Annotated in this window: 60 protein-coding genes, 1 tRNA gene, 1 rRNA gene and 2 other annotated features (1 of these 64 running past the window's edge); of the genes, 50 read left to right on the top strand and 12 right to left on the bottom strand. The window is 27.9% G+C overall.

Annotated features, from left to right (window positions below; genetic code table 11):
• Positions 1–99: 99 nt before the first annotated feature.
• The 3 genes from rrf to J2Z24_RS18385 all read left to right on the top strand — a co-directional run bounded on the left by rrf (position 100) and on the right by J2Z24_RS18385 (position 1,269).
• Positions 100–216, top strand: a 5S ribosomal RNA gene (rrf, locus tag J2Z24_RS18375).
• Positions 217–364: 148 nt separating this feature from the next.
• Positions 365–1,105, top strand: a complete 741-nt coding sequence (locus tag J2Z24_RS18380) for an NAD-dependent protein deacylase (protein ID WP_035151896.1) — start codon at positions 365–367, stop codon at positions 1,103–1,105.
• 89 nt (positions 1,106–1,194) lie between these two features.
• Positions 1,195–1,269, top strand: a tRNA-Cys gene (locus J2Z24_RS18385).
• Between the two features lie 140 nt (positions 1,270–1,409).
• On the opposite strand, the gene J2Z24_RS18390 is transcribed toward J2Z24_RS18385, so the two are convergent.
• The gene (locus J2Z24_RS18390; protein ID WP_035151899.1) at positions 1,410–2,360 is read right to left on the bottom strand and encodes a magnesium transporter CorA family protein; all 951 of its coding nucleotides are present in this window, start codon (positions 2,358–2,360) and stop codon (positions 1,410–1,412) included.
• Positions 2,361–2,677: 317 nt separating this feature from the next.
• On the opposite strand from J2Z24_RS18390, the gene J2Z24_RS18395 reads away from it, so the two are divergent.
• Positions 2,678–3,178, top strand: a complete 501-nt coding sequence (locus tag J2Z24_RS18395) for a DUF6106 family protein (RefSeq protein WP_035151901.1) — start codon at positions 2,678–2,680, stop codon at positions 3,176–3,178.
• 10 nt (positions 3,179–3,188) lie between these two features.
• Here the strand turns inward: J2Z24_RS18395 and J2Z24_RS18400 are convergent, their stop codons facing one another.
• Entirely contained in the window at positions 3,189–4,349 is a 1,161-nt protein-coding gene (locus J2Z24_RS18400) for a zinc-binding metallopeptidase family protein (RefSeq protein WP_035151904.1), read from the bottom strand.
• 151 nt (positions 4,350–4,500) lie between these two features.
• Here J2Z24_RS18400 and J2Z24_RS18405 point away from each other — a divergent pair, with 151 nt between their 5' ends.
• The 12 genes from J2Z24_RS18405 to J2Z24_RS18460 all read left to right on the top strand — a co-directional run bounded on the left by J2Z24_RS18405 (position 4,501) and on the right by J2Z24_RS18460 (position 13,176).
• Positions 4,501–4,713, top strand: coding sequence for a sigma factor G inhibitor Gin (locus J2Z24_RS18405; protein ID WP_035151906.1), 213 nt, complete (start codon positions 4,501–4,503; stop codon positions 4,711–4,713).
• Positions 4,692–6,113 (top strand): aminotransferase class I/II-fold pyridoxal phosphate-dependent enzyme, encoded by a 1,422-nt coding sequence (locus J2Z24_RS18410; RefSeq protein WP_035151909.1) that lies wholly within the window; start codon positions 4,692–4,694, stop codon positions 6,111–6,113. The genes J2Z24_RS18405 and J2Z24_RS18410 overlap by 22 nt, the downstream gene beginning before the upstream one ends.
• Before the next feature lie 30 nt (positions 6,114–6,143).
• On the top strand, positions 6,144–6,821 hold the full coding sequence (locus J2Z24_RS18415; RefSeq protein ID WP_173680682.1) for a dTMP kinase: 678 nt from the start codon (positions 6,144–6,146) through the stop codon (positions 6,819–6,821).
• A 78-nt stretch (positions 6,822–6,899) separates the two neighbouring features.
• A complete protein-coding gene (darA, locus tag J2Z24_RS18420) occupies positions 6,900–7,229 on the top strand; it encodes a cyclic di-AMP receptor DarA (protein ID WP_035151913.1) in 330 nt (109 codons plus the stop codon).
• A 14-nt stretch (positions 7,230–7,243) separates the two neighbouring features.
• Complete coding sequence (locus tag J2Z24_RS18425) at positions 7,244–8,179, top strand: DNA polymerase III subunit delta' (RefSeq protein ID WP_035151916.1); 936 nt, start codon at positions 7,244–7,246, stop codon at positions 8,177–8,179.
• An 8-nt stretch (positions 8,180–8,187) separates the two neighbouring features.
• A complete protein-coding gene (locus J2Z24_RS18430; RefSeq protein WP_035151920.1) occupies positions 8,188–9,093 on the top strand; it encodes a PSP1 domain-containing protein in 906 nt (301 codons plus the stop codon).
• A gap of 9 nt (positions 9,094–9,102) precedes the next feature.
• Positions 9,103–9,306, top strand: a complete 204-nt coding sequence (locus J2Z24_RS18435) for a heavy-metal-associated domain-containing protein (protein WP_035151923.1) — start codon at positions 9,103–9,105, stop codon at positions 9,304–9,306.
• Between the two features lie 81 nt (positions 9,307–9,387).
• Positions 9,388–9,558: a 4Fe-4S ferredoxin gene (gene fdxA / locus J2Z24_RS18440; protein ID WP_035151926.1), complete on the top strand. Its 171-nt coding sequence runs from the start codon at positions 9,388–9,390 to the stop codon at positions 9,556–9,558.
• A gap of 82 nt (positions 9,559–9,640) precedes the next feature.
• Positions 9,641–10,117: a PTS sugar transporter subunit IIA gene (locus J2Z24_RS18445; RefSeq protein WP_035151929.1), complete on the top strand. Its 477-nt coding sequence runs from the start codon at positions 9,641–9,643 to the stop codon at positions 10,115–10,117.
• A gap of 206 nt (positions 10,118–10,323) precedes the next feature.
• The gene (locus tag J2Z24_RS18450) at positions 10,324–11,085 is read left to right on the top strand and encodes a tRNA1(Val) (adenine(37)-N6)-methyltransferase (RefSeq protein ID WP_035151932.1); all 762 of its coding nucleotides are present in this window, start codon (positions 10,324–10,326) and stop codon (positions 11,083–11,085) included.
• A complete protein-coding gene (rsmI, locus tag J2Z24_RS18455; RefSeq protein WP_035151934.1) occupies positions 11,078–11,923 on the top strand; it encodes a 16S rRNA (cytidine(1402)-2'-O)-methyltransferase in 846 nt (281 codons plus the stop codon). The genes J2Z24_RS18450 and rsmI overlap by 8 nt, the downstream gene beginning before the upstream one ends.
• 158 nt (positions 11,924–12,081) lie before the next feature.
• The gene (locus tag J2Z24_RS18460; protein ID WP_035151937.1) at positions 12,082–13,176 is read left to right on the top strand and encodes a C40 family peptidase; all 1,095 of its coding nucleotides are present in this window, start codon (positions 12,082–12,084) and stop codon (positions 13,174–13,176) included.
• Positions 13,177–13,496: 320 nt separating this feature from the next.
• Here J2Z24_RS18460 and J2Z24_RS18465 read toward each other — a convergent pair whose 3' ends face one another.
• Entirely contained in the window at positions 13,497–13,739 is a 243-nt protein-coding gene (locus J2Z24_RS18465) for an AbrB/MazE/SpoVT family DNA-binding domain-containing protein (protein ID WP_035151940.1), read from the bottom strand.
• A 651-nt stretch (positions 13,740–14,390) separates the two neighbouring features.
• On the opposite strand from J2Z24_RS18465, the gene fsa reads away from it, so the two are divergent.
• A complete protein-coding gene (gene fsa, locus J2Z24_RS18470; protein ID WP_035151942.1) occupies positions 14,391–15,035 on the top strand; it encodes a fructose-6-phosphate aldolase in 645 nt (214 codons plus the stop codon).
• Positions 15,036–15,395: 360 nt separating this feature from the next.
• Here fsa and J2Z24_RS18475 read toward each other — a convergent pair whose 3' ends face one another.
• Positions 15,396–16,328, bottom strand: a complete 933-nt coding sequence (locus J2Z24_RS18475; RefSeq protein WP_085059173.1) for a polysaccharide deacetylase family protein — start codon at positions 16,326–16,328, stop codon at positions 15,396–15,398.
• A 592-nt stretch (positions 16,329–16,920) separates the two neighbouring features.
• Between J2Z24_RS18475 and J2Z24_RS18480 the strand changes: the two genes are divergently transcribed.
• The 9 genes from J2Z24_RS18480 to J2Z24_RS18520 all read left to right on the top strand — a co-directional run bounded on the left by J2Z24_RS18480 (position 16,921) and on the right by J2Z24_RS18520 (position 24,794).
• Positions 16,921–17,082, top strand: a complete 162-nt coding sequence (locus J2Z24_RS18480; RefSeq protein ID WP_173680607.1) for a hypothetical protein — start codon at positions 16,921–16,923, stop codon at positions 17,080–17,082.
• A gap of 141 nt (positions 17,083–17,223) precedes the next feature.
• A complete protein-coding gene (gene ispF, locus J2Z24_RS18485; RefSeq protein WP_035151945.1) occupies positions 17,224–17,691 on the top strand; it encodes a 2-C-methyl-D-erythritol 2,4-cyclodiphosphate synthase in 468 nt (155 codons plus the stop codon).
• Positions 17,692–18,018: 327 nt separating this feature from the next.
• A complete protein-coding gene (locus J2Z24_RS18490) occupies positions 18,019–18,681 on the top strand; it encodes a helix-turn-helix transcriptional regulator (RefSeq protein WP_035151948.1) in 663 nt (220 codons plus the stop codon).
• Between the two features lie 112 nt (positions 18,682–18,793).
• Entirely contained in the window at positions 18,794–19,177 is a 384-nt protein-coding gene (locus J2Z24_RS18495; RefSeq protein ID WP_035151950.1) for a RidA family protein, read from the top strand.
• A gap of 295 nt (positions 19,178–19,472) precedes the next feature.
• Positions 19,473–20,822, top strand: a complete 1,350-nt coding sequence (locus J2Z24_RS18500; RefSeq protein WP_051593431.1) for a sodium-dependent transporter — start codon at positions 19,473–19,475, stop codon at positions 20,820–20,822.
• A gap of 233 nt (positions 20,823–21,055) precedes the next feature.
• Positions 21,056–22,438 (top strand): tyrosine phenol-lyase, encoded by a 1,383-nt coding sequence (locus J2Z24_RS18505; RefSeq protein WP_035151953.1) that lies wholly within the window; start codon positions 21,056–21,058, stop codon positions 22,436–22,438.
• Positions 22,439–22,630: 192 nt separating this feature from the next.
• Complete coding sequence (locus tag J2Z24_RS18510) at positions 22,631–23,014, top strand: RidA family protein (RefSeq protein WP_035151956.1); 384 nt, start codon at positions 22,631–22,633, stop codon at positions 23,012–23,014.
• A gap of 122 nt (positions 23,015–23,136) precedes the next feature.
• Complete coding sequence (locus J2Z24_RS18515) at positions 23,137–24,645, top strand: sodium-dependent transporter (RefSeq protein WP_035151959.1); 1,509 nt, start codon at positions 23,137–23,139, stop codon at positions 24,643–24,645.
• A gap of 41 nt (positions 24,646–24,686) precedes the next feature.
• Entirely contained in the window at positions 24,687–24,794 is a 108-nt protein-coding gene (locus J2Z24_RS18520) for a MetS family NSS transporter small subunit (protein WP_111947607.1), read from the top strand.
• 45 nt (positions 24,795–24,839) lie between these two features.
• On the opposite strand, the gene rluF is transcribed toward J2Z24_RS18520, so the two are convergent.
• Genes rluF through J2Z24_RS18535 form a run of 3 tightly spaced genes read right to left on the bottom strand, consistent with a single transcriptional unit; the run spans position 24,840 to position 27,662 of the window.
• A complete protein-coding gene (gene rluF / locus J2Z24_RS18525) occupies positions 24,840–25,601 on the bottom strand; it encodes a 23S rRNA pseudouridine(2604) synthase RluF (RefSeq protein ID WP_035151961.1) in 762 nt (253 codons plus the stop codon).
• A 57-nt stretch (positions 25,602–25,658) separates the two neighbouring features.
• Positions 25,659–26,978: a sensor histidine kinase gene (locus tag J2Z24_RS18530; RefSeq protein ID WP_035151964.1), complete on the bottom strand. Its 1,320-nt coding sequence runs from the start codon at positions 26,976–26,978 to the stop codon at positions 25,659–25,661.
• Positions 26,979–26,999: 21 nt separating this feature from the next.
• Positions 27,000–27,662, bottom strand: coding sequence for a response regulator transcription factor (locus tag J2Z24_RS18535; RefSeq protein WP_035151967.1), 663 nt, complete (start codon positions 27,660–27,662; stop codon positions 27,000–27,002).
• A gap of 164 nt (positions 27,663–27,826) precedes the next feature.
• Here J2Z24_RS18535 and J2Z24_RS18540 point away from each other — a divergent pair, with 164 nt between their 5' ends.
• Positions 27,827–29,323, top strand: a complete 1,497-nt coding sequence (locus J2Z24_RS18540; RefSeq protein WP_035151969.1) for an N-acetylglucosaminidase — start codon at positions 27,827–27,829, stop codon at positions 29,321–29,323.
• Positions 29,324–29,359: 36 nt separating this feature from the next.
• Here the strand turns inward: J2Z24_RS18540 and J2Z24_RS18545 are convergent, their stop codons facing one another.
• Complete coding sequence (locus J2Z24_RS18545; protein ID WP_035151972.1) at positions 29,360–29,602, bottom strand: hypothetical protein; 243 nt, start codon at positions 29,600–29,602, stop codon at positions 29,360–29,362.
• A 145-nt stretch (positions 29,603–29,747) separates the two neighbouring features.
• Here J2Z24_RS18545 and J2Z24_RS18550 point away from each other — a divergent pair, with 145 nt between their 5' ends.
• Both J2Z24_RS18550 and J2Z24_RS18555 read left to right on the top strand, forming a co-directional pair.
• Positions 29,748–30,323 carry a nucleoside recognition domain-containing protein gene (locus J2Z24_RS18550; RefSeq protein WP_035151974.1) on the top strand — a complete coding sequence of 192 codons (576 nt, stop codon included), beginning with the start codon at positions 29,748–29,750 and terminating at the stop codon, positions 30,321–30,323.
• Between the two features lie 14 nt (positions 30,324–30,337).
• Complete coding sequence (locus tag J2Z24_RS18555; RefSeq protein WP_035151977.1) at positions 30,338–30,856, top strand: spore maturation protein; 519 nt, start codon at positions 30,338–30,340, stop codon at positions 30,854–30,856.
• Between the two features lie 137 nt (positions 30,857–30,993).
• On the opposite strand, the gene J2Z24_RS18560 is transcribed toward J2Z24_RS18555, so the two are convergent.
• Positions 30,994–32,349 (bottom strand): MATE family efflux transporter, encoded by a 1,356-nt coding sequence (locus J2Z24_RS18560; RefSeq protein WP_035152011.1) that lies wholly within the window; start codon positions 32,347–32,349, stop codon positions 30,994–30,996.
• A gap of 128 nt (positions 32,350–32,477) precedes the next feature.
• On the opposite strand from J2Z24_RS18560, the gene J2Z24_RS18565 reads away from it, so the two are divergent.
• The 15 genes from J2Z24_RS18565 (at position 32,478) to J2Z24_RS18635 (ending at position 47,247) form a co-directional block, all read left to right on the top strand.
• Entirely contained in the window at positions 32,478–33,044 is a 567-nt protein-coding gene (locus J2Z24_RS18565; protein ID WP_035151981.1) for a uracil-DNA glycosylase, read from the top strand.
• An 87-nt stretch (positions 33,045–33,131) separates the two neighbouring features.
• Positions 33,132–34,523, top strand: coding sequence for an MATE family efflux transporter (locus J2Z24_RS18570; protein WP_051593432.1), 1,392 nt, complete (start codon positions 33,132–33,134; stop codon positions 34,521–34,523).
• A 12-nt stretch (positions 34,524–34,535) separates the two neighbouring features.
• The gene (locus J2Z24_RS18575) at positions 34,536–34,970 is read left to right on the top strand and encodes a MarR family winged helix-turn-helix transcriptional regulator (protein ID WP_035151983.1); all 435 of its coding nucleotides are present in this window, start codon (positions 34,536–34,538) and stop codon (positions 34,968–34,970) included.
• Between the two features lie 35 nt (positions 34,971–35,005).
• Positions 35,006–35,243: a binding site (T-box leader), on the top strand.
• A 77-nt stretch (positions 35,244–35,320) separates the two neighbouring features.
• Positions 35,321–37,261: a methionine--tRNA ligase gene (metG, locus tag J2Z24_RS18580; RefSeq protein WP_035151985.1), complete on the top strand. Its 1,941-nt coding sequence runs from the start codon at positions 35,321–35,323 to the stop codon at positions 37,259–37,261.
• A 141-nt stretch (positions 37,262–37,402) separates the two neighbouring features.
• The gene (locus tag J2Z24_RS18585) at positions 37,403–38,359 is read left to right on the top strand and encodes a glycoside hydrolase family 73 protein (protein WP_051593433.1); all 957 of its coding nucleotides are present in this window, start codon (positions 37,403–37,405) and stop codon (positions 38,357–38,359) included.
• A gap of 124 nt (positions 38,360–38,483) precedes the next feature.
• Positions 38,484–39,251, top strand: coding sequence for a TatD family hydrolase (locus tag J2Z24_RS18590; RefSeq protein WP_035151988.1), 768 nt, complete (start codon positions 38,484–38,486; stop codon positions 39,249–39,251).
• 300 nt (positions 39,252–39,551) lie between these two features.
• Positions 39,552–40,592: a resuscitation-promoting factor gene (locus J2Z24_RS18595; RefSeq protein ID WP_035151991.1), complete on the top strand. Its 1,041-nt coding sequence runs from the start codon at positions 39,552–39,554 to the stop codon at positions 40,590–40,592.
• A gap of 68 nt (positions 40,593–40,660) precedes the next feature.
• Positions 40,661–41,218: a ribonuclease M5 gene (rnmV, locus tag J2Z24_RS18600; protein ID WP_035151994.1), complete on the top strand. Its 558-nt coding sequence runs from the start codon at positions 40,661–40,663 to the stop codon at positions 41,216–41,218.
• Positions 41,205–42,041 (top strand): 16S rRNA (adenine(1518)-N(6)/adenine(1519)-N(6))-dimethyltransferase RsmA, encoded by an 837-nt coding sequence (gene rsmA, locus J2Z24_RS18605; RefSeq protein ID WP_035151997.1) that lies wholly within the window; start codon positions 41,205–41,207, stop codon positions 42,039–42,041. The genes rnmV and rsmA overlap by 14 nt, the downstream gene beginning before the upstream one ends.
• Before the next feature lie 96 nt (positions 42,042–42,137).
• Positions 42,138–43,433, top strand: coding sequence for a DUF7922 domain-containing protein (locus J2Z24_RS18610; RefSeq protein WP_035152001.1), 1,296 nt, complete (start codon positions 42,138–42,140; stop codon positions 43,431–43,433).
• Between the two features lie 111 nt (positions 43,434–43,544).
• The gene (locus J2Z24_RS18615) at positions 43,545–44,135 is read left to right on the top strand and encodes a hypothetical protein (RefSeq protein ID WP_173680604.1); all 591 of its coding nucleotides are present in this window, start codon (positions 43,545–43,547) and stop codon (positions 44,133–44,135) included.
• A gap of 140 nt (positions 44,136–44,275) precedes the next feature.
• A complete protein-coding gene (locus tag J2Z24_RS18620) occupies positions 44,276–45,049 on the top strand; it encodes a prolipoprotein diacylglyceryl transferase (protein ID WP_035152230.1) in 774 nt (257 codons plus the stop codon).
• Between the two features lie 18 nt (positions 45,050–45,067).
• Positions 45,068–45,910 carry a YhfM domain-containing protein gene (locus J2Z24_RS18625; RefSeq protein WP_085059178.1) on the top strand — a complete coding sequence of 281 codons (843 nt, stop codon included), beginning with the start codon at positions 45,068–45,070 and terminating at the stop codon, positions 45,908–45,910.
• 156 nt (positions 45,911–46,066) lie between these two features.
• Positions 46,067–46,912: an Mrp/NBP35 family ATP-binding protein gene (locus tag J2Z24_RS18630; protein ID WP_035152233.1), complete on the top strand. Its 846-nt coding sequence runs from the start codon at positions 46,067–46,069 to the stop codon at positions 46,910–46,912.
• A gap of 143 nt (positions 46,913–47,055) precedes the next feature.
• A complete protein-coding gene (locus J2Z24_RS18635; RefSeq protein ID WP_035152236.1) occupies positions 47,056–47,247 on the top strand; it encodes a ferredoxin in 192 nt (63 codons plus the stop codon).
• A gap of 79 nt (positions 47,248–47,326) precedes the next feature.
• Here the strand turns inward: J2Z24_RS18635 and J2Z24_RS18640 are convergent, their stop codons facing one another.
• Together J2Z24_RS18640 and J2Z24_RS18645 are read right to left on the bottom strand one after the other, a co-directional pair.
• Positions 47,327–47,503 (bottom strand): hypothetical protein, encoded by a 177-nt coding sequence (locus J2Z24_RS18640; RefSeq protein WP_173680603.1) that lies wholly within the window; start codon positions 47,501–47,503, stop codon positions 47,327–47,329.
• Positions 47,504–47,635: 132 nt separating this feature from the next.
• Entirely contained in the window at positions 47,636–48,637 is a 1,002-nt protein-coding gene (locus J2Z24_RS18645; protein WP_035152239.1) for a DUF3048 domain-containing protein, read from the bottom strand.
• Positions 48,638–48,953: 316 nt separating this feature from the next.
• Between J2Z24_RS18645 and J2Z24_RS18650 the strand changes: the two genes are divergently transcribed.
• Positions 48,954–51,065, top strand: coding sequence for an anaerobic ribonucleoside triphosphate reductase (locus J2Z24_RS18650; RefSeq protein WP_035152242.1), 2,112 nt, complete (start codon positions 48,954–48,956; stop codon positions 51,063–51,065).
• Positions 51,055–51,582 carry an anaerobic ribonucleoside-triphosphate reductase activating protein gene (gene nrdG, locus J2Z24_RS18655; RefSeq protein ID WP_085059180.1) on the top strand — a complete coding sequence of 176 codons (528 nt, stop codon included), beginning with the start codon at positions 51,055–51,057 and terminating at the stop codon, positions 51,580–51,582. The genes J2Z24_RS18650 and nrdG overlap by 11 nt, the downstream gene beginning before the upstream one ends.
• A gap of 87 nt (positions 51,583–51,669) precedes the next feature.
• Here nrdG and J2Z24_RS18660 read toward each other — a convergent pair whose 3' ends face one another.
• The gene (locus tag J2Z24_RS18660; protein ID WP_035152245.1) at positions 51,670–52,308 is read right to left on the bottom strand and encodes an MBL fold metallo-hydrolase; all 639 of its coding nucleotides are present in this window, start codon (positions 52,306–52,308) and stop codon (positions 51,670–51,672) included.
• Between the two features lie 316 nt (positions 52,309–52,624).
• Between J2Z24_RS18660 and murI the strand changes: the two genes are divergently transcribed.
• From murI to ileS, 4 genes are all read left to right on the top strand, one after another.
• The gene (gene murI / locus J2Z24_RS18665; RefSeq protein WP_035152248.1) at positions 52,625–53,410 is read left to right on the top strand and encodes a glutamate racemase; all 786 of its coding nucleotides are present in this window, start codon (positions 52,625–52,627) and stop codon (positions 53,408–53,410) included.
• Between the two features lie 197 nt (positions 53,411–53,607).
• Entirely contained in the window at positions 53,608–53,952 is a 345-nt protein-coding gene (locus tag J2Z24_RS18670; protein WP_035152252.1) for a DUF3870 domain-containing protein, read from the top strand.
• A gap of 414 nt (positions 53,953–54,366) precedes the next feature.
• Positions 54,367–56,178, top strand: a complete 1,812-nt coding sequence (locus tag J2Z24_RS18675; protein ID WP_051593439.1) for an N-acetylmuramoyl-L-alanine amidase — start codon at positions 54,367–54,369, stop codon at positions 56,176–56,178.
• Between the two features lie 73 nt (positions 56,179–56,251).
• Positions 56,252–56,473: a binding site (T-box leader), on the top strand.
• Positions 56,474–56,561: 88 nt separating this feature from the next.
• Positions 56,562–57,671, top strand: the beginning of a protein-coding gene (ileS, locus tag J2Z24_RS18680; RefSeq protein WP_111947602.1) for an isoleucine--tRNA ligase. It continues 1,998 nt past the right edge of the window; only the first 1,110 of its 3,108 coding nucleotides appear in the window; its start codon is at positions 56,562–56,564; the stop codon falls past the right edge of the window.

Here is a 57,671-nt window from a genome sequence, read left to right on the forward strand (position 1 = left end):
CTCTGTGCAATTTTGAGAGAACTTCTCTCAAGGAAACTTCGCAGTTAAAGCTGAGAAGTACTGATTTAAAACGAAATCGAAGATTTCTATAAATCGGCATCTGGTGATTATGGCTTGAAGGTAACACCCGTTCCCATACCGAACACGATAGTTAAGCTTCAAAGCGCTGATGGTACTGCAGGGGAGGCCCTGTGGGAGAGTAAGTCGTTGCCAGGTTAGTGAGTTTACACACCAAGCATTTAATGTTTGGTGTGTTTTACTTTTTTAAAATTAAAGTTTGATAAATATATGAATTACAGTATATAATAATTATAACAGAAATTTATATTATTGATCAGCGTAATGAATAATGGGGGTAAACAGTATGGAAAATGTAGAAAAACTTAGACACATAATAAATGAAAGTTCAAATATAGTATTTTTTGGGGGGGCAGGAGTTTCTACAGAGAGTGATATCCCAGACTTTAGATCACAAGATGGATTATATAAGACAAAAACTAATTTCCCATATCCACCGGAGGTCATGTTAAGCCATAGTTTTTTCTGTGAACATACTGAAGATTTTTTTCATTTTTATAAATCTAAAATGATATATAAAAATGCAAAACCGAATAAGGCTCATTATGCTCTTGGAAAATTAGAGAATATGGGAAAAGTAAAAGCTGTTATAACACAAAATATAGATGGACTTCATCAAGAGGCTGGATCTAAAGAGGTAATAGAGCTTCATGGCAGTATTCATAGGAATTATTGTATAGATTGTGGTAAGTTTTTTGATTTGAACTATGTGTTACATAGTGAAGAGATTGTACCAAAATGCGATAAATGCGGAGGAATAGTAAAACCAGATGTAGTTTTGTATGAAGAAGCTTTAAATATGAATGCTATAAATAAGGCTATTAATTATGTGGAAAATGCAGATGTTTTAATAATAGGAGGAACTTCTTTAGTAGTATACCCGGCAGCCAATCTTGTACATTACTATAATGGAAATAAATTAATTCTTATAAACAAGGACTCTACATCCTATGATAGTAAAGCATCATTAGTGATTAATGATAAAATTGGAGAAGTACTTAACCAAGTAATAAAGAAATTGAGTTAAAATAATAAATTATGATACCATTTAAAAGCTATTGACAAAATATATTTTAGATGGTATCATATTAAAGTGTTGAGAGAAAAATTGAATATGGCGCTATAGCCAAGTGGTAAGGCAGAGGTCTGCAAAACCTTTATTCCCCAGTTCAAATCTGGGTGGCGCCTCCAATGAAAAAAACTGTTTCAAAATACTTTTGGAACAGTTTTTTTATTTTTATAGCTAATGAAATCAGCTCAAATGTCAATGAATGTAAATATGAATTGAGCTGATTTATTATTTTTATTAAAGATATTATAGTATATTTTTATTAAAACATATCCATTTTATTTAATATTATAGTTACAACTAAGGCTATACAAGCAACAATACTGAATATTATCCAAAAACCGTAAGGGGAATTTGCAAATGGAATTGCAGCCACATTCATACCAAACATTCCTGAAATCATATTAGGAATAGACATTACTATAGTTACAGAGGCTAAAAGCTTCATGACTATATTAAGATTATTAGATATTACTGAAGCAAAGGCATCCATTGTACCACTTAGTATATTACTATATATATTAGCCATTTCTATGGCCTGCTTATTTTCTATTATAACATCTTCTAGTATATCTTGATCTTCGGGATATTTTTGCATAATATCCAGTTTTAACATTTTTTCCAAAGTTATTTCATTAGATTTTAGTGATGTTGAAAAATAAACTAATGATTTTTCTAAGGATAAAAGCTGAATTAATTCTTTATTTTTCATAGATTTATGAAGTCTCTTTTCAATCATTAAACTTTTTTTATCTATTTGTCGTAAATATATTAAATAGTAACTAGCTATTCTATAAAGTATTTGTAAAATAAATCTTGAACGTTTGAAAGTAAAGAAAGATTTCACTTTTCCATTAATAAAATCTAATATTATTTTACTGTTTTTTAAACATACTGTTATTAATGTTGTTTCAGTATGAATAATGGCAACAGGATAGGTATCATAAGTTAAAGAATTATCTTCCATTTCAGTAAAAGGAATATCAACTAAAACTAATATATTATTATTATCATCAATATCTATACGGGAAGTTTCTTCATCATCTAGAGCTGCACGCAAAAACTCCGTAGGAATATTGGCCTTTTTTGAAATTAATAGTAATTCTTGGTCTGATGGAGCGACTATGTTTATCCAACAACCAGGTTCTATATTATCTATTTTTTGTAATGTTGTTTGATTATTTTCTTCTAATGTTTTATATATTGAAATCATACAATAAACCTCCTGTATTGACATTAATAATTATATTATATCTTATAAATTAATAATGTCTACAATTCATAATTAAAATGAAAGTTATTATTCAAGGATTTAAAGAAAATAATTTTAAGTTTCATTTTTTAAATGAATATAGATGAAATATGAAGATAAAAAGAGTTAATATAACTATATCAATCTATTATAGTTTAAATTAGCATGTAATAGCCCTTAAAAGTCAATAAAGGCCTATAATGAATGTGGATTAATATTTAAAAGGCTAGTATAATCTCTATGTTACGATAAATAGGGCGGTTTTGGAGGGGTATCATATGGGAAATATGTATAAAGAAACTATTAAAAGAAGGAAACTACCTTCATTATTAAAGTTATTTATTATATTAGTAAGTGTCTTATTTTTTATTGAAATTATTGAAGGACTAACTGTTAGTGGACAAAATGTTAGAATAATAGCAATGATATTTTGTACTACTTTAGTTATATTAACATTAATATTTGAAATTTTTCGTTGTAGAGTAAGATATACTTATTCAATAATTGCTGATCAATTTATTATACACAAGATAAAGGGGTCAGAGGATAAAGTTGTAGAAAATATTAAGTTAAGAAATATTCAGTATATAGGACAAAAGAGCATACCTAAATTTAAGGAAGATATAATAAGTTCTAAAAAATATGTGTGTTCTATATTAAATTTTAGTCCATACTGTTGTATATATAGAGATGGAAGTAATTTAAAAAGATTTTATTTTGAGCCAAGTAATAATTTAATTGAAAAAATAAAGTTTCATAGAAATAAAAAGATTAGTTAGTTAAAGCTAACTAATCTTTTGTTTTCTCATAAAATTCCATTTTAATTTGTTGTAGAATAGATTCCTTCTCTATTATATCTAAGGCAGTTATAGCTAAAGCTTGAGCTGTCTTCATTACCTTATCATGAGCGAAACGAGAGATTGTTGCCATTGCAAACTCACTAGAAGAATATTTTATTGAGTTATCTTCAACTATAGATATATAAGGATGTATACATGGAACCACATGACTTACATTGCCTATACTAAGCCCTGACAAAGTGTTTTTAGGAGAATCTACTTTTATAATACCACTTTCTTTAAGATTATGAGAAAATATTCTAGATAAAGTTGAATTAGTTATAAGTTCTTCGTAAGGAAGCTCATATATACTAACTTCAGAATATATATCCATTAAACTACCAATGGTTTTTACAAGCTCTCTTACTTTTCTCTCTATTGCATTTAGATTATTCATTTTTGGCCCTCTTAGATAAAATTTAGATTCACATTCTGAAGGTAGTAGAAAAGGAGAATACCCACCTCTTACTATAACACCGTCAATGCTATTTTTATCATTTAACCCTTTAGATAATATGTTTAGTGCATTAAAAGTAAAAAGACAAGCATCTAGCGAAGAATAAGAGCCTAAAGATCTATATGTTAAGCCAGGTTCACTCTTATAAAGTACTTTAAGTGGCAATAGAGCCATGGATGTACCACTTTCAGCAGTTATTACATCAGGATGAGCCATTAATACTAAATCTATGTCATTAAATACTCCTTGTTTTACCATAGTTACTTTTGAGCTACCTATAAATTCCCCTGGACAACCTATAACAATAACTGAACCATGAAGTTTATCTATAACTTTACATAAGGATAGGGATGCTGCGGTAGAGATAGAAGAAATTAAGTTATGACCAGTTATATGGCCACTATTTTCAACAGCATCATATTCACATATAAAACAAATTTTGGGATGCCCTTCTCCATATTGAGCATAGAATGAAGTAGGTATATTTATAAAATTTTCTTTTACATTAAAGTTATATTTTTTAAATATATCCACTAAATAATTATAACACTTATATTCATGAAAACTAATTTCAGCATTATCATATATATATTTAGACACATTAAATATTTCTTCATCTATACTATTTAGAAAAGTTACTATTTCTTGTTTCATACAAATCAACTCCATTTTAAAAGTTGTTATTATTATAACCAAAATTTATTTAATATATTTATGTGGACAAATTAAAATTGGACACCTTACTGAATAAAATATATTATAAGAGGCAAAAATTTAGATAACAGAAATTTTAAGGAGGATATCTATGAGAAAACAATGTTGTATTATATGTGGAAAGCCTCTAAATGGTGGTATAATTATAAATGGAAAAGAGATATGCCAAAGCTGTGAAGAGAAAGTAATAAAAGTTAATATGGATACAGATTTTTATACTTATTATAAAAATTGTATAAAAAAATATATAATATACCCTATGATAAGAGGAGAGGATAGTAAGTGCCAAAATTACCACTTGTAAAAGGGGTTCTAAATTATGTAAAAGAAAATAATATTTCTTTTACTATGCCGGGACATAAAAATGGAAAAGGATTTTTTGCTACTACAGAAGGAAAGACATTATTAGGTAACTTAATAAAGTGCGATATCACCGAAGTTGATGGTGTAGATAATCTTCACAAAGCTGAAGGGATAATTAAAGAATCCAGTGATCTTTTATCTACTTTTTATGGTAGTAAGAAATCCTATTTTTTAGTAAATGGAAGTACTAGCGGAAATTTAATTATGATTTTTTCTTCATTTAATGAAGGAGATAAAATAATAGTAGATAGGAATTGTCATAAGTCTATATTTAATGGAATTATAATGCGTAAATTAAAACCTATTTACATTAAGAATATAATTGATAATAAATATAATGCTCCTTTCTCTATAGATATGGAGCATTTTTTAAAGGTTATAGAAAAAAATAAAGATGCAAAGGGGATTGTATTAACGTATCCGAATTATTACGGTATTTGTTTTGATTTAGAAAAGGTAATAAAAAAGGTAAAGAAATATAATATGAAGGTTTTGGTTGATTCTGCTCATGGAGCACATTTTGGAGTAAACAATAGATTGCCTTGTAGTGCAGTTAAGTTAGGGGCAGATATGGTAGTAGTAAGTGCTCATAAAACATTGCCAAGTCTAACTCAAACAGCTTTTTTACATATAAATAATAATGAATACATAGAAAAAGTAGAATTTTATTTTAGTGTTTTCTCTAGTACTAGTCCATCCTATTTACTTATGTGCTCAATGGATTATTCTAGATATTATTTAGAGTGTTATGGAGAAAGTGCATATGAAAATTTAATTAATTTATCAGAAGAATATAGAAAAAAAATAGATAAATTAAATAATATTAATATACTAAGTAGAAATTATGTAAGGGATAAATATAATTATGATATAGATATTACTAGGTATGTTTTGAACTTAAAAAATGGGTATAATGCAAGTTTATTATTAGATTACTTAAGAAAGAAGGGTATACAGTGTGAGATGAGTGATACCTTTAACTTAGTTCTTATTTTTTCACCATTTAATAATGAAGAAGATTTTGAATATCTTTATAAGATTTTAAATGAATGTGATTTAAAAAAATTTAAAAGTAAGCCAATAGAAATAAAAAATTACTGTATGCCAGAAAGTCGTTTGTTTCCTTATGAAGTGATAGAAAGAAAAAAAAATAAAGTTAAATTAAATCAAGCTGTAGGACGAATATGTGGAGAAAACATTATACCTTATCCACCAGGTATACCAATAATTATGATGGGAGAAATAATAGATAAAGATATAATATATATGTTAAAATATTATATAGATAATAAAATAGATGTATTAGGTGTAAATGATAATAAAATAAACGTATTAGAATAAATAGAATGAAGGTTGATTATAATGCAAGAAATAAAAAAAGGAAAATTGATAGTATTAGAAGCTTGTGATGGAAGTGGAAAGGCAACTCAAACTAAAAAACTTTATGAAAGACTTATTTGTGATGGACATAAGGTGCTAAAGATTGAATATCCTGATTATAAAAGCGATTCTTCAGCGCTTATAAAGATGTATCTCAATGGAGAATTTGGAGACAAGCCAGAAGATGTAAATGCATATGCAGCATCCACTTTTTATGCTGTTGATAGATATGCATCTTTTAAGAAAGCATGGAAGAAATTTTATGATAATGGAGGAATCATTTTAGCAGATAGATATACAACCTCTAATATGGTTCATCAAGCAGCGAAAATAAACAATGATGAAGAGAAAAATAAGTTTTTAAATTGGTTATGGGACTTAGAATTTAATTTAATGGGACTACCTATTCCAGATGCAGTAGTATTTTTAAATATGCCACCTGAATATAGTAGAAAGTTAATAAATAATAGAAAGAATAAATTTACTGGAGAAGAGGAAAAAGATATACATGAAAAAAATGAGGAATATTTAATTCATTCTTATAAAAATGCATGTAGCATAGCAGATAAGTATAATTGGATAAAAATAGATTGTGTTTTTAATGAGAAAATAAAAAGCATTGAAGAAATACATGAAGATATATATGAAGCTATAGGTAAAAACATATAATAGTTATGTTAGGAATTTTATAAAATATGGTAGAATATAACTAAAGAGTAATTAAAGATAATAAGGAGATGATATGTTATGAAGCTTATTATTGCAGTTGTCCAAGATGATGATTCTAGTGACTTAATAGATTTATTAACAGATACAGGTTTTAGGGTTACTAAACTTGCAACTACAGGGGGATTTTTAAAGTCTGGAAATACAACATTAATGATAGGTGTTGAAGAAGAAAATGTAGATAAAGTTATAAAAACAATTGAAGAAATATGTAAAACTAGACAACAGATTGTAACGGCACCGTCACCAGTAGCAGGATCAACAGGTATATATGTTCCGTATCCTATTGAGGTTGAAGTAGGAGGGGCTACTGTATTTGTATTGGATGTAGATAAATTTGTGAAAATATAATGGAGGAATAGGCCTTGAGTTTTGAGGAGATAATAGGGCATAATGATGTAAAAAATCAAATAGTTAATTCAATTCAGTGGGGAAAGTTTTCACATGCACATATAATTACTGGAGAAGATGGAATAGGGAAAAGTTTAATAGCAAAAGAAGCAGCTTTTAAATTATTAAATAGAGAATCTGGAAGAGAATATGTAGACATAATAGAATTCAGAATTTTAAAAAATAAAAAATCTATAAAAGTAGAAGAAATAAAAGATATAATTAGCGAAATAAATACTAAACCATATGAGGCAGATAAAAAAGTAATAATTATACATGATGCAGATTTAATGACCGTAGAGGCTCAGAATGCATTCTTAAAGACAATAGAGGAACCTCCTAAAGGAATTTTTATATTTTTATTATGTGAAAAATTAGAAGGGTTATTGGATACTATAAAATCTAGATGTGGAATATATAAATTATATCATCTTGGAAAGAAAGAGATGGAAGAGTTTTTATTAAAAAAATATCCTTACTTAGATAAAGACCAATGTAAGTCTATATCCATAGTTAGTGATTTTATTCCGGGAAGAGCTGAGAAATTTATAGAAGATAATACTTTAAAAGAAATAAGAGATTTAACTATAGATATATTAAAAAATATTAAACATATAAATGTATCGGAATATGAGGAAGCACTTTTAAAATATAAATCATCTTGGAAGGAAATACTAACATGGCTTCTTTCTTATATAAGAGATGTTATGATATGTAAGGAAACAGGAAACAATGATTTTATAATAAATATAGATAAAGTAGATGATATAAAGTATATTTCAGAAATGTTTTCATTCACTAAATTAAATGATATTATAGAAATAATAAAAGAAATAAGACTTAAATTAGAAAGCAATGTAAACACAGCACTAGTTTTTGACTCAATGTTGCTCAAAATGCAGGAGGTATAAATATAATTATGATAAAAGTTGTAGGCGTACGATTTAAGAAAGCAGGTAAAATATATTATTTTGCGCCAGGAGATTTAAAAATAAACAAAGGGGAAAGTGTTATAGTAGAAACTGCTAGAGGTGTGGAATTTGGAGAATGTGTTATAGGAGAAAAGGAAATAAGAGAAGATGAAATAGTAGCACCTCTAAAGAATGTTATAAGAAGAGCTACTGAGGAAGACATACAAAAGCACTTAGAAAATAAAAGTAAAGAAGAAGCGGCAGTTAATATTTGTTTAAGTAAAATTCAACAGCATAACTTGAATATGAAGCTTATAGATGTAGAATATACTTTTGATAATAATAAAGTAATATTTTATTTTACTGCAGATGGTAGAGTAGATTTTAGAGAATTAGTTAAGGATTTAGCAGCTATATTTAGAACTAGAATAGAATTAAGGCAGATAGGAGTAAGAGATGAAGCTAAAATGATAGGAGGACTAGGACCTTGTGGAAGGGCTATGTGTTGCTCAACCTATTTAGGAGATTTTGCGCCAGTATCAATAAAAATGGCTAAAGAACAAAACCTATCTCTTAACCCTACCAAGATATCAGGAATTTGTGGAAGACTTATGTGTTGTTTAAATTTTGAACAGGAAACCTATGAAGAAATAAGAAAGAAACTTCCTAAGACTGGATCTATGATAAGAACTGAATATGGAGATGGAGAAGTTATATCTAATAGTGTAGTAAAAGAAAGTGTTAAAGCTAAGATAAAAGCTAAGAATGGTGAAGAATTTATACAAGAGATATCCATAGATGAATTGGAATTAATCTCAGGTTCTTACGAAGATACTGTAAATGAAGAGGATATAAAGATAGAAGTTGAAGATGAAGATGTAGATATAATTAAAGAATTATTTAAAGAAAATTAGGAGGAAGCTATGAAATCGGTTATAAAAATTTGCAATATGAGAAGCGGGGCTGATATAACTAATATTAGAAAAGCTATTGCAAATAATGAAGGAGTAATAGCTTGTCAAATAAGTCCTGAAAAGGGAGAAGTTAGTGTAGTATATGATGAGTACTTTGTAACCTTAGATCACATAATTGAATCTATAGAAGATTTAGGATACACTATTTTGTAAAAATTACTTTTAAAATTTTTATAAACGTGGTAGAATATAAATCGGATATACTTGTCCAAAATTTTAAGGAGGTGTACATACATGGCATATAAAATTTTAGATACTTGTATAAGCTGTGGAGCATGTGCTTCAGAATGTCCAGTTAATGCTATAAGCCAAGGAGATACTCAGTTCGTTATTGATGAGGCTGCTTGCATAGATTGCGGAAACTGTGCTAATGTTTGTCCAGTAGGATCACCAGTTCAAGAATAATAAAGAAGACCACTTAAAAAAAGTGGTCTTTTTTATAAGTAGATTTCACCTGAACCTAAGAAGCACTTAATGGAGGGTTAATATGCTAAAATTCGTTAGGAAGAATTTTTCTATTATGGCTCCTGTAGATGGTAAAGCTGTAGATTTGGAAGAGGTAGCAGATGGGGTTTTTTCTAATAAAGTAGCTGGGGAAGGTATAGCAATACAGCCTACAGGTGATGTAATTGTAGCTCCTGCAGATGGTAAATTAAGTTTAATATTTAAGACAAATCACGCTTTTGGAATGGTTTTAGACAATGGAGTAGAAGTTTTAGTTCACATAGGTATAGATACCATAAGTTTAGATAGTAATGGTTTTAAACCTATAGCCAAAGAAGGAGATATTGTAAAAGCAGGAGAGCAAATAATAGAAATAGATAGAGAATTTATATTAAGTAAAGGATATTCTTTAATAACTTCAGTAATAATAACCAATTCCGATGAACTTAAAGAAATACAGTGTAATATTAATATAGATGTTAAAGCAGGACAAGATGTAGTAATAAGATATAAATTGTAGACAATAGAATATGATTGTGAATTTATGAAGCAAATAAGAATTAAGATGAGGAGTATTTCATCTATATATTATTTGTTTCTTTTTTTATTATATGAAATAAATAATATTAGAATAAGTTATACTAGATAAGCTAAGTATAAAATTGACATACTAAAGGAATTAGCTAATAATATTAATGAAAGTTATTTTAGAAAGGAAATATAGATATGCAAAAACATGAATTAGTGAAGGAAAATGAAACGCTAGATGATTTGCAATTAAAGGGATTACATGTTATACAGAAAAAAAGTGGATTTAGATTTGGTATAGATGCTGTAATTTTAGCTAATTTTGTTAAAGTTACAAGAAAAGATGAAATTGTAGATTTATGTAGTGGAACAGGAATAATTCCATTTATAATAGCGGGTAAAAATGAAATACAACATATAACTGGCTTAGAAATACAAAGTGATATGGTAGAGATGGCTAATAGAAGTGTTTTATATAATAATGTTGAAGAAAAAATAAACTTTATAGCTGGAGATTTAAAGGATGAAAAATTATTAAAGAGTATTGGTAAAGTAGAGATAGTAACAGTTAATCCCCCTTATAAGTTACAAAATTCAGGAGTAATAAATGAGAATAGTAAAAATGCTATTGCAAGACATGAAATATGTTGTACATTAGATGATGTAATAAAAGCTGCAAATATTATTTTAAAAGATAAAGGAAAGCTTTTTATGATTCATAGACCTGAAAGAATAGCAGATATATTATGTACAATGAGAAAGTATAACATAGAACCTAAAGTAATAAAAATGATTCAGCCTAATAAAAATAAAGCACCTAATTTAGTATTGATTCAGGGACAGAAAAATGGTGGTAAATTTTTAAAATGGGAAAATACACTATATGTGTATGAGGAAAGTGGAGAATATACAAAAGAGATAAAGAGAATATATGGAAATATGGAGGAGAACTATGAGTAGTGGAAAACTTTTTATAGTACCAACCCCTATAGGAAATTTAAAAGATATAACTTTAAGAGCCTTAGAGGTATTAGATTCAGTAGATATTATTGCAGCAGAGGATACAAGGCAAACTATAAAGCTTACTAATCATTATAATATAAAAAAGACATTGATAAGTTATCATCAACATAACGAGCAAGGGAAAAGTAATAGTTTAATAAAACTTCTTAAAGAAGGTAGAAATATAGCATTGGTAAGTGATGCAGGTACACCAGGCATATCTGATCCAGGGAGTGTTATAATACAGAGATGCATAGAAGAGGGAATGAATTTTGAAGTGCTTCCAGGAGCAACTGCATCTATAACAGCTCTTGTGTATTCAGGAATGGATACTACTAAATTTTTATTTAGGGGATTTTTACCAAGGGAAAATAAAGATAGAAAAATTGTTATAGAGGAAATAAAAGATAGAAAGGAAACGTTAATTTTTTATGAATCACCTCATAGATTAGTAAATACTTTAGAATTTTTAGAGGAAAATGTAGGTAATCGCAGAATATCTATATGTAGAGAATTAACAAAAATCCATGAGGAGATATTAAGGTTTACTCTTAAAGAAGCTATAGAATATTATAAAATAAATAATACAAAGGGAGAATATGTGCTTATTCTAGAAGGAAAAAGTGAGGAAGACATAGAAAAAGAAGAAATTTCCAAGTGGCAGGAATTATCTATAGAGCAACATATATTAAAATACATTAATGAAGGGTCAAGTAAAAAAGAAGCAATTAAAAGAGTAGCTAAAGATAGAAAGTTATCAAAGTCTGAAGTATATAAGTATTCTTTGGATATATAGTATAAATATTTTAAAATATTTAGTAAATAAATGTGATTTTATAATAAATACACATTTTAACATTGTGATTTATAATAAAAGGATGTTATAATAAAATGGTAACAAATTGATTACAAATTTTAAAATACATATGTTTAAATTTTTCAGGGGGTGTTGATGTGAACAAAAAAGTAGTCTCTGCTATTGCAGCATTAGCCTTAGTAGCAACATTTAATGTTTCTGTATTAGCAGAACCGCTATCTGAAAGAATAAAAGTTCAACAACAAAAAGTACAAGAAAATACAAAATTGTTAAAAGATGTACAAAAGAAGAGAGAAGACATAGAAGTAAGTATAGAAAAAATGGACAACCAGATAGAAGGTCTTATGAAGCAAATAAATGATACAAAAAAGAAGATATCAAAGACACAAGATGACATAAAGAATGTAGAAAAAGAAATTGATGAAGCTGAGAATAATATAAAAGAAGAACAAGATTTATTTAACAAGAGAGTTAGAGCTATGTATGTTAGCGGCGCTGGAAGTTATTTAGATGTAATACTTGAAGCAAAAGGATTAAGTGATTTAATATCTAAGGTGGAAGCGGTTAAAAAAATTATAGAATTAGATAATAAAATAATAGCTGATCTTAATGCTAAAAAATTAGCTATAGAGAAGAAAAAAGAAGTTTTAAATAATGAGAGCAATAAGCTGTTAGCAATGAAAGCAGATAATGAAAAGAAGTTATCAGAGATTAATAGTAAGAGACAAGAACAGAAAACATTAATTGCAGAATTAGAAAAACAGGAGAGAAGCTATGCTTCAAAAATTAGTGAATCTCAATCATACATAAATGCTGCTATGGCACAAATTAACAATGTAAGAAAGGCTGCACCTAAGTATAATCCTTCTAGAGGAGCGGCATCTATATCTTCTAATTCAATAGTTGCTTTTGCGTCAAACTTTTTAGGAACTCCATATCAGTGGGGAGGAAATGGTCCTGAAACATTCGATTGTTCAGGCTTTGTAAAATATGTATATGCTCACTTTGGAGTGGACTTGCCAAGAGTATCTCAAGATCAACAAAATGTAGGAACTTCAGTATCAAGAGATCAACTTGAACCAGGAGATTTAGTTTTCTTTGGATATCCTGCTCATCATGTAGGGATATATGTAGGAAACGATTGTTATATACATGCTCCGAGAACAAATGATGTAATTAAAATATCTCCTTTAAATAGAAGTGATTATAGTGGAGCAAAAAGAGTAAGATAAAGCTAGAAATGATATTAAATCATTAGAGAGAAGAGTAATATTCTTTCTAATGATTTAATTAAAACTTAAAATTATCATTAATTATCTTAATAAATATTATGATATATTTGGAATTTAATCTTTTCTTTTGATAATGGCTGATCTAAGTAAAATTTTCATATCTTATAATTATATAAATTATATATATAGATTCTATAATGTATATATCACATGATTTCAAATTTTGTTTCTTATAAAATGTGGACTTTTTTGTATATAACTATTATTCATATACAAAAAAGTCCCACATTTTTATATGTGGGATATATGTCAAATGAATTTTATTCACTTTTTAGTTCATTAAGACAGTTTTTACAGATGTTTTTACCTTTATAATTGATAACATCTCGCGCATCTCCGCAAAATAAACAAGCAGGTTCATATTTTTTTAGTATAATTTGTTCTCCATCAACATAAATTTCTAAAGCATCTTTCTCAGCAATATCTAAAGTTCTTCTTAATTCTATTGGAATAACAATTCTACCAAGTTCATCTACTCTTCTTACAACTCCAGTTGATTTCATTTTTATATTTCCTCCTTAATTTAAATAAAATATTTAGAATACAATTTTCGACAATCTTATTTATAAAATAATAACATATATGATATTAAAAGTTAGCAAATAAATTATGAATTATTTTATAATATTACAAAATTCTTATTTAATTCTATCTAATGTTACTATACTACCAATTTATACAAATGTCAATATATTTTTGAATTTAAAATACATTTTTTTACTTATACCTCAAGGTCTTATAAATCAATGTATTATATGTAGTAAACAATATATGGAAGGATATAAATGTCTATATAAAAACAATTATAGAATAAATTAGAATTATTAAAAAATAGTTATATAATGGCAATTACATAACTATTGTCGAATTTCACAATAGTTTATTTACTTAAATATATTTTTTTATGTATTTAAATTACAGAAATGATAATATATAAAGATAAATTATATATATATATATAACTTATAAGAATTATTATATATAACATGAGTAAGACATAGTTAATTAATTATTAGTATGTAAAAAAAAGTAATTTTTATAAATGGATTATTATTCCATGAAGTTTTATTATAAAGTTGAAAATTTAATTTATAAAATATGGAAAAATTAATATGATATAATAAGTATATAAAAAATTGAAGGGAGAAATTGAGATGAAAATTTTTATTGATACTGCAAATGTAGAAGAGATTAAAAAAGTAGCACAATGGGGAATATTAGATGGAGTAACAACTAATCCTTCATTAATTGCCAAGGAAGGTAGAGATTTAAAAGAAGTTATAGAAGAAATATGTTCAATTGTTGATGGACCTATAAGTGCAGAAGTTATAAGCCTTAAAGCTGATGAAATGGTAAAAGAGGGGAAAGAACTTTCAAAAATACACGATAACATAGTAATAAAAATACCTATGTGTGAAGAAGGACTTAAAGCTGTCAACAAATTAAGTAAAGAGGGTATAAAAACAAATGTTACTTTAATATTTTCTGCACAACAGGCCTTGCTTGCAGCAAAAGCTGGAGCAACTTTTGTTAGTCCTTTTGTAGGTAGATTAGATGATATAGGTAATGGAGGATTTGGAGTAATTAGTGATATAACAGACATATTTAGTATATATGGAATAAATACTGAAGTTATAGCTGCAAGTATAAGAACCCCAATGCATGTATTAGAATGTGCAAGATTAGGTGCGGATATAGCTACAATACCTTATAAAATATTAAATCAAATGTTAAAGCATCCACTAACAGATGTAGGTATAGAAAAGTTTTTGGAAGATTACAGAAGCATGAATAAATAATTTAATTAAAATTTTAACAATAAAAATAACATTTATTGTTAAAAAAATATGAGGTATAAATATCAAATATATAAAAAATTGAAAGAAATAAGATATAACTTGTCTAAGTATTCCACAACTTCATAGACAAGTTATCAACAGGGTAAATGTGGACAATGTGTATAAGTTTATTTTACTTAGATAAATCAAAGATTGGTTTTTAATATATTATCCACAATTTTTGTGGATAATATATTAAAAAATGTGGACAAGTGTGAATAAACCTTTGAAAATTGAAATAAAGTTAAATTTACGTTTAATATTTAGTTAATTTTATAGTGTAGAAGATGGGTGCGAAATAATACTATTTTCGACAAAATGTTATTTGTAATTTCTATTGGTCAATCTTCTTTTAAATTCTTTCATATTGAAGTTAGCGCTAATATATACTCTATCTAAGGAATATATACCATCAGTTTTATCTGACCATGTACCGCTTGTGGAAAAACCCATTTTAAAACCTAGTTCTTTAAGAGCTTTTATAGTAGAGTCATTGTATAAACCATAGGGATATGCAATATAATCTACTTTTTTATTTAAAATAGATTCTAAAAAGTTTTTTGAATTTTTTAAGGTTTCTAATTGCTGTTTATAGCTTATGCTAGGAAGTTTTTCATGTTTTTGAGTATGGCTTTGTATTTCAATACCATTAGAATTCATTTCTATGATTTCTTCTGAAGTTAAGCAATTTTTATCCTTATCAATAGTATCTGTAACTACAAAAATAACTGCATTAAAATTTAATTCTTTTAATATAGGATAAGCATTGGTGTAATTATCGTTATAACCATCATCGAATGTTATCACTACAGATTTTTCTGGAATAGGTTTATTATTTATAAAGAATTCATAGACTTCATCTAAAGTTAGAGTTGTATAGTTATTTTCTTTTAAGAAAAGCATTTGTTCTTTAAAAATTTCTTTAGGGATTCTTAATTCATTGCCTTTTTCATATGCTATAGAATGATACATTAATACAGGAATTCCTTTATCATTGTATTTGAAATTATGATTACTACTAGTATTATTGAAATTTCTATTAGTAGGTTTATTAATTTCATTTTCAATATTAGGATTATTATTATTAATAGAAGAATCTTCAGTATTGTTAATTTTGTTGTTGATAACTTGTGTATTATTATGTTTAGAATTTTTTACCCTCTCATCAAGATTTTTAGAGCATGATGTAGGTATAATAGGAAAAATAAATATAATTGAAGATAATAAGAATTTTTTTAGTATTTTATTAGCCATCTTTTTACCTCACATAACAAAATATTATAGAATAGTTGATTTTAAATGGGTTTAATAATTTGCTATAATTAATAATAAAAGAATAGTAGTTATATAAGGAAGATAATTATACACATTGTCCACAATTTGCCTGTGAATAACTTGTTAAGTTTATGTTGATTTCTATAGAATTAAATAATATATATTCAACTATATGTGATTTTTAGTACAAACTATATAAAATAATGTTAACGTATAAAATTATATTAACATTATCCACAGAAATGTGGATAAAATGTGGACAACTATAGAAGAGTTGAAAATTATCATAAATTTCAGTAATATGATTTTTAAATTTTTATATAATTTAAGTGTCAAAGTTTATAAAAAATATATATAATAAAGTATGTCATTTCATGGCCTGTTAATGCAACTAGATAATAGCAAATTAATTTAAATTATATCATTTTTAATACTTGAATGCACTTAATTCAAAAGAATTAAGTGCATATTTTTATAAACTCAAAGTATATTTTAAGAATTTTCTTAACAATTCATAAATTTTGTGATATTATTATAATATAAAATAAATTTATTAAAGGGTGTGATTGACATGAAAAATAATGTTATTTACGTTGATTTTTACCAGAAGAATAATGGTAAGAAAGGAAATCTATTTAGAAGAATTATAAATAGAATTAAGCTGCTATTTCATTTTAGTAAAAATTATTCCACACCTAAGAATGTAATCATTTACAGAAAGAATATTTCTTAAAAATAACATATGTAGTAATAAATAAAATTATATTATAAATAAAAGGTGCATAAAATTTATGTACCTTTTTGGGCTGTAGTGATATTCTTTAGTATATAATGATTTAAGATAATATTATATAAAATTTGGAAGGAGAAGATTATGAGAATAGGAATGGGATATGATGTACATAAATTAATAGAGAACAGAAAGCTTATTATTGGTGGAGTAACTATACCATATGAAAAAGGATTATTAGGACATTCAGATGCAGATGTGCTAGCTCATGCAATAATGGATAGTTTGTTAGGGGCAGCAGCATTAGGAGATATAGGAAGACATTTTCCAGACAATGATTGCAAATATAAAGATATAAGCAGTATTGAGCTTTTAGTAGAGGTCAATAAATTAATCAAAGGCAAATTTTATAAGATTATTAACATAGATGCAACAATAATAGCACAGCAGCCTAAAATGGCGCCGTATATTGAAGAGATGAGAAATAATATAGCTAAAGCGTTACAAATATCTTTGGATATGATAAATATAAAAGCTACTACAGAGGAGAAGTTAGGATTTACTGGGAGAGGAGAAGGCATAGCGGCTCAGAGTATTTGTCTTATAGAATAATTAATAATATTATAAAATAAGATTTGATATTAGATAAATAAGATTTTATCTTTATTAAATCTTTTTTTATTTTATAAATATATTTATATTAATAGATTATTTTATTTAATATATAGAGAATTTTAAAAATATTATAAATATTTTCAAAAAACATCTTTACAATTAAACTACATATGATAAAATAATAACATGGTAATAAAATTTTACAACCAATGAAAAAAAATATTATGTTAAAAAAAAATTATCAATTCTAAAAGGATTTCAAAATAATATGTAGAATATCATTAAACAATGAACAAATAAATAAACTTAAAGGGTGATGTTATTATGAATGATGAACAAATTTTAGCAATGTATATTCCAATTGTGAATTTTATAGGTGATGCATTAGGGGCAAGTTGTGAAGTAGTATTGCATGACACTAGAAATGCAAGTAATTCAGTTATAGCTATAAAAAATAATAATGTTAGTGGAAGAAAAATAGGAAGTCCATTAACAGATTTAGCGTTAAAAAAACTAAAAGATGAGAAAAAAAATCCAGAGCAATATATAACTAAATATTCTGGTAAGACAAAAGACGGAAAAATATTAAATTCTTCAACTTATTTTATTAGGAATAATGATAATAAAATTATTGGTATGCTTTGTATTAACATAGATGTAACAAAGTTAATAAATTTCAAAAACTTATTTAATGAACTAACAAATGAATTAATTGGTGAGGGCAAAGAAGATTTTATAGAGGAACAGAATAAAGAATCAGAGAATTTTACTGAGTCCATAGAAGAACTAGTAATGTCTATAATAGAAAATACATTATTAGAAGTAGATATTCCACCTGAAAGAATGTCTCCTGATGAAAAAATGAATGTAGTACATTCATTAAATGAAAAAGGTGTATTCTTAATAAAGGGTGCTATAGGAGATGTTGCCAAGCAGTTAAAGACATCTGAGAATACTATTTATAGATATTTAAATAAGAAAGACTAGTAAGTATAAATTGTCCCTTATAGGGACAATTCTATATACAAAACTATTAAGATTACTTGACTACATTGGGGAATTTTAAAGTGTAGATAAGCATTGAAAGGGGGTGGGGAGAATGAAAAAGGTTATAAATACAGAATTGGCACCAAAGGCTATAGGACCATATTCACAAGCCATAATGATAGGAAATTTCTTGTTTACATCTGGTCAAATTCCAATAGATCCTAAAACGGGAGATTTAGTTTATGGGGATGATGTAATAGTAACACAAACACATCAATGTATGAGGAATATTGAGAATATACTGGAATGTGAGAAAATGACATTTGGCAATGTAATAAAAACCACAATTTTTATTACAGACATGAATAATTTTAATAAAGTTAATAGTGCTTATGCTGAATATTGTGGGAAAACGTTTCCAGCTAGATCTTGTGTAGAAATAAGTAAACTTCCTAGGGGAGCTTTAGTTGAAGTTGAAGTAATTGCTTGCAAATAATGATATATGGTCATTTGATATTTATAATTTAGGGGGAAAATTAGTAGTTAATTAAGAATTATGATTCGTAGTCAATTAATAATTATCATAGGACTATAATACTAGCGTACTTAATAAATTTAAATTAAGGGACAAGTATTAGTTCTCATTCAACCAAATAGTTGAATTTTTAATAGTTTATTTAATTATTAAAGGGATGATTATAGAGAGGTATTGACTGTAAGAGAGAGAAATAATGCTTACCCGCAAGTATTTGTAAAATAGAGTACATTTTAAAAATAGCGGGAGGTAACAAATGAGTGGTAATGATTTGCAAAGAAATACAAATATCGAAATAGAACAACGTGAAACCTTTAACAGTAAATATGGATTCATTCTTGCATGTATAGGTTCAGCAATGGGGCTAGCTAATATATGGATGTTTCCGTGGAGACTTGGAGCTTACGGAGGAGCAGCGTTTTTAATTCCTTATCTTATATTCTTATATGGTTTTTCTACGTTTGGTCTTATGGGAGAGTTTGCTTTTGGAAGAAAAATGAGAAAAGGCCCTGTAGGTGCATTTGAAAAGGCTTTCAAAAGCAAGGGTAAAAAGCATGGGGCAAAAGTTGGAGCTATTCCAGTTATAGGTCTTACAGGTGTATTAACTTTTTACTGTGTTGTTATTGGATGGATATTGAAATATTTTACATTAGCAGTTATGGGACAGTTTAGAACTATGGACGTTGATAACTATTTTACAGTATTTTCAGCCAGCTCTAGTGCTATACCATGGAATATGGCCGGTATTATTATAACAGGATTAATAGTAAGCCTTGGTATACAAAATGGGATTGAAAAAGCCAATAAATACATGATGACTACTTTTTATATAGTAGTATTTATAATAATGTTTAGAGCATTGACTTTACCAGGAGCTATGGAAGGGGTAAAATTTTTACTTGTACCCAAATGGGAAGAGTTATTTCATATAAAAACTTGGATTATGGCATTAGGAATGACATTTTTTACCTTAAGCCTTGGTGGAGCAGGTATGGTTATATATGGAAGTTACTTAAAGGATGGAGAAGATGTTCCTGACATTACTAGAAAAACTGCAATATTTGATTTACTAGCATCACTTATGTCAGCATTATTTACAATTCCAGCAGCTTTTGCCTTTGGATTAGATCCAGGTGCAGGGCCTAAACTTTTATTTATGACATTACCTAAGGTGTTTAATAGTATGCCAGGTGGATATATATTTGGAATATTATTCTTTATGTGTGTTGTATTTGCGGCTATAAGTTCTTCCATAAATATGATAGAAGTACCAGTAGAAGCGTTAATAGATAGACTTAAGTTCAGCAGAAGCAAAAGTATATTAGTTATATGTATTATTTGTGCAGCTATAGGAGCGCCATTAAACCTAGATGCAGCTTTATTTGGAAAATTTGCAGATCTATTTTCGGTGCAGATATTCCCATGTGGCGCTATATTGTGCGCCATAACAATGTATTGGATATATGGTGCGGATAAAGCAAGGGAAGATATAAATGCTGGAGCGGTAAAACCTTTAGGAAAATGGTTTGAACCTTTTATGAAGTATGTGTTTACACCAGTTTCAGCAATAATAGTTTTTGCAGGATTTGTTTTAGGTGGCTTTTAGATTAAATATTTTAATTTCAAATTTTGAAGGAGCAGTTTAGCACAGTATAGTGAAAAATTATCACTATATAAAAAATTTTTTATTAAAAAGAAGGAATATTTAAAAAATAGTAGAATATATAAAATATAGAGAAAATAAAAATAATTCAAATGATATTAAAGCTTTAATTAAGCTCTAATAATATAAAAACATATATAATATAAAAATAATAATTAATTGAGGAGGAATATATTATGACAAAGTACATGCCAGAACCATTTAAAATTAAGGTAGTTGAACCAATGGCGGTTCTATCAAAGGAAGAGAGATATGAGGCAATAAAGAGAGCAGGCTATAACACATTTTTAGTAAAATCAGAAGAATGTTTTATTGACTTATTAACAGATAGTGGTACAAATGCAATGAGTGATAATCAATGGGCAGGAATGATGCTTGGTGATGAAGCTTACGCTGGAAGCAGAAACTTCTATCATTTAGAAGAAACCGTTAGAGAATTATTTGGATTTAAATATATAGTTCCAACTCATCAAGGTAGAGGAGCAGAAAATCTTCTATCATCATTAACAATAAAACCAGGAGATTATGTACCAGGAAATATGTACTTTACAACTACTAGATTTCATCAAGAAAGAAATGGTGCTCAATTTGTTGATGTGATTATAGATGAAGCTCATGATTCAACACGTGCTGATGTTGCTTTTAAAGGAAACGTTGATTTAAATAAATTTCAAAAATTAATAGACGAAGTTGGTGCTGATAAAATACCTTATATATGTTTAGCAATAACAGTTAATCTTGCAGGCGGACAACCAGTAAGTATGGCGAATATTAAAGCTGTAAGTGAATTAGCTCATAAACATGGAATAAAAGTTATGTATGATGCTACAAGATGTGTTGAAAATGCTTACTTCATAAAAGAAAGAGAACCAGGTTATGAAAATAAAACTATACAAGAAATAGTAAGAGAAGAATTCTCCTATGGAGATGGTTGTACAATGAGTGGTAAGAAAGATTGTCTTACTAATATAGGTGGATTCTTATGTATGAATGATGAGGATTTATTCATAAGAGCAAAAGGAATGGTTGTTCAATTCGAAGGTATGCCAAGCTATGGTGGATTAGCAGGTAGAGATATGGAAGCTATGGCTAGAGGACTTAGAGAAGCTATGGACTTTAACTATATTAGTCACAGAGTAAATCAAGTAAGATATTTAGGTGAGAAATTAGATGCAGCAGGAGTGCCAATTGTTAAACCTGTAGGCGGACATGCAGTATTCTTAGATGCTAGAAGATTTTTACCACATTTAACTCAGGATGAATTCCCAGCCCAGGCATTAGCAGCTGCTTTATATGCTGAATCAGGTGTAAGATCTATGGAAAGAGGAATTATATCTGCTGGTAGAGATATTAAGACTGGTTTAGACCATCATCCAAAACTAGAATTAGTTCGTTTAACAATTCCAAGAAGAGTATATACTTATGCTCATATGGATTTTGTTGCAGATGCTGTTATTGATTTATATAAGAAAAGAGATAATATTAAAGGTTTGAAATGGGTATATGAACCAGAAGTATTAAGATTCTTTACTGGAAGATTTGAAATATTAGAAAAGTAATATCTTTTATATTTAATTAGGAAGCTTCATGAAATAAGATGGAGCTTCCATTTTAAATTAATTTATGGTAAAAATTTATATATTTTCATATATATGTTGAAGAAAAAGGTTAATATATAAATTTGGTTTTATAAAAAAGGTATTAATAATTTTTTATAGAAATAACATAAGTATATAAGGAGGTAATTTAAAATGAAAAAAATTATAAGTACAGAATTAGCACCAAAGGCAATAGGCCCATATTCACAAGGTATAGCGATAGGAGATTTAATATTTGTGTCCGGACAAATTCCTGTAGATCCTAAAACTGGTGAGTTAGTTACTGGTGAAGATGTAATTGTAGCTCAGACTCATCAATCATTAAATAACATTAAAAACATATTAGAATCTCAAGGGATGGGATTTGAAAATGTAATAAAAACTACTGTTTTTATTACAGATATTAATGATTTTAATAAAGTAAATAGTGTATATGCAGAATACTTTAAAGAACCTTATCCAGCAAGATCTTGTGTTCAAGTAGCAAAACTTCCTAAAGGAGCTTTAGTAGAAATTGAAATAATTGCTCATAAATAATTTTATAATAACGTTATATAATGGCGATTGCAAAGTTATAAATTTTTTAATTTATTTTTGCAATCGCCATTAATTATAGTATATATTAAATATAGTATTATAATATAGAAGGGAGAAAATAGATGGCAAATGACAACAGGGATCAATGGGGATCTAGATTTGGTTTTATTATGGCAACCATAGGTGCGGCAATAGGATTAGGAAACCTTTGGCGATTCCCTTTTATGGCATATCAAAATGGAGGAGGAGCATTTTTATTACCTTATTTTGTAGCAGTATTAACAGCGGGGATTCCCTTAATGATTCTTGAATTTGGATTCGGAAGTAAGATGAAAGGAGCAAGTACTTTAGCTTTTGCAAAGTTAGGTAAAAGGTGGGAATGGTTAGGGTGGTGGCCAGTTATGATTCCTCTTATAGTAGTAACATTTTACTCTGTTATAATAGCTTGGAGTATAAATTATTTTATATTATCTTTTGGTGGAGGATGGGGAAGCAATCCCAATAAATTTTTTAGTGAAGAATTTTTAAGAGTTAGTAATGGTCCTTGGAATTTTGTTGGTATAAGGTGGAATATAGCTATTGCAGTAATGTTAGTATGGTTTTTAAATTATTACATAACTAAAAAAGGAATATCATCTGGAATAGAAAGAGCTTGCAAAATAATAACACCAACTTTAGCAGTTTTAATGATTTTAATGACAATTAGAGGATTAACTTTACCAGGAGCAGCTAATGGACTGAATTGGTTTTTAAAACCTGATTTTACTAAGATAGCTAATGGAAAGGTGTGGATAGCCGCTTATGCGCAAGTATTTTTTTCTACTACATTAGCAGTAGGAGTTATGACAGCATATGCAAGTTATCTGCCACCTAAGTCAGATATAGTTAATAATGCATTTATTACAGTTTTTTCAAATGCTAGTTTTGATTTTATGGCTGGATTATGTGTATTCAGTATTTTAGGATATGCTGCATATGCTTCAAATCTTCCTATAGATAAGATTGTTGCAGCAGGACCTGGAATAGCTTTCATAGCTTTTCCTAATGCTATAAATCTGATGCCAGGAGGAATTATAATAAGATCCTTAATAGGAGCAATATTTTTCTTTTGTTTAATAATAGCTGGAATATCTTCAAGTATATCTATGGTTGAAGCTTTTGCATCAGCAGCTTTAGATAAGTATAATTTATCAAGAGAAAAGATGATAAGAAGAATCTGCTTACCTGGATTTATTGCTAGTATGTTATTTTCAACTTGCTCAGGAATACATATACTTGATATAGTTGATCATTTTGTATCTAATTATGGCATAGCTTTAATAGGATTAGTTGAAGTCATAGTATTAGGTTATGTATATAAAACAGAGAGAATGAGAAGAGAAGTAAATGAATATTCTGATATTAAAATAGGAGTTTGGTGGGACTTTTTAATAAGATATATAACTCCTATTTTATTAGGGTATATGAGCATTGATAATATTATTACAGAATTTAAGGCTCCCTATGGGGGATATACAATGAGTTCTTTGATTGTATTTGGTTGGTCTATTGCTATAGGGATACTTATAATGGGAATATATTTGAGTAGAAAACCTTGGCCGGATGAAAATATTCTTAAAATTAATAGCTAACTCTAAGATTTTCTAGCAAAAAGTTAGAAAGGAGAGTAATTATGGAGACAAGTTCCATTACAATGCTGATTTTTGGTATTATATTACTTTATGGTGGATTAGCATATTTTATTTATAGGGCTATTAAAGCTGAAAAAGAGAAAAATTAAAGGCAGGATGATGAATTACCTGCTTTTAATTATGTTTTAAAGAAACTATATTTTAGAGGCTTCTTCAGTTTTAATTGAATTTTCTACTAATTTATTTATTGTAGTTAGTTCATCTTGGTTTAGATATCTCCATTTACCTACAGGCAAATTATCTAACGTAACATTCATAATTCTAATTCTTTTTAACTTAGTAACTTTATATCCAAGAGTTTCGCACATTCTTCTGATTTGTCTGTTTAATCCTTGGGTAAGTATTATTCTAAATACATATTTACCTTCTTTATATACTTTACATGGTTTAGTTACAGTATTGAGTATTTTAATGCCGGAGGACATTTTTTTTATAAATTCATTTGTTATAGGATTATCTACAGTTACGATGTATTCTTTTTCATGATTATTTCCAGCTCTTAAGATTTTGTTAACTATATCACCATCATTTGTCAAGAATATAAGCCCTTCAGAATCTTTATCAAGTCTTCCTATATGAAATATTCTTTTGGGATAATTTATAAAATCGATAATATTATTTTTTACTTTTCTTTCAGTCGTACAAATTATACCTACAGGTTTATTTAATGCCATGTATACTAGTTTAGGCTTTTTACTTATAATTTTCCCATTTAATTTAACTTCATCTCCAGGATGCACTTTTGAACCGGCAATTGCCACGGTACCATTTATTGTTACTGTACCATTTGATATTAGTTTGTCAGCTTCACGCCTAGAACAAAGGCCTTTTTCGCTAATAAATTTATTAATTCTTATAGAATTTTTATTATTATCATCATTAAGGTTATTATTCATATAGTATTGAGACCTCATTTCTACATAAGTTTAATTTTTAACATTTTTATATTTTAGTTATTTGATAGATTTTTTATCTATTACAAAATAGAAAGTTGAGCCATTTAAAGCAATACTTTTTACTCCATATTCAAAGTTATGAAGCTTTAATATTTCACTACATATAGGCAATCCTAAACCCATTCCACCACTTTTAGAATGTTTATAATATCTATTCCATATTTCATCTAACATTTTTTCTTCTATACCAAAACCATTGTCTTTAACGGACACTATTATGTCATCATTATTGTATTTTGAGGATATTTCTATAATTGAATTCACAGTACTGAATTTTATTGCATTGTCTATAAAATTATATAATACTCTTTCTAAGGCAACTTTATCTGCGTATACATAAATTTCCTTATTATCAATTTGAAAGTTTAGATTCATTATAATATTTTTATTTTGAGCTTTATAAATAAATTTATTTATACAAGAAGATAGGAATGTATAAAGACTAAAATAACTTTTATCTAATTTATAAGCTCCCTCTTGAAGTTTAGACAATTCAAGTATATCTAATACCAACACATTAAGTTTATCAACTTCTTCTATAATTTCTTTAGAATATTTTTTTGACTCATCAGCATCTATTAATCCATCTATTATAGCTTCACTATAATTTCTTATGATACTTAATGGAGTTTTAAAGTCATGAGAAACATTAGCAATAAAGTCTCTTTGCATAGAATGTTTTTTTTCTAACTTAGAAGCCATATTTTTAAGACTGAAAGATAGATCTTCCATTTCATCTTTTGTAGAGATATCTATATAGATATTAAAATTTCCATTTGCTATTTCATTTGAAGCTTGTTGTAGCTTTAAAATTGGGTAAGTAAATTTTTTTCCCATGTATGATATAAATGGAATACATAAAATCATAGCTAATAAAAATATAGATATTAATATTATATATACTACTTTTAAATATTCGGAGATAGCTTTACTGTTTTCAAAGATAACTATTTTACCTATATCTGTATCTAATTTGTAATATAGAAATTCTTCATTCATTGGATTTTTAAATTTGCCTTTCTCATTTAACGTATCAATACCTTTAGTATGGAGAAATGACATTACCCCCATTTTACCTCTACCTATAATAGATACATTGCCATTATTTATAATAAATCCATTGGCATCGAGATCTTTATAAGGTACATTATCTTTTATTGATTCATATACACTTGTGCATTTATTTTTTAATCCATTATATTGCTGTGATACATAAAATTTTGATAAGAAAATGCTACTTCCTAAAAAGCATAGAAAGACTAAGATAGATATTATTAAAAAGAAACTTTTGATAAGTTTTTTTGTTATTTTTCCCATATCAAATTTCCTCCAAGAGTTTTATATTTCTAATTTGTATCCTACACCCCATACAGTTTTTATATGTTTTTCACAAAAGTTTATTTTCTCTCTTAGATTTTTAATATGAGTATCTACTGTTCTAGTATCTCCAGAAAAATCATAACCCCATACTTTATCTAGAAGTTGAGTACGATTAAATACCTGAGAAGGATTTTTACATAAAAACAATAATAAATCGAATTCTTTTGGAGTTAAGTTTACAATTTTTTTATTCTCTAACACTTCTCTTTGATCTTCGTTTATAGTCATATTATCGAAATTTAAAGAATTATTCTTAGGACAATAAGAATTCATACGTAAGTTGACTCTTAAAACTAATTCCCTCATACTTAAAGGTTTAACCATATAGTCATCTGCTCCAAGTTCAAGACCAAAGATTCTATCTTCCTCATCACCTCTTGCAGTAGTTAAGATTACAGGGGTATTAGAAGTAGATTTTATTTTTTTTAATAAAGACCAGCCATCTTTCTTAGGCATCATTACATCTAGTATTATTAAATCAAAAGTATTTTCCTCTATATAACATTCTCCTTCTTTTCCATCATATGCAGTAAAAATTTCATAACCCTCTTTTTTAAAATATAAAGTCATTATGTCTGATAATTTCTTTTCATCCTCAATTATAAGAATTTTCCTTTTCATTTTTTATCCTTTCAAAATGTTTAATAACTATATTATATAAATTTCTACTATGATTTTAAATAAAATTATAGAAAAACATTATGGATTAATTTTCCATGGTAAAAAAATATAATATTCTATATAATTATTATATAAGATATTTTTGGATATGGGGGTAAGTTTTAATGAAACAGTTAAAGTCTATTATATTAGCATTAACTTTATCAACTTTATTTATAACAAATGGGGTTATAGCTGCTAGTAATTCTTATAAAGAATTAGAGCCAAAATCCAGTATTTCAGTTAACAAGAAATGGACAATAAAGTTTAATTTTGGAGTTAATAAGGAAACTATTAATGAGGAGAATGTAAACGTAACAGATTTAAAGGGAAATAAATTAGATGCATATATAAAACCGGGGGATTCAGAAAGTAGTGTTGTAGTAATTCCTAAAACAGAAGGATATATTCCAGCTCAATCTTATTATTTAAACATAGGCACAGGAGTAGAATCATTAGGCGGTAAAAAATTAGTACAACCAGTAAAAATGAAATTCACTGTAGTTGATAGATATTCAGATGCATCTAATTATGAAGATGGAGTGAATATAACAAGTGTAAAAATGAAATATGAGCCTATAGTTTCTAGCCAAAAACAAACATTTTATTTAAGTTCTTCAAATAATGAACAAGCTCAATACAGAATATATATTAGTAAATATAAGTATTCAAATGACTGTTATGAACCCTTTGAAGAAATAACAAAGGGATATACATATGCAAATGATGGAAAGATAACTCCAGATAAGATTTTTGAGTCTAATGAAGATTCACAAAAATATAAGGTATTAATATATGTGAAAAAAGCAAATGCAAATGGGAAGTATGTTGATGGTAATACTGATTTTGATAATTATTATATAGATTATATTAGATGTGTTAAAGGCATAAGTAATTCTGAAATAACTAATGTAAGTTATTATAAAACATTAGCAGAGGTTTTGGACAAGCAAAGTAAGCCAGGAGTTTCAGTAACAGATGAAGGACCTACTTCTTGGGTAGGAGCTAGTACTAATCAAATAAAATATTATTTAAATCCAAAGAATTTTACAGATGAATATGGAAAATATATATTTTTAAAATTAAATTATATAGATGATAGTATAAATGAAGAGGATTTAAATAATATACTGAAAGGAAAGGGAACGTTAGAAGGGAAGGGGAAAGCCTTTTTACAGGCTGGTAAGGAAAATAATGTAAATCCTGTATATTTGGTTTCTCATGCGTTACATGAAACGGCTAATGGTAAATCAAAGCTTGCATCTGGTATTGAAGTAGATGGAAAGGATGGCAAGAAGATAGTATATAATATGTTTGGTATAAAGGCCATTGATTCAAATCCAGAAAAATTTGGTTCAGAGTATGCTTACGAGCAAAAATGGTTTACACCAGAAGCTGCAATAATAGGAGGAGCTAAATTTATAGCTGAAAAATATGTAAATAATCCAAATGAAAAAAGAGATACTTTATATAAAATGAAATGGAATATGTCTTCACCAGGAACTTATCAATATGCTACTGATATAGGGTGGGCATATAAACAGGTTAAAAATATTAAAACATTAATTGAGCAATGTAAGAATCCTACTTTAATATTTGAAGTACCGGTATATAAGGAATAACAAAAGGGCTTATCATAATTATGATAGGCCCTTTTATTAATTTAATTTTTTTTTAATTTTTTTTTCGTTTTTCTCATCTATAAAGGGAGCATAGAATTCAAATAGTTTTTCATGCCCACAATGAGAACATATACAGCTGCATACATCATAAGGTATACCATCTACCACATCTATTTGTAAATTATCTGCAAAGTATTCTCCACCGCATATTTCACAAGGAGTGCTATTTATAATATTATATTCACTTTCAATATATTTCATTATGTCTTTTATAGTCATAGGAATCCTCCAATGCAACAAATTTATACACACAGTATACATGGTAACACTATTAAAAATTATTTGCAATACAAAGCCATTATTTAACATATATATTAAATAAATAAGAACTATGGGTTATATCAATTTTAATTAGGAGGAATAAATGATAAATTATATTTGGTTTTTTATACTGAGTTTTGGCATAATTATAGGATTGATTACTGGAAGAGGAGAGATTATTTCAAAGGCAATAATAGTTTCAGCAAATTCAACTGTAGATCTAATAATTAAACTTTTAGGGGCAATGTGTCTTTGGTGTGGGGTAATGAAAATAGCTCAAAAAAGTGGACTAACTGATAAAATAGCTCAAATATTAAAACCTATATTAAAGCTAATATTCAAAAAAGAAGGTAGGGATGAAAAAGCTTTAGGTGCTATAGTAATGAACATGACTGCCAATATGATGGGACTTTCTAATGCGGCTACTCCTTTTGGTATTAAGGCAATGGAAAATATGCAAAAGTTAAACAAAGACAAAAACGTTGCTACAGACGATATGGCGTTATTTTTAGTGTTAAATGCTGCATGTATTCAGTTCATACCTACTACAATAATATCGTTGAGGGCAGCCGCTGGATCCAACAATCCAGCAGAAATAATATTACCAGCTATATTGACTACAGGGATTTCTGCTATTATAGGAACAATATGTTGTAAGATACTTCAAAAATACTTTTAAATTAGGAGGAAATTATGAACATAGGTAATATAATAATGCCTTTAATAATTATAATGATAGTAGCTTATGGAGCATTAAAAGGTGTTAGAGTATATGAGTGTTTTATAGATGGAGCAAGGGAAGGAATGTCCATATGTGTTAAAATATTTCCATACCTATTAGCCATGATATTAGCTGTAACTATATTAAGAGAATCAAAAGCATTAGATTATATAATAAAATTAATAAATCCAATAGTAAAATACATAGGACTACCAGGAGAGGTAGTACCTCTTATATTAATTAAACCATTATCAGGAAGTGGAGCATTAGGTGTATTTACAGATATAATAAATAATTATGGAGCAGATAGCTATACTGGAAGGGTAGCATCTACCATAATGGGGTCAACAGAAACCATTTTTTATACTCTTACTGTATATTTTGGAGCGGTAGGTATTAAGAAAATAAGGCACACTTTGTGGGCTGCTATATTAGCAGATATTATAGCAGTAGTTATGGCAGTTATTACTGTAAATTTACTTTTTTATTAAATTAAGTATATTATCATATTATTAAAAAAATGGGGTTGTCGCATTAAGGAATTTACATACAATATACTGTTTTGCAAGTTTAAGATTAATACAATATATTGTAGGATTTATTCTTAGTGTGACAGCCCTATTTTTTACTATATATTGATAGAAAGAAAATTTTTAAATCTTTTTTTAAATAAGATGAACATAACTGAACCATCAAATACCCATTGTATAGTGGTTATCCACCAAACATAAGTAACAGGAAGTTTTAAAATATATATAAAATATATCATAAGAGGGAACCTAATAACCCAGCTAGAGGTAAATGATACTAAAAATGGCGTTTTGGTATCGCCTGCACCTTTTAAAGAACCTGCTAAAATCATAGAAATTCCCATAAAAGGTTGTTCAATTGATGCTATCATAAGACAGGTAGAACCTAAATTTATTACACTTGTCTCACTATTATTTATAAACAACGATATAAGGAATTTAGGAAATATTAAGAATATAAAACCACACAATAGCATAAGTAATGTACCGATTAATGTACAAGCATATGCGTATTGTTTAGCTTCATTAATATTCTTTTCACCAATTTTGTGGCCAACTAGTGTAGTTGCAGCAATAGCAAATCCTGTTCCAGGCATAAATGATATTGATTCTATAGTAGTAGTTATTTGATTTGCAGCAAATGCTAATTGTCCTAAATGCATTATCATAATAGTACCAACTAATCGTATAATGCTAAAAGCAGCTTCTTGTAATGAAGAAGGCAATGATAATTTAATTAATTCTTTAAATTTTGATAAAGAAAAAGATTTTATATAATTTAATCGTGGCTTTATTTTGGAATATTTGAGTATATAAACAGATATAAATAAAAAACCAGATATATGGGCAATGGCTGTAGCTATAGCAGCACCTCTAATGCCTAATTCCGGAATGCCAAATTTACCAAAGATTAATATCCAATCTAAAAATAAGTTAACTACGTTTATAACAGCAGAAGCTACTAATGGAATTTTAGTATTTTTAGAACCTCTTAAGGTGGCATTTAAAACATTCATTATCATATTAAAAAATGAGCCTATGGAGGTTATTCTCATGTATATAATTGCATGGCTTAAAACATTACCTTTAGCTCCACAAAAGCTTAAAATTTTAGGAGCAAATATAAAAGCAGTACTAGAAATTAGAAAAGCTAATATAAAACCAGATAAAAAACCAACAGATGCGTATTCTTCAGCAAGAAGATTTTCTTTAGCTCCTAACTTTCGAGATATTAATGATACTGTACCTACGGATATTCCCGCAGCTATAAATATATTAATAAAGGTATACATTATTTCAGAGCTAAGACCTACAGTGCTTACAGCTACTTGTCCACCATATTGTCCAACCATCATTGTATCTAGTACCCATATCATCATATATAAAAACATTTCACCTACAGCGGGTAAGGCTAAAGATAGCACATTATTTATTACTTTTTTATTTATTATAATGTTCACCTCCCTAAAATTACTTAAATATTAAAATTTAAAAGTGTATTTATTGAGAATAAGTAGATATATGAGTAAAATAAAAGTAAACATATATATATAATACATTATTTTTATTCGAGGTGACAATATTGTTAAGATGGAAAGAACTGTATAATGAATGCGTTAACTGTGATAAATGTAATTTGACAAAAGATAGAACCAATATGGTTTTTGGCGAAGGAAATTCAAAGGCAACTATTATGTTTGTAGGAGAAGCGCCGGGAGCAGATGAAGATAGATTAGGAAGACCATTTGTAGGAAGAGCAGGTCAGCTTCTTACTAAGGGGTTAACAGCGTTAAACTTATCTAGAGAAGTAGACTATTATATATGTAATGTATGTAAATGTAGACCCAAAAACAATAGAACTCCAACAGAAGAAGAAGCAAGAGCATGCTTACCCTATTTAAGAAATCAAGTGGCTTTAGTAAGACCTAAAATTATAGTATGTTTAGGAGCTACAGCCATGAAATATATATTGGGACCAGAATGGAGGATTACCAGGGATAGAGGCAAATGGGTAGAAAGAAAAGGGTGTTATATAGTGCCTACTTTTCATCCAGCAGCTCTTTTTAGAGATGAAAGTAAGAAAATATTATTTTGGAAAGATTTAAAGAGTATAAGACAAAAATATAATGAATTAAAAGATAAGGAATAAATGTATAATAATTGACTGTAAAATAATTTTAGTGTAAAATGATTTATATATAAAATTGTTTTATAATAAAATTATGGGGTGAAGTCAATGAAAGATTTAACTACAGGTAATGAAGCTAAGCTTATATTTTATTTTACATTACCTATGCTTATAGGAAATATATTTCAGCAATTGTATAATACCGTAGATACAATAATAGTAGGAAGAACGCTTGGAAAGGAAGCTTTAGGTGCAGTAGGAGTAAGTTTCCCCATATTATTTCTTTTAGTATCATTGATAATGGGAGTAACTATGGGATCTACAATACTTATAGCTCAATATTATGGAGCAAAAAATATTAATAAAGTAAAAAGAGCTATAGATACTGCATATATAGTTTTATTTATAGCTTCTTTAGTAATTACAATTGTAGGGTTAATATTCAGTGGATACATATTAAGGCTGTTAGGAACACCAGAAGAAATGATACATCAAGCACAAACTTATATAAATATAATATTTATTGGAATTATAGGTATGTTTGGATATAATTCTATAAGTGCTATATTGAGAGGACTTGGGGATTCTAAAACTCCACTTTATTTTCTTATAATTTCAACTTTAATTAACATAATATTAGATTTGGTATTTATACTTAGACTTGGATGGGGAGTAGCTGGTGCTGCCTGGGCAACTGTAATTGCTCAGGGATGTTCTTTTATTTTTGGAATTTATTATTTAAATAAAAATCATGAGGTACTGAAACTAAATATAAAAGATATGAAATTTGATAAACACATATTTAGGCTAAGCTTGAAAATAGGATTGCCAACAGGGGTTCAACAAATGTTATTTTCGGTTGGAATAATGGCATTACAATCTATAGTAAATTCTTTTGGAACAGATGCTGTAGCAGCATATACTGCAGCTAGTAAAGTGGATTCTTTTGCATCTATGCCTATAATGAATTTTGGAGCTGCAATTTCTACTTTTGTTGGTCAAAATTTAGGAGCCAACAAAATAGAAAGAGTAAAAAAAGGATATAAATCTACAATTATTATGTCTACTGCTATATCTGTACTTGTGACTATTATAGTAATATTATTTAGAAGACCTCTAATATCATTGTTTAATTCTGATCCAAATGTAATAAATATAGGAGTTAGGTATTTAGTAATAGTTGGTTCATTTTATGCTGTAATTTCATTTATGTTAGTAACCACTGGAGTAGTAAGAGGAGCAGGGGATACTATAGTACCAATGATTATATCTATATTTACTTTATGGCTTATAAGATTACCCATAGCATCATTTTTATCAAAGAAAATAGGTGTAGATGGGATATGGTGGGGAATGCCAATAGCATGGTCTATAGGTTGTGTAGTAACAGTAGTATATTATATTAATGGTAAATGGAAAAATAAAGTAGCTATTAAGAGAAATGAAGAAAGATCTACATATGAAAGTGGAGGTAATATAAAAAAACAAACAGCTCAATAAGGAGAGAATATTATGGATAATCGAGAAGTTGCAAAAGAATTTATTGGATTTCTTATAAAATTAAAAAAATATATGAGAGCAGAAGTTAGTAAATCTAGAAGTTCAAATATTACAGAACAACAATTTAGAACTCTTATGAATTTAAAGCAATCTGGAAAATGTACATTAAAGGAGTTAAGTGGAAGAATACATGTTTCAAATTCGAGCTTATGTATAATGTTAAATAAGATGGTAGAGGAAGGAATAGTTCAAAGAGAAATTGATGATAAAGATAGAAGAAATACTTTTTATAATCTTTCAAATTGTGGTAGGAAATTTTTGGAAAAGGAACTTGATAAGAAACTTTTAACTATGGGAGATAAAATAGGTAATCTTTCTGAGGAAGAAAAAGAAAAATTTATAGTATACTTAAAAGGAATTGAGGAAATAATAGAAAAAATAAAATAGTTGACAGTAAAAATTATATATATTATTATTAACTTTAAGATGCAATGATAGGAAGAATAGTAAATGTAGATGTTTAAAAGAGAACTGGGTTAGGTGAAAGCCAGTAACATTAAAGTTTATGAACATGGCCCCTGAGCATGCTATTCGAAACATATAGTAGGATAGTACGGTAGCAACCGTTATATTGCACAGTGATTATATAGTCACTTAATAAGGTTTTATTTGTGAAAATAAAACAAACTAGAGTGGTAACGCGTTAAGTACGCCTCTATGCAGTTGATACTGTATAGAGGCTTTTTTATACAATTAAGTGCAAATTATAGATTATTTAAAATAAGGGAGGAGTTTTCATGGAAAAGAAGACTTTTTATATTACTACACCTATATATTATCCATCAGCTAATTTACACATAGGAAATACATATACAACTATAGCAGCTGATGCATTGGCTAGATTTAAAAGACTTACAGGCTATGATGTTATGTTTCTAACAGGAACAGATGAACATGGACAAAAAATTCAAAGGTTAGCGGAAGCTAAAGGAGTAACACCAAAGGAATATGTAGATGAAATAGTTGCAGGTATTAAAGATTTGTGGAAAATTATGAATGTAAGCTATGATAAATTTATCAGAACTACTGATGATTATCATATAAGTGCAGTTCAACAAATTTTTAAGCAATTATATGATCAAGGAGATATATATAAAAGTGAATATGAAGGATGGTATTGTACACCTTGTGAGTCTTTTTGGACAGAAACTCAGCTACAAGATGGAAAATGTCCTGATTGTGGAAGACCGGTAGAAAAAGCTAAGGAAGAAGCATATTTCTTTAAGATGTCAAAATATGCACATAAGCTTATAGAATATATAGAGACTCATCCTGAATTTATTCAACCGGAATCAAGAAAAAATGAAATGTTAAATAACTTCTTAAAGCCAGGCTTACAAGATCTTTGTGTATCAAGAACTACATTTGATTGGGGAGTTCCTGTAACATTTGATGAAAAACATGTTATATATGTATGGATAGATGCATTAGCTAATTATATAACAGCATTGGGATATAATGGTCAAAATCAGGATTTGTTAAATAAATACTGGCCAGCAGATGTACATCTCGTTGGAAAAGATATCCTAAGATTCCATACCATATATTGGCCAATAATGTTAATGGCATTAGGATTACCACTACCAAAGCAAGTATTTGGACATGGATGGCTATTAGTTGATGGAGGAAAAATGTCAAAGTCAAAAGGAAATGTAGTTGATCCAGTTGTCTTAGTAAATCATTTTGGAACAGATCCAGTAAGATATTATCTATTAAGAGAAATACCTTTTGGTTCAGATGGTATATTCAATAATGAAGTATTTATAAAGAAAATAAATTCAGATTTAGCTAACGATTTAGGTAATCTTTTATCAAGAACTACAGCTATGATTGAAAAGTATTTTGAAGGAATAATGCCAGGGCAATTATGTAAAGAAGATATAGATAATAGTTTAATAGAAATGGCAGTGGATACACATAAAAAAGTAGAAAAACACATAGATGCTTTAAGAATACCAGAAGCTTTAGATGAAATTTGGGCACTTATAGGAAGAGCTAATAAGTATATAGATGAAACTACACCATGGATATTAGCTAAAGATGAAAGCAAAAGAGAAAGACTAGGAACTGTTCTTTATAATTTGGCAGAAACTTTAAGAATAGTTTCAGTATTAATATCAGCATTTTTACCAGAAACTAGTTCAAAAATAAATGAACAGTTGAATATAGAACTTATTACTTGGGATAGTATAGCATCTTTTGATGGTACAAGAGCAGGAACTAAAATAGTTAAGGGAGAAGCAATATTTCCAAGAATAGATGTAGAAGCTAAAATTGAAGAATTAAATAAATTAAAAGAAGAGCAAATGAAGGCCAATGCACCAAAGGTGCAAATGCAACCTTTAAAGAAAGAAATAACTATAGATGACTTTGAAAAGGTAGATTTAAGGGTAGTAAAAGTTTTAGCATGTGAACCTATAAAAGGAGCTAAGAAGCTTTTAAAATTAAAAGTTGATTTAGGCGGAGAAGAAAGACAGGTAATATCAGGAATTGCAAAATTTTATAAACCAAAAGAATTAGTTGGAAAATCTGTAGTACTTGTAGCAAATTTAAAACCGGCTAAGTTAAGAGGAGAAATTTCACAAGGAATGATTTTAGCTGCTTCAACTGATGATGATAGCAAGTTATTTACTGTAAATCTACCAGAAGAGCTTCCTACAGGAAGTATTGTAAGATAGATTTAAATTAAAATAATCCTTTATTTTAGGCGTTACCTAATTTAGAGGATTATTTTATTTGTATAATCTAGAAAATTACAGAAAATTTTAGTATAATTTAGAATGTACTTTAAACTAATGTAAATTAAGGAGAACATACTTATGAAAAGCAATTATTGTAAAATTATGTTTTATGTATTATCAATAATAATTTGTTTCAATGGAAAGGTAAAAGCAATTGCTAATGAAATTAACTGGAACAATAAGTACCCTAGCTATAAAGTATTTAGAGAATTCAATGATATTTCTACGGATAAGAAATTTTCAATTAAGTTTTCTAGAAAATTAGATAAAAATTTAATTAATAAAGAAACTATACAAATTAAAGATAGTAATAATAAAAGTATTCCCATAGAAGCTCAAATAGTTAAAAATAAAGTTGAAGTAGTTCCTAAAGTGAATTTAAATCATGGACAATCCTATTGTTTAGTTATAAATAAAAATAATAAAGGATATGGATGGATAAAAAATGGAGTTATTTGTCCAATAAACGTTAAAGCAATAGAACCTTTGCCAAACAATAACAATGATAATAAAGGACAACCTAGTAGTAAAGATGAATGTAATAATTTTACTCAGCAACAATTCATAGATTTATTAGTGCCTGGAGCTAAGGAGGCTTATAATAAATATAGAGTTTTTCCTTCTGTAACCATAGCTCAAGCAATTTTAGAAAGTAATTGGGGAAAAAGCGATAAAGCAGATAAATGTAAGAATATTTTTGGTATAAAGGCAGATAAGAATTGGAGCGGAGATAAGATGGAATTACCAACCAAGGAATGGATAAATGGAAAAAGTGTAACTGTAATGGCTCAATGGAGAGTATATTCTTCTTTTTCTCAATCTATAGAGGATCATGGGAATTTTTTATATACAAGACCTAAATATGCTGAAGCAGGTGTTTTTCACGCTTCTAATTATAAGGAACAAATATTTGCTATAAAAAAGGGAGGATATGCTACAGATCCTAAATATGTAGAGAAGATTTGTAGCTTAATTGAAAAGTATAAATTGTGGAAATATGATAAAGCTGGTAGAGATTTATCACAGAATACATAAATTAATGTGTTATTTAATTACATTTTGAATGGAATTATAAGTTAGAATAGTTGTAATGGATATTAACTTACAACTATTTTTAAATTATACTATAATAGATATATACAGAAAGGAGTAATTTATTATGAATATATTTGATTCTCATGCTCATTATGATGATGATTCATTTGAAGATGACAGAAATTTAGTAATAAATGAACTTAAAGAAAATAATATAATAGGAGTTCTAAATTGCGGAGCATCACTACAAGGAGCTAGAGACTCTGTTAAGCTTGCAAGAGAAAATGACTTTTTTTATGCAGCTGTGGGCATACACCCAGAGTATGCAGGTACTGTAGATGATAAAGTTATATCTGAAATAAAAGAACTTAGTAAATATGAAAAAGTAAGGGCTATAGGAGAAATAGGGTTAGATTATTATTATGAGGAAAATCCTCCAAGGGAAATTCAAAGAAGAGCTTTTATAAAGCAAATGGAATTAGCTGATGAGCTTAAGCTTCCAGTAATAATACATAATAGAGATGCACATGGGGATACTCTAGAAATTTTAAAAATGTTCCCACAAGTGACGGGAGTTATACATTGCTTTTCTGGAAGTGTTGAATTTGCAAGGGAATGTTTAAAAATAGGATATTACATTGGTTTTACAGGAGTTATAACTTTTAAAAATTCAAAGAAAATAGTAGAAGTAGCAAAGGAGATGCCTTTAGATAAAATTTTAGTAGAAACGGATTGTCCTTATATGGCTCCATCGCCAAATAGAGGAAAGAGAAATAGATCTGAATATATAAAATACATAATAGATAAATTGGCAGATATAAAAGGTGTAACTCCAGAAGAAATAAGCTATCACACCGTTTGTAATACTAAAAAGTTGCTAAATTTAAAATAATAGTGTAAAATGTTTTATATAAATTTTATATAGTAAATTTATAGTAATATATGGAACTAAAATACATTTGTTTATGAAACATGTTTAAAATAAAAATAATGGGCATATAATATAATAGTTTTTAGTAGCTTCTTCCACCAAATTTAGGCTGTCGGATAAGGTAAAATTGCAATTATATTTTTATATTTCTATGCACAGTGTTGCATTTAGACAGTTAAAAATTTTAAGGAAATTTGACAAAACGATACTTGATGGTTATAATGTTCAATTGTCTAATCGTTTTGCCAAAGGGAGGTTTTTGTGGTGGAAAAATTAAAAAATAGTATTAGAAGTTATTTTTCCAATGGTCCTAAGGCAATCTTTATTGTTATGCTAATTTTAATGAGTGCTACCATTTTAATAACAAGCACAAGAAAAACTTTATATGTTTATATTGACGGTAAAGAGAAAAAGGTAACGACTTTTAGAACAAATCTAAAAAGTGCCTTATTTGCTAATGATATAGTAGTAGGACCAAAGGACAAGACAACACCTGGTCTCGACAGTAAAATAAAAAATAAAGATAAAATATACATTAAAAAAGCAGTAAATGTTGAATTGGAAGTAGATGGAAAGAAACTAAATATTCAATCAGCAGAAAGTGATATTGAAACAATGCTTTCGGCAGAAGGAATAAAAGTAAATCAGTATGATAAAGTTTCACCATCAAGACAAGAACCATTAAAAGATGGTTTAAAAGTTGCAATTACTAGGGTTGAAACCAAAGTAATGAAGGAAGTAAAGAAAATGGACTATGCAACAGTTACAAAAAAAGATAATGATTTAGATGAAGGTAAGAAAAAGATAATTCAAGAAGGTAAGCAAGGAGAAAAAGTTATAACAACAAGAGTAGTATATGAAAACGGTAAAGAGGTTTCAAAAAAAGTAATTAGTGAAGTAGTGACTAAAAAGCCGGTTCAAAAAATAGTGGCTATGGGAACAGTAGGAGTTTATACTCCTTCGCGTGGTGGAAACATACGTTATTCCAATCTTATGAGAATGAGAGCAACTGCCTATACTGCAGATTATGCTTCTACAGGTAAGAATCCTGGAGATTATGGCTTTGGAATAACAGCTACAGGTACTGTAGCGAGAAGAAATTATGGAGGCTATAGTTCCATAGCAGTTGACCCAAGAGTAATTCCCCTAGGTACAAAGATGTATGTTGAAGGTTATGGATATGCCATAGCTGAAGATACAGGTGGAGCAATAAAGGGTAATAAAATAGATTTATTCTTTGATAGCAATAGTGAAGTATATAATTGGGGAGTAAGGACAGTAAATGTTTATATATTAAAGTAATTAAAGGAGCCTAGGGCTCCTATTTTTTCTATTTGGATAAATTAGAAGTGTTAATTGAGGAGGAAAAGATGATCAAAGAAGTTATTGTGGTAGAAGGAAGAGATGATGTTACGGCTGTAAAAAGAGCTGTGGAAGCTGAAGTTATAGCTGTAGGAGGATTTGGAATAAATGCTAAAGTAATAGAACGAATAAAAGAAGCACAGAAAAGGCAAGGAGTTATTATTTTAACTGATCCAGATTTTGCAGGAGAAAAGATAAGAAAAATTATAGCTAAAAGGGTACAAGGAGTAAAACATGCTTATATTTCTAAAAATGAAGGATTAAAGGATGGAGACATAGGAGTAGAGAATGCTTCGCCACAAAGTATAATGAGCGCATTGGAATCGGCAAAATTTGAAATTAAAGAAAAGAGAAAGGAATTTAATATACAGGATATGATGTATTTTGGTCTTTGTGGTAATAATAAAGCTAAAGAGAAAAGAGAACAGCTAGGAAAAATTCTTAGAATAGGTTATTGTAATACTTCACAATTGTTAACTAGATTAAACAATTATGGTATAACAAAAGAAGAATTTATAAAAGCATTAGAAATTATTGATAAGGAGAATGAAAATGGAAAAAAATAGTACGAAAGAAATAGTAAACAAACATAATTTTAAATTTAGTAAAAGTTTAGGCCAAAATTTTTTGATAGATGAACAAGTATTAGCGGATATTGTAGAAGGTGCTGAAGTAAATAAAAATGATTTTATAATAGAAATAGGCCCAGGAGTAGGGTCTCTAACTAAAGAGCTTTTAAAAGTGGCAAAAAAGGTAACTGCTATTGAATTGGATAAAGAGTTACTGCCTATATTAAATGAGGAATTGAAAGATTATGAAAATTTTTCACTTATAAATAATGATGCTTTAAAAGTAAATTTTAATGAAATAATTGGAGAAGAAACATCGGTAAAATTAGTAGCTAATTTACCATACTATGTAACAACACCTATAATATCTAAGTTATTAAATGAAAATTATAAATTTAAATCTTTAACTATAATGATTCAAAAAGAAGTAGGAGAAAGAATCGCTGCAAATCCAAATACTAAAGAATATGGAGCATTATCTTTATTAGTACAATATTATTGCGATATAAAGGTAATAAGACGAGTATCTCCTTCATCTTTTATACCAAAACCTAAAGTAGATTCTATAGTTATTAGATTGGACAAATTAAATTCTCCAAAGGTTGAAGTTGAAAATAAAGATTTATTTTTTAAGATAATAAGGGCTTCTTTTAATATGAGAAGAAAAACTATTTTAAATGCTCTTAAAAGTTTAGGAATAAATAAGGAGATGTTAGAAAAGGCTTTAGAAGAAGTACACATAGATGCTAAAAGAAGAGGAGAGACTTTTTCTATACAAGAGTTTGCTAGATTATCGGATTGTATAAATAAAATACAATAAATAAAAAACTTTTTTATAACTTTTAGCTGTTGTTGTTCACTTTTTGAATAATGCTTCATATATTATAATGAATAAAATATATGGAGGTACGTTAAGTTGGCACAAAAAAAGAGTTATAGTAGATACTTTATAATATTACAAGAAGATGAAAAAGGATATGCTTTGGCATCTGATAAGTTGCCTACTGGATATGTAAAATTAGAATTAAAAAATGATAAATGTAAGGTATCTTATTATGTTCAAAATTTAAAAAAAGAATCTGCGCCATATTATATGACATTAATATTAGGTAAGAAAGGTATTAATAAAATAATAAAAATTGGAGAATTAAATATAGATAACTATGGCAGAGCAGAAGTATGTTATGAATATCTTGCTAATAATATAGCAGATACTGGCATGTCAATGGATAATGTATCAGGTGCAGCAGTAGCTAAATTGCTAGATAAAAATGTAATATCTGTACTTAGTGGATTTTTAACCTCAGATATACCTAAATGGAGAGAATATGAAATAATTGAGCCTAAGGTAAGAGAAGCAAAAGAAGAATTAGAGAAGGAGAAAGAGGAAGATGAAGCTATAGAAGAGAAGAGTATATTTGATAAATATGAGGAAAGTATTGAAATATCAAAACAACAAGAAGAAAATGAAGATATAACTCCAGCTCAGAGTGAACATATTGAAGATAGAAATGAGGATATAGAAAATAGTGAAAATAATGAAGAGAAGATAGAACATATTAATGAAGATACAGAAAATGATGCAGAAGAAGATATAGAGTTAGGAATTAAAGATAATTCAAGAAAAGAAGATGAGCAGGATGCTGATTTAAAAGATAGTAAAAAATCGTCTGAAGTCCATTCAGAAGAACAAATAGAAGATATAGATATAAAAGATGAACATACAGATAAAGAAGATATTATTATAGTAGATGATGAGTATAGAGATGATAAAGAATTTGAAAAGATACCTAGGGGCAAAACAGGTAAATTCTTTAGAGAAATAGCTAGAGGGTTAGAGGAGTGTAAAGATGAAATAACTCCTATAAAGAGATGTATATGGCATAAGGTGCCTATAAAAAATATAAATGATATGTATTGTATATCAGATTATAATAGGTATGGGATAATTTATTACCCAATGATTAATTATTGGAAATATATAAATTCTTATGGATATTATATGTTGGGATATAAATGTGATAAAGAAGGGAAAATGAAATATTTAGTATATGGTATACCAGGAAGCAAGAGTAAAAAAGATCAACCTTTTGGTGGAAAATCTGGATTTGTAACTTGGGTACCATCAAAATCAGATAAAGATAAAAATGAAGGTTATTGGTTGATGTTTTATGATTTTAGAACATCTACTATTTTAATTCCTATTAAATAGGTATGCAATCGCATGCCTATTTTTGTTATATTTAAGAAAATTTATCATATACTTTACTATTAGACAAAATTAAGAAGATAATTTACTTTTTTATAAGCGAGGTATGATGAAATGAAAATTATCATGGTAAATAAGAAACGGCTTGGAGTTTCAATGATAATAATAGCACTTATGGTATTGATGTTTGGTATACAAAAAGAATTTAAAGATAAAATGAAATTAACTACATTAATGCAAAGCAATATAAATTCTTTAAAGGAATATAAAGCTTTAGATGGAGAAGTAAAGTATAAATTACCTAGTGAGTGGAATACTGAGGAAAAAACTTTTCAAGGAGATGAAATAATATATCATAATGATTTTCAATCTAAAGATTTTAAAATACATGGATTTGTAGAAGTATGGAATATGGATGAAGATTTAGAAGATTTTCTTAGAAGAAGTGAGCAGATATCTAAAAAACAAAATATAATAAAAAACTATAAAATGGAAAAGGAAAAAATAAATAATACAGAGTGGTATTCAATAAACTATTTAATTGAAGGGCCAGAAAAATCTAATTTTAGAAGTAGCGAATATTTTAAGAAATACAATAATAGATTATTTAGGTTTTCATTTTTTGTTAGAGAGGAAAACTTTAAGGAGAATATGCCTACTATATTTAAAGCAATAGTTCAAACTTTGAGATATGATAAAGAATGATTAATTGTATTTAAAGCACTTTATAAATAATAGAAAAATAAAATATAATTATTATATAAATTATATGTTATAATAATGATATTATAAATTTTAATTAAGGATAAATTTATAATGCAGTACAATAGGAGGAAATGGTGAATATGAAACCAGTATTATTCAAAATATTTGGGTTACCAATATACAGTTATGGAACTATGATAGCTTTAGGAATTTTGGCAGCATTAGTTTTATTAAATGTTAGAACTAAGAATAATTATAATGAAGATGACATATTGAGTATGTCTATAATAGCAATAATTTCTGGTGTAGTTGGTGGGAAATTATTGTATATGATAACTGATATTAAAAGTATATTAGAAGAACCATCTATATTGAAAAATTTGGGTAATGGTTTTGTTATATATGGAGCTATAATTGGTGGAGCATTGTCAGTATATTTATTTTGTAAGAAAAAAGGATGGAAAGCATTAAAAATGTTTGACATTGCTATTCCATCTATTGCGTTAGCTCAAGGCTTTGGAAGAATAGGATGCTTTTTAGCAGGATGTTGTTATGGAAAAGCAACTAAACTTGCTATAGGAGTAGAATTTACTAAATCTCCATTTGCGCCTTCTGGGGTGCTAAGACATCCAACTCAACTTTATTCATCTATTTTTGATTTTTGTTTAGCGTTTTTTCTATTATGGTATGATAGAAAGAAAAGGAAAGAAGGTAGAGTTTTTTCTCTATATGTTATAATATATGGAATTGGTAGAATAATAGTAGAATTTTTTAGAGATGATCCTAGAGGGGAGATAGGAATGTTATCTACTTCTCAATTTATAAGTTTATTTACCATTATATTAGGAATAATTATTTTTAATATAAATAAATTTAGTAAAAGCAAATCAGAGGATAAAAATATTTACAATTAACCTAGGAGGTTAAATGGATTGTTTAAATATACAAATAAAATTAGTAAAGATGTTTTAATAATTACAATTTTAATATGTAGTTTATTTTTTTCGGGATGTAGCAAAGCTGATTCATTAAAGGTAAAACTAGGATTGAAAAATAATGATTTTGAATATATAAAGCAAAATAAGATAGAGAAGATAGTTATACAAAATACTAGGGATCAAGGGTATAGGTTTATTGTATCAGATAAAAGAGCTATACAAGAACTTTATGAGATATTATCTTCAGCTAAAGAAGTTAAGGAGAAGTCTACATTAAAGCCGGATTATGTTTTTGAAATGCATGAAGCTCATGATAAAATACATAAGTTCAATTATATTGCAGGTCTAGATAAAAAAAATGGAGGTAATCTTTATAGTGAAGATAAAGTGTATATAGTATCAAAAAGAATAGATAATGATATAATAAAAAGCTTTTGGAATATTAGAATTCCTAAAGATTTTACTGATATATATTATAAATCTATTTTAAAAACCTTAACTCAATATTTAAAGGATACTAAAATTACTAAGAGTATAGGAATAAATTTAAATGAAGATATAGGTACAGCAAAATTTATACTTTCTACGGATTTAGAAGAATTTAAGGGAGATATAAAGGAAAAATATCAAAATGCTAGCTTGGCTGAAGGAGATAACTCAAGTTATAATGTGTTAATGACAATAAAGACTCAAGGATATAAAAGACTTTTATATAAATCTATAATAACTTTTTATAATAGAACAGAAAAAAGTGAAGTAAAGTACTATGTAAAAGGTGAATATGAGAATAGAGGTTGGAATATAGAAGTAAGTAATAAAAAGCCAGATGACTTTTAAAAAATACTGCAAATGTAATTGCAGTATTTTTTTTCACTATATTGGTAAAATATTAAGGAGCTGACTTTGTAGAGGCTTTTAGGGTTCAACTATTTTATATTTAGTGCTATAATAATTTAGGTATTTAGTTAAATAATATAGTTGGGAGGAAATATTATGAGTAATTGTGATAGCTGTCCAAGTAAGGGGAGTTGTGATAGTAAAGAAGCGAGCTGTTCAAAATTGATTCCTAAACATGGGAAAGTAAAACATATAATTGGAGTAATTAGTGGAAAAGGTGGAGTTGGAAAGTCAACAGTTACTGGAATTTTAGCAGTACAATTAAGAAAAGCGGGTTATAAAGTCGGGGTTCTTGATGGAGACATAACAGGTCCATCCATGCCTAGATTTTTTGGTATAAATCAGAAAAGAGCAGATATTCTACAAATAGGTACTGAAGAAGAAGTAAAATTTATTCCAGTGGAAACTTCTTTAGGAATAAAAGTTATATCATTAAATTTACTTACAGAGGAAGAGGAACAACCAGTTATATGGAGAGGTCCTGTAATTACTGGAGTATTAACTCAAATGTATACGGATACAGAATGGGGAGAGTTAGATTACTTACTTATAGATATGCCACCAGGAACAGGAGATGTAGCATTAACTATAATGCAAAGTATTCCAGTAGAAGGAATGGTAGTTGTATCAACTCCTCAAGATATGGTTTCTATGATTGTTAAAAAAGTTGTGATAATGGCAGAAAAGATGAATGTAAATATATTAGGTGTGGTAGAAAACATGTCCTATATTCAATGTGAAAAATGTGGAGAAAAGATAAGGGTATTTAGCAAAAAATCTGCTGAGGAACAAGCCGATTACTTGGGTATTCCTTTACTTGCAGAGATGCCAATTAATTTAGATTTGGTAGAAAGTATGGAAAGAGGTCAGGCAGAAAGTTTTGTAAGTGAATATAAAGAATACGACAATTTAATAAATAACTTTAAAAAGTTATCTAAATAAATATATTTTTTAAACATATGATTTTTAAATAAAAATCATATGTTTTTTATTACCAATAAAGCTATGTTATAAATAAAAAACAATAGGAAAAAATAAAAATGTAGTACGTAAAACTATTTTTATATTTAAGGAGGTTGTTAGTAATGAGAGCTTTTATAAATGAGGAAGCCTGTATAGGATGTGGACTATGTCCATCAGTAGCTCCAGATATTTTTCAAATGAATGATGATGGAAAGGCAGAAGTCGTAGCAGAAGATGTTCCTAATGGAATGGAGGATGCAGCTAAAGAGGCAGAAAGCGGTTGCCCAACAAATGCCATTGCAGTAGAAGAATAATATTAAAAAATAAGGAGAATTCTCTCCTTATTTTTTAAGCTAAGAATTATTTATAATGATATTTATAAAGTGATTATGGTTAGAAGAAATCTACTAGCTTATCATTAGTAAGTCTCATGGCATTTGGGTCTATATTTACAGTGTCACCTATTTTAGCATTTGAAGATAAACTAAGTTTGCTTACGTTTTTTGTTGTACCATTTTGAAAAGTTATAAATGCATCTGTATTGTTCATATCTATTATTTTGCCTAACATTTAGTAATCCTCCTGATATTTTATACAAAATAGTTTATTAATATTATGTACATTATTATATTGTTTTATTTACACTTAAAAAGTATATAAAAAATCACTGCTATTAATTTAAACAAGCAGTGATTTGCATTATTATTTGATTTGTAAATCAGATTTTTTATCTATAATGTTCCACCATGTATTACCTGGAGATAAAGATATCTCATTATTTTCTTTATCAAGAAGTATGGTAGTTGAAAGATTATCTTTTTTAAGCCATTTTCCTTTTATAAATTTACCATTACTTATTATATAACAATCACCTTCTCCAACAAGTCGCACATCTATATGCAAGTTATCTTTCTGTAATGTTATATCTGTTAGTTGAATTATTATATTTTTAATATTTATAGGTGTGTTGTCTTCTCTGTTAACACATTGAGTTCCTGACATATATTTAGAATATAATCCATTTTCATATATGTAAGATGTATTATAATATTTATTAAGATTTAATAATATAGTATTAGCAGGATTTAAGTTATTATTTTTCCAAAAGTCTTTATTAAACTTTAAGGATGATGTTGAAGAATTATTTAATTTTTTTTCTTTTAATAATTCCCTTAATTTGGAAGAAGAGGTATAAAGACTATGCTCATATTTTCTATTTTTATCTCTCCAATAAGCTTTTTCATAATCAAATTCATTCAAACTAGGAAGGTTTTCTTTGGATATTATATCTTTAGCTTCTTCACTATATCCACAATGAGCAAATGGTAAATTATTTTCTTTAGCTATATCTAGAAAATAAGGTCTAGCACTTCTAACAGGGCCTATCTTATCTGAATCTTTTTTATGGTATAGAGCTATAAATCTAGGAATACCTCCTTCAGCCATGGTTTCATATACTATATCTGCATCTACTAAACCAGATTGAGGGCGTGCATCTTTAGAATTTTCTACAATAACCATGAAAGGAATTTTTTCATATATGTCTTTACTTATTTGTTCTCCGGTATAAGGAGAAAAGTATTGTTGTTCACTTTTTTCCGGTGGTTTATCATATTTAGCATTTTTATTTTTGTCATTACTTTTTTCACACCCATAAGAGAAGATAGTCATAAAACATAGAAGTAAAGAAATAATTTTTTTCATATTAAAATCTCCCATCCTATAAATTATTATAATATTATTTTATACATAAATTACCAATTTATACAAGTACAAATAATTGAAATATCGTTTATATATTCAAAAAAGATTTCATAGAATAATAAAAATGACGTTTAGTAACTCAATTTTTAAAATATCAACAAGATGATAGCTATAAGAAAATGAAAAATAAGAAGATAATGGAGAGTAGATTAGTCTAGAATGATTTCAATGTTATTTTTAAAATTGATTTAAATAATATACCATAGTATAATGTCATGGTGCATATACAATATATAGTAGTTAGGGGGAATTAATTATGCTACATGTTGTGAAAAGAGACGGAAGAAAGGCTCCCTTTGATTCAACAAAGGTAACTAATGCAATAAAAGGAGCTTCTGAGGAAATAGGGTATAATCTAAAAGAAAGTGAATTTATAGATTTAACTCAAAGAATAATAAAAAAATTGGAAGAAGCAAATGCAAAGGAAATTTCCGTAGAAGAAATACAAAATATAGTTGAAGAAACTCTTTTAGATAACAATTATAAAGAAATAGGTAAGGCATATGCAAATTATAGAAAAGAGAGAACTAAAATAAGAGAAATAAAGTCTGATTTAATGAAGGCAATAGAAAAGATAGGGATAGAAACTGACAGAGATAATGCTAATGTAGGAAATAATTTTTCATCCAAACTATTAAGAATAGCTAGTGAATCGAATAAGTGGCATAATTTATATACGATGCCAAAAAGACTGGCAAAAGCACATGAAAATGGAGATGTATATTATCATGATTTAGACAGTTATAATTTGACTACGAATTGTTTACATATACCTACTAAAGAAGTTTTGCTTAGAGGATTTAATACAGGATATGGATATATAAGACCTCCTAAAAGAATAGAGTCTGCTTGTGAATTATCTTGTATTTTATTACAATCAACTCAAAATGATATGTTTGGAGGGCAATCTCACCCGGATTTTGATAATGATATGGCTGTATTTATAGAGTCAACAAGAATCGAAATAAGAAAAGAGTTACAGGAAATAGGTTTAGACAGTTTAAAGATAGAAGAACTAGTAGAAAAAAGACTAAGAAAAAATATAAGTCAGGCAATGCAAGGCATAGTGTATAATTTAAATACAATGCATTCAAGAGCAGGTTCTCAAGTGCCTTTCAGCTCTATAAATATAGGAATTCCTAAATCAAAAGATGCAGCACTAATATGTGAGATATTCTTAAAAGAATATGAAAAAGGTTTAGGTAAAGGGGAACAGCCTATATTCCCTAATATTATATTTAGAGTAAAAAAAGGAGTAAATAAAAATCCGCAAGATCCATATTATTATTTATATAAATTAGCTTGTAAAGTAGCTAGTAATAGAATGAATCCAACTTTTATGAATATGGATGCAGATTTTAATCTTGAATATTATGAGAAGGGATATATGCCTGCTACTATGGGATGTAGAACAAGAGTACAGTCCAATGTAAATGGAGAACCGGTGGTAAAAGGCAGAGGAAACATAGCACCGACTACCCTTAATTTACCTAGGTTAGGAATAGTAGCTAAAGGGGATATAAATAAATTCTTTACTCTTTTAGATAATAAATTAAATTTAGCTAAAGAATCATTATTACATAGGTATGAAGTACTTAAAAGGTTAAGAGTTAAAGATTTACCTTTTGTAGCAGGACAAAGCTTAATGGCAGGGTCCGAAGGTTTAATGCCAGAGGACAGCATAGAACCAATTTTAAAACAAGGAACTTGGGCAATAGGTTTCATTGGGCTTGCCGAAACATTAACTGCATTAATAGGAGAACATCATGGAGAATCGGAAAAAGCTAGGAAATTAGGAATAAAGATTATTCAGTACATAAGAGATTTTACTGATAAAGTCACAAAAGAGACTAGTCTAAATTGGAGCTGTTATGCTACTCCAGCAGAAGGACTAAGCGGTAAATTTATCGTGCAAGATAAGAAAATATTTGGAGAAATAAAAGAAGTAACAGATAAAAATTATTATACTAACAGTTTTCATGTACCAGTAGGATATTCTATTTCTATAAAGGATAAGATAAGTATAGAAGCTCCTTATCATAAAATATGTAACGGAGGACATATTACATATATAGAGTTAGATGATTATCCAACAGAAGATGTGATAATGGATATATTAAATTATGCTTATGAAGAAACTAATATAAATTATATAGGAATAAATTTTCATATAAGATATTGCAAAGAGTGTGGCACATATTTACCTAATAATGAAAATAATTGTTTTAAATGTGGAAGTTTTAATATTCAAGGTATATCAAGAGTTACTGGATATTTAAGTTTAGATGAAAGATTTGGTGCAGGAAAAGTAGCAGAAAGAAAAGATAGAATATCTCATACTAATGGAAGCAATTTTTATGAAGTGTGATGTTAATATAGATAAATTACAGGTAGCAGGATTTTTAGATAATTCTTTAGCTAATGGAAAAGGGCTTAGATCAGTTTTGTTTCTTTCTGGGTGTATTCACAATTGCAAGGGATGTCATAATAAATTAATGCAAGATTTTTCATACGGAGAAAAGGTAAGTTTAGACAATATTATACTAAGGATAAAGAGAAATATGCCATTAATAAAGGGTGTAACATTTTCAGGTGGAGAGCCTTTTGAACAGGCAGATAAACTTTCTAAGTTATCAAAGTTAGTAAAAAAAGAAAACCTTAATATTTGGTGCTATACGGGATATACTTTTGAATATATATTGAATAATATGAATAATAATGGCTGGAAAGAACTAATAAATAATGTAGATATACTAGTAGATGGTAGATTTGAAGAAGATAAAGTTGAGCAAGGATTAAAGTACAAAGGTTCTAGCAATCAAAGGATTATAAATGTAAGAGAAAGTTTTAAAAAAAATAAAATAATTATGTATAATTTAGATTAAAACAGTGAATAAAGATTGTAGCAGAATATATAGCATATATATTCTGCTACAATCTTTATTCTAAATTAACAACTATTTTATTAAGAGTTAGCTATAATCTAATATTCTAACATCGCTTTGGAGATCATCTATGTTACCTGTAATTTTTATGTAATTGTTATTAACTTTATGAGCGCTTTGCATATATTTAAGAAAATTTTCAAGTCCTTCTAAAGGAAAAGTTAGAGCGGGAGTTTTATAATGCATAGGTATTATAATATGGCTTTTAATTAATTTTGTAATTTGACAAGCTTCTTTACCATTGATAGTATAATTACCGCCTATAGGTATAAATAATACATCTACATTACTTATTTGTTTAACTTGTTCTGCGGATAAAATACAACCTAAATCACCTAAATGACATAATTTATAACCATCCATTTGTAATACATAGATAATATTTTCTCCTCGCTTTGCTCCTTTTACTTCATCATGATAGGAAGGGATGCCTTGTATTGGAATGTCACAGACATTAAACAATCCTATTTTATCTACTATTTTTGCGTTTTTAGAAATATTTTCTACATTATCGTGATCAAAATGATGATGACTAATTGTTACTACATCCACTTCTCCAGAAAAAGAATTATAGCCTATTGAATTATCGAATGGATCTGTGAGAACAGTTCTTCCAGAGGAATCTGTAATAAGAAAAGAAGAATGACCCAGCCATTTTATTTCCATAATAAAACACCTCTATTTTATATTTTTATTATATATTAGTATATCCTTAATATTAATATGATAAATTATAGAAAATATATACGCAAATAAAAAATTCTGAAAATATAAATTAATAAAACAATTGACAAATAATCAATCCTTTGTTACAATATTCTTGAACAAAAGTTAATTTAGGTTTAAAACTTAATATTTACTGTTCGTTATATTGGTATACAAAAGTATATTATATAAAACTTTGTATATAAAAGTATAATGAAGCCGGTTTTCTTTATAAAAAGGGAACCGGCTTGTATTTTTTGTGGAAGGTGGTTTTATTATGATAACAAAAAATAGTGCAATAGGAGTATTGGATTCAGGAGTAGGCGGTCTTACTACAGTTAAAGAACTTCAAAAACTTTTACCAAAAGAAAATATAATATATTTTGGAGACAATAAAAATGTACCTTATGGAAACAAAAGTGGAGAAGAAATTATAAAATTAACAAGAAGAATGGTGGAATTTCTCATAAGTAATAATGTAAAAGTCATAGCAGTAGCATGTAATACTATATCTACTATTATAGATGAGATAAGTAAAGATTATGATGTTAAGATAATTAAAGTAATTGATCCTGTTGTAAATAATATTAAGAATACATTAAAAAAGGATAAAGTAGGGTTAATAGCAACTAATTTTACAGTAAAAAGTGGTTATTATGATAAAATGCTAGGAGATATAAAAGTATTTAAAAAAGGATCAGGGGAACTTGCAGGAATAGTGGATAGTGGAAGTATAATTAGAGATGAAGTTAAAGAAATAATAAGATGTCATATAGATGATATAGTACAAGCTGGCAATGTGGATACGATAATATTAGGATGTACACATTATCCAATAATAAAAGATTTGTTTCAAGAATGTTATCCAAATATTAATTTTATAAATCCAGCATTTCAACAAGCTGAAGCTATATATAAATATTTAAATGAAAAAGAACTTCTTAAAGATGAAGAAGGGGAAGAGTTTAAAGTATATACTACAGGGGAAGAAGACAAGTATAATATAATAATGAATATGTTAAATCTAAAGATGCCTGAAAAGATAATAAAATATAACGATTAATATATTTTTAGAAAAATAATTCAGACTGATAAAAATAAATCAAAAGTCTGAATTATTTTAAATTTCCGTCAATATCATCCTTAATAAATTTTAAATAGAAATAATTTAATTAATTTTCAAAAAGTCATTAGGTTATATTTGAAAAACTAGTGTATAATCTAATTAGAATAATTAAAAAATTTAAGGGGTGGTAGTAATTGAATTATAGTAAAAGCACCATATATATAACAGGAATATCTAGATCTAATAGTACAGATCCAATTACTATAATGTACAATAGTTTCTTTTTAGGAGTAATAGTAGATAAGAAGGAAGGAATTATTATAGACATAACTTGTAATACAATTAGTAATGTTACAACAGATTTTATAAAATCTATGTTAGTAGGATATAATCTTTTACAAGATCTAGGCAAGATGATAGATGAGATACATAATAGATTTTTTGGTACTGCTCAGAAAGCTCTAATTGTAGCATTAAAAGATGCACATAATAAATTTACAATTGAGAAGAAGAAACAAGAAAAAGGAGCAGTGAAATAAAGGGTAGATGTTTATGTGGGGTTTATATTAACATTTGTTATATGGTTTATTATGCTAATAGGAAGCGTTTACAAAGGAGTGTATAGAGGTTATCCTCTTTACTTTATTTTAAATGTAGGATTTTAGTCTATTATACTTAATTCCTTTAATAAATCTAATACAATTTTGGTTAAGTAAAAATAAGAATATTACAAATATAGATAAATGCTTATCTATATAATCATAAAAATATCAAATTCTTAAGGAATATAATTTTGAATTTGATATTTTTTAATATATTTTAAAATATATTAATATTTTAAGATGTAAAAAGCAAAAATCTATATTATAATATAATTACGATAAGTCCAATATTATGAATAACATAACTAGAGATGTAAAAGAGTAAAATTTAGGATAAAATGGGGTGATTATTTGAAGAAAGAAATAAAAAACGGTGTTGAATTTTTTATGTGTTTTTTTATTATGTTTTTTTTACTTTCAATTAGTCCAGTAAAAGCAGCTTCAGATTTTAAAGTATGGCCTGCAAAGCAAAACATAGATCAAAATAAAAGTTGGATAATTAAATTTAATAGTGAGATTAAAAGAAGTTCTATAAATGAAAAAAGTATTTATATAACTAATGGAAGTGGACAAACCATTCCAGCAAATCTACAAATTACAGAAGATAATAAAAGTGTAAAGATTTCTTTAAAACAAAGTTATAAATATGAAGCCGGAAAAACTTATTATCTAATAGTGACTAAAGACGTTCAAAAAGTATCTGGTAAATCTCTCTTTAATCCCGTAAAAATGCAATTTACTATAAAGGATGAAACAGCTACTAATTCTATAGATAAGAATACCGTTATTTGTATAGATGCAGGACGTGGAGGAAACGATATCGGAATTCAGGGAGTTGAAAAAGGTGTAAGAGAGAAAGATGTGGATTTAAATGTAGCTTTAAAAACAGGAGAAATATTACAAGGGAAAGGTATAAAGGTAGTTTATACAAGAAAGAATGATAATATTTCTTGGGATAAGGATGATATGAAATCACGTTTTAGTATACTGAATATAGAAGAAGCAGACTACGTAGTAAGTATACATTGTAATACTGCAAGTAATAGTGATGCTAATGGAGTTGAAACTTTTTACAAGAGTGGAGATTTAAGGGGGCAGAAGTTAGCAGATGATATACAGAAAAAAATTGTAGCAAATATAGATATAAGAGATAGAGGTATAAAGTCAGGAAATTTCCCAGAGTTAGATGTAGTTAGTATACCAACAGTTAAAGTATTTCTAGGATTTTTAAATAATAGAGAAGAGGAAAAGAAGCTAGGTGATAGTCAAATACAAAATAAATATGCTGAAGCTATATCGGCTGGTATTATAAAATTTTTAGGAACTACCAGTTCTAATAATTCTAATGGATCTACAGGACAAGATGATATAAAATTTATTTCAGCGGAAGATGTAATACATAATATAACAGAAGGAGACAATTATACATTACCTAAAACTGTTAAGGTTAAGAATAAAAATGGTCAGGTTGTAGATGCTGAAATAACATGGAATAATACATCTATAAACACAAGTAAGGCAGGAACATATAGTTATACAGGAAATGTACAAGGATTAAAAGGTACAGTGAATTTAACATTATTAGTAACTTCTAAAGGTGATAGTAGATATGTAGTAGTTGTAGATCCGGGACATGGCGGATATGATTCTGGTGCTGTTGGCCCTACGGGAGTAAGGGAAAAGGATGTTACTTTATCTGTTGGGCTCAAAGTAGGAAACATTCTTCAAAGCAAAGGAGTAAAGGTTGTTTATACAAGAACAAGTGACAATGTTTCATGGCCTTCTGATGAGAGAAAAGATCTTCAGAAAAGAGTTGAAATATCAGATAGTGTAAAGCCTAATTATTTTGTATCTATTCACTGTAACTCAGCGGATACACCTTCTGCACGAGGAACTGAAACTTACTATAGTAGTGGAAGTATAGCTGGACAAAAGTTAGCTGAATATGTTCAAAGTGAACTGATAAAAAAACTAGGCACATATAATAGAGGGGTTAAAACTGCAGGGTATTATGTGGTGAAAAATACAGAGGCTCCATCCATACTTGCAGAGTTAGAATTTATATGTAACCCAACCTATGAGCAGAAATTAAAAAGTGATGAATTTCAAAGTAAGGCTGCTGAAGCTATAGCTAATGGAGTTTTAAAAGCTTTAGGAAAATGAATTGACAATGAAAAATTAATGTAATATAATATACATTAATTTCAGATAAAGCAATATATTTTTATAGTAATTATTAAAAACTGAGAAAAGGAAAAGTATTTAAGATGTATACTTTAAAGAGAGTGGTGTTTGGTGAAAATCCATAGGTTAAGTCTTAAAGAAAATCACCTTGGAGTTGAATGCTGAAATAATAGTAAGCTTATCCGTAATCCTGCGTTAAAGGATAGAGCATAGTTGTGCTTGAATATTTTATACCATAGGTGGTAAAGCGAAGACATATAACTTCGCCCTAATAGGGCGAAGTTTTTTATTTATACAAAATATTTACTTAATGTTTATTATATTACATTTATGAGAAAATAAATAATAGGAGGGAGTTACATATGTACAAAAAAATAGACAATTCCAGAAGCTTTGTGCAAATGGAAAGAGATGTTCTTGATGCTTGGGGAAAAGAAAATATAATAGAAAAAAACTTTGACTTAAATAAAGATGGGGAATATTTCACTTTTTATGATGGACCACCAACAGCTAATGGTAAACCTCATGTAGGGCATGTACTTACAAGAGTTATAAAGGATTTAATTCCAAGATATAAGGTTATGAAAGGGTATAGAGTTTTAAGAAAAGCAGGATGGGATACCCATGGATTGCCAGTAGAACTTGAAATAGAAAAAAAATTAGGTATTTCAGGAAAACAACAAATAGAGAATTATGGTGTAGAGAAGTTTATAAAAGAATGTAAGGAATCTGTATTTTCATATTCAAATATGTGGAAGGATATGTCTGAAAAGTTAGCTTTCTGGGTTGATATGGATAATCCTTATGTAACATATCATAATGACTATATAGAATCGGTTTGGTGGGCTTTAAAGCAAATGTGGAATAAGGAACTTTTATATAAAGGTCATAAAGTAATTCCTTATTGCCCAAGATGTGGAACAGCACTTTCATCCCATGAAGTTGCCCAAGGATACAAAGATGTGAAAGAAGCTTCAGCTTTTGCTAAGTTCAAGGTGAAAGGTGAAGAAAATAAATATATACTTGCATGGACGACAACACCTTGGACATTGCCAAGTAATGTAGCACTTGCAGTAAATAAAACTTATGATTATGTTGAAGTTATAAATAATAATGAACATTTGATTCTTGCAAAACAACTTTTAAATGTACTAGAGGGAGAATATGAAGTAGTAAAAGAATTCAAAGGAGAAGAAATACTTGGCTTAGAGTATGAACAATTATTTAAATTCTATACTCCTGAAGAAAAAGCGTTCTATGTAGTACATGGTGATTTTGTTACTTTATCTGATGGTACTGGTGTTGTTCATATGGCGCCAGCTTATGGTGAAGATGATAATATAGTTTGTAAGAAGCATGGATTACCATTAATAAACTTAGTTGATGGAGAAGGAAAATTTATAGATTGTGTTGAGCCTTGGAAGGGCTTATTTGTAAAAAAAGCTGACGCTAAAATAATAGAATATATGAAA

It is taken from the genome of Clostridium tetanomorphum, from assembly GCF_017873215.1.
Lineage (GTDB): Bacteria > Bacillota > Clostridia > Clostridiales > Clostridiaceae > Clostridium_AO > Clostridium_AO tetanomorphum.

What these genes read in the sequence shown, in the direction of transcription:
- J2Z24_RS18380 (WP_035151896.1), top strand. Translation starts at nt 365, where the DNA reads ATGGAAAATGTAGAAAAACTTAGACACATAATAAATGAAAGTTCAAAT.
- J2Z24_RS18390 (WP_035151899.1), bottom strand. Translation starts at nt 2,360, where the DNA reads ATGATTTCAATATATAAAACATTAGAAGAAAATAATCAAACAACATTA.
- J2Z24_RS18395 (WP_035151901.1), top strand. Translation starts at nt 2,678, where the DNA reads ATGGGAAATATGTATAAAGAAACTATTAAAAGAAGGAAACTACCTTCA.
- J2Z24_RS18400 (WP_035151904.1), bottom strand. Translation starts at nt 4,349, where the DNA reads ATGAAACAAGAAATAGTAACTTTTCTAAATAGTATAGATGAAGAAATA.
- J2Z24_RS18405 (WP_035151906.1), top strand. Translation starts at nt 4,501, where the DNA reads ATGAGAAAACAATGTTGTATTATATGTGGAAAGCCTCTAAATGGTGGT.
- darA (WP_035151913.1), top strand. Translation starts at nt 6,900, where the DNA reads ATGAAGCTTATTATTGCAGTTGTCCAAGATGATGATTCTAGTGACTTA.
- J2Z24_RS18430 (WP_035151920.1), top strand. Translation starts at nt 8,188, where the DNA reads ATGATAAAAGTTGTAGGCGTACGATTTAAGAAAGCAGGTAAAATATAT.
- J2Z24_RS18435 (WP_035151923.1), top strand. Translation starts at nt 9,103, where the DNA reads ATGAAATCGGTTATAAAAATTTGCAATATGAGAAGCGGGGCTGATATA.
- fdxA (WP_035151926.1), top strand. Translation starts at nt 9,388, where the DNA reads ATGGCATATAAAATTTTAGATACTTGTATAAGCTGTGGAGCATGTGCT.
- J2Z24_RS18445 (WP_035151929.1), top strand. Translation starts at nt 9,641, where the DNA reads ATGCTAAAATTCGTTAGGAAGAATTTTTCTATTATGGCTCCTGTAGAT.
- J2Z24_RS18450 (WP_035151932.1), top strand. Translation starts at nt 10,324, where the DNA reads ATGCAAAAACATGAATTAGTGAAGGAAAATGAAACGCTAGATGATTTG.
- rsmI (WP_035151934.1), top strand. Translation starts at nt 11,078, where the DNA reads ATGAGTAGTGGAAAACTTTTTATAGTACCAACCCCTATAGGAAATTTA.
- J2Z24_RS18465 (WP_035151940.1), bottom strand. Translation starts at nt 13,739, where the DNA reads ATGAAATCAACTGGAGTTGTAAGAAGAGTAGATGAACTTGGTAGAATT.
- fsa (WP_035151942.1), top strand. Translation starts at nt 14,391, where the DNA reads ATGAAAATTTTTATTGATACTGCAAATGTAGAAGAGATTAAAAAAGTA.
- J2Z24_RS18475 (WP_085059173.1), bottom strand. Translation starts at nt 16,328, where the DNA reads ATGGCTAATAAAATACTAAAAAAATTCTTATTATCTTCAATTATATTT.
- J2Z24_RS18480 (WP_173680607.1), top strand. Translation starts at nt 16,921, where the DNA reads ATGAAAAATAATGTTATTTACGTTGATTTTTACCAGAAGAATAATGGT.
- ispF (WP_035151945.1), top strand. Translation starts at nt 17,224, where the DNA reads ATGAGAATAGGAATGGGATATGATGTACATAAATTAATAGAGAACAGA.
- J2Z24_RS18490 (WP_035151948.1), top strand. Translation starts at nt 18,019, where the DNA reads ATGAATGATGAACAAATTTTAGCAATGTATATTCCAATTGTGAATTTT.
- J2Z24_RS18495 (WP_035151950.1), top strand. Translation starts at nt 18,794, where the DNA reads ATGAAAAAGGTTATAAATACAGAATTGGCACCAAAGGCTATAGGACCA.
- J2Z24_RS18500 (WP_051593431.1), top strand. Translation starts at nt 19,473, where the DNA reads ATGAGTGGTAATGATTTGCAAAGAAATACAAATATCGAAATAGAACAA.
- J2Z24_RS18505 (WP_035151953.1), top strand. Translation starts at nt 21,056, where the DNA reads ATGACAAAGTACATGCCAGAACCATTTAAAATTAAGGTAGTTGAACCA.
- J2Z24_RS18510 (WP_035151956.1), top strand. Translation starts at nt 22,631, where the DNA reads ATGAAAAAAATTATAAGTACAGAATTAGCACCAAAGGCAATAGGCCCA.
- J2Z24_RS18515 (WP_035151959.1), top strand. Translation starts at nt 23,137, where the DNA reads ATGGCAAATGACAACAGGGATCAATGGGGATCTAGATTTGGTTTTATT.
- J2Z24_RS18520 (WP_111947607.1), top strand. Translation starts at nt 24,687, where the DNA reads ATGGAGACAAGTTCCATTACAATGCTGATTTTTGGTATTATATTACTT.
- rluF (WP_035151961.1), bottom strand. Translation starts at nt 25,601, where the DNA reads ATGAATAATAACCTTAATGATGATAATAATAAAAATTCTATAAGAATT.
- J2Z24_RS18530 (WP_035151964.1), bottom strand. Translation starts at nt 26,978, where the DNA reads ATGGGAAAAATAACAAAAAAACTTATCAAAAGTTTCTTTTTAATAATA.
- J2Z24_RS18535 (WP_035151967.1), bottom strand. Translation starts at nt 27,662, where the DNA reads ATGAAAAGGAAAATTCTTATAATTGAGGATGAAAAGAAATTATCAGAC.
- J2Z24_RS18540 (WP_035151969.1), top strand. Translation starts at nt 27,827, where the DNA reads ATGAAACAGTTAAAGTCTATTATATTAGCATTAACTTTATCAACTTTA.
- J2Z24_RS18545 (WP_035151972.1), bottom strand. Translation starts at nt 29,602, where the DNA reads ATGACTATAAAAGACATAATGAAATATATTGAAAGTGAATATAATATT.
- J2Z24_RS18550 (WP_035151974.1), top strand. Translation starts at nt 29,748, where the DNA reads ATGATAAATTATATTTGGTTTTTTATACTGAGTTTTGGCATAATTATA.
- J2Z24_RS18555 (WP_035151977.1), top strand. Translation starts at nt 30,338, where the DNA reads ATGAACATAGGTAATATAATAATGCCTTTAATAATTATAATGATAGTA.
- J2Z24_RS18570 (WP_051593432.1), top strand. Translation starts at nt 33,132, where the DNA reads ATGAAAGATTTAACTACAGGTAATGAAGCTAAGCTTATATTTTATTTT.
- J2Z24_RS18575 (WP_035151983.1), top strand. Translation starts at nt 34,536, where the DNA reads ATGGATAATCGAGAAGTTGCAAAAGAATTTATTGGATTTCTTATAAAA.
- metG (WP_035151985.1), top strand. Translation starts at nt 35,321, where the DNA reads ATGGAAAAGAAGACTTTTTATATTACTACACCTATATATTATCCATCA.
- J2Z24_RS18585 (WP_051593433.1), top strand. Translation starts at nt 37,403, where the DNA reads ATGAAAAGCAATTATTGTAAAATTATGTTTTATGTATTATCAATAATA.
- J2Z24_RS18590 (WP_035151988.1), top strand. Translation starts at nt 38,484, where the DNA reads ATGAATATATTTGATTCTCATGCTCATTATGATGATGATTCATTTGAA.
- rnmV (WP_035151994.1), top strand. Translation starts at nt 40,661, where the DNA reads ATGATCAAAGAAGTTATTGTGGTAGAAGGAAGAGATGATGTTACGGCT.
- rsmA (WP_035151997.1), top strand. Translation starts at nt 41,205, where the DNA reads ATGGAAAAAAATAGTACGAAAGAAATAGTAAACAAACATAATTTTAAA.
- J2Z24_RS18615 (WP_173680604.1), top strand. Translation starts at nt 43,545, where the DNA reads ATGAAAATTATCATGGTAAATAAGAAACGGCTTGGAGTTTCAATGATA.
- J2Z24_RS18620 (WP_035152230.1), top strand. Translation starts at nt 44,276, where the DNA reads ATGAAACCAGTATTATTCAAAATATTTGGGTTACCAATATACAGTTAT.
- J2Z24_RS18630 (WP_035152233.1), top strand. Translation starts at nt 46,067, where the DNA reads ATGAGTAATTGTGATAGCTGTCCAAGTAAGGGGAGTTGTGATAGTAAA.
- J2Z24_RS18635 (WP_035152236.1), top strand. Translation starts at nt 47,056, where the DNA reads ATGAGAGCTTTTATAAATGAGGAAGCCTGTATAGGATGTGGACTATGT.
- J2Z24_RS18640 (WP_173680603.1), bottom strand. Translation starts at nt 47,503, where the DNA reads ATGTTAGGCAAAATAATAGATATGAACAATACAGATGCATTTATAACT.
- J2Z24_RS18645 (WP_035152239.1), bottom strand. Translation starts at nt 48,637, where the DNA reads ATGAAAAAAATTATTTCTTTACTTCTATGTTTTATGACTATCTTCTCT.
- J2Z24_RS18650 (WP_035152242.1), top strand. Translation starts at nt 48,954, where the DNA reads ATGCTACATGTTGTGAAAAGAGACGGAAGAAAGGCTCCCTTTGATTCA.
- nrdG (WP_085059180.1), top strand. Translation starts at nt 51,055, where the DNA reads ATGAAGTGTGATGTTAATATAGATAAATTACAGGTAGCAGGATTTTTA.
- J2Z24_RS18660 (WP_035152245.1), bottom strand. Translation starts at nt 52,308, where the DNA reads ATGGAAATAAAATGGCTGGGTCATTCTTCTTTTCTTATTACAGATTCC.
- murI (WP_035152248.1), top strand. Translation starts at nt 52,625, where the DNA reads ATGATAACAAAAAATAGTGCAATAGGAGTATTGGATTCAGGAGTAGGC.